The sequence below is a fragment of the Lelliottia jeotgali genome, assembly GCF_977070485.1.
On sequence record NZ_CDRVFO010000002.1, the window covers coordinates 224,247 to 279,455 of the forward strand.

The 55,209-nt window shown below is 64.2% G+C and carries 55 protein-coding genes (2 of these 55 running past the window's edge); 21 read left to right on the forward strand and 34 right to left on the reverse strand.

Going from position 1 to position 55,209, the window contains the following annotated elements; genetic code table 11:
* On the reverse strand, window positions 1-404 hold the 5' end (the start) of the coding sequence (locus ACW4TB_RS03495; RefSeq protein WP_046785551.1) for a LysR family transcriptional regulator. The gene continues 535 nt to the left of window position 1, outside the view; 404 of the gene's 939 nt are visible here — the first part of the coding sequence; it begins with the start codon at window positions 402-404; its stop codon lies beyond the left edge, outside the window.
* Window positions 405-683: 279 nt separating this feature from the next.
* Between ACW4TB_RS03495 and ACW4TB_RS03500 the strand changes: the two genes are divergently transcribed.
* From ACW4TB_RS03500 to ACW4TB_RS03560, 13 genes are all read left to right on the forward strand, one after another.
* Window positions 684-1,625 carry a VOC family protein gene (locus tag ACW4TB_RS03500; protein WP_279931965.1) on the forward strand — a complete coding sequence of 314 codons (942 nt, stop codon included), beginning with the start codon at window positions 684-686 and terminating at the stop codon, window positions 1,623-1,625.
* A 12-nt stretch (window positions 1,626-1,637) separates the two neighbouring features.
* Complete coding sequence (locus tag ACW4TB_RS03505; protein ID WP_438826661.1) at window positions 1,638-1,976, forward strand: Rieske 2Fe-2S domain-containing protein; 339 nt, start codon at window positions 1,638-1,640, stop codon at window positions 1,974-1,976.
* 140 nt (window positions 1,977-2,116) lie between these two features.
* Entirely contained in the window at window positions 2,117-3,241 is a 1,125-nt protein-coding gene (locus ACW4TB_RS03510) for an FAD-dependent oxidoreductase (RefSeq protein ID WP_254467626.1), read from the forward strand.
* A gap of 84 nt (window positions 3,242-3,325) precedes the next feature.
* Window positions 3,326-4,996, forward strand: coding sequence for a DUF1302 domain-containing protein (locus tag ACW4TB_RS03515; protein WP_254467627.1), 1,671 nt, complete (start codon window positions 3,326-3,328; stop codon window positions 4,994-4,996).
* A gap of 14 nt (window positions 4,997-5,010) precedes the next feature.
* Window positions 5,011-6,378: a DUF1329 domain-containing protein gene (locus ACW4TB_RS03520; protein WP_254467628.1), complete on the forward strand. Its 1,368-nt coding sequence runs from the start codon at window positions 5,011-5,013 to the stop codon at window positions 6,376-6,378.
* Between the two features lie 54 nt (window positions 6,379-6,432).
* Window positions 6,433-7,494 carry a WD40/YVTN/BNR-like repeat-containing protein gene (locus ACW4TB_RS03525; protein WP_251962364.1) on the forward strand — a complete coding sequence of 354 codons (1,062 nt, stop codon included), beginning with the start codon at window positions 6,433-6,435 and terminating at the stop codon, window positions 7,492-7,494.
* Window positions 7,495-7,497: 3 nt separating this feature from the next.
* Window positions 7,498-9,996 carry an efflux RND transporter permease subunit gene (locus ACW4TB_RS03530; protein ID WP_279931960.1) on the forward strand — a complete coding sequence of 833 codons (2,499 nt, stop codon included), beginning with the start codon at window positions 7,498-7,500 and terminating at the stop codon, window positions 9,994-9,996.
* Window positions 9,986-11,176, forward strand: coding sequence for an MFS transporter (locus ACW4TB_RS03535; protein WP_279931958.1), 1,191 nt, complete (start codon window positions 9,986-9,988; stop codon window positions 11,174-11,176). Before ACW4TB_RS03530 ends, ACW4TB_RS03535 begins: the two co-directional genes overlap by 11 nt.
* 70 nt (window positions 11,177-11,246) lie before the next feature.
* Window positions 11,247-11,819, forward strand: a complete 573-nt coding sequence (locus ACW4TB_RS03540; protein ID WP_046785541.1) for a cupin domain-containing protein — start codon at window positions 11,247-11,249, stop codon at window positions 11,817-11,819.
* A complete protein-coding gene (locus ACW4TB_RS03545; RefSeq protein WP_279931955.1) occupies window positions 11,816-12,808 on the forward strand; it encodes a fumarylacetoacetate hydrolase family protein in 993 nt (330 codons plus the stop codon). The genes ACW4TB_RS03540 and ACW4TB_RS03545 overlap by 4 nt, the downstream gene beginning before the upstream one ends.
* Window positions 12,799-13,782, forward strand: a complete 984-nt coding sequence (locus tag ACW4TB_RS03550; RefSeq protein ID WP_279931954.1) for an NAD-dependent epimerase/dehydratase family protein — start codon at window positions 12,799-12,801, stop codon at window positions 13,780-13,782. Before ACW4TB_RS03545 ends, ACW4TB_RS03550 begins: the two co-directional genes overlap by 10 nt.
* Window positions 13,779-14,561, forward strand: coding sequence for a cyclase family protein (locus tag ACW4TB_RS03555; RefSeq protein ID WP_115275122.1), 783 nt, complete (start codon window positions 13,779-13,781; stop codon window positions 14,559-14,561). The genes ACW4TB_RS03550 and ACW4TB_RS03555 overlap by 4 nt, the downstream gene beginning before the upstream one ends.
* A 153-nt stretch (window positions 14,562-14,714) precedes the next feature.
* Window positions 14,715-14,999: a DUF6021 family protein gene (locus tag ACW4TB_RS03560; protein WP_455842884.1), complete on the forward strand. Its 285-nt coding sequence runs from the start codon at window positions 14,715-14,717 to the stop codon at window positions 14,997-14,999.
* A gap of 34 nt (window positions 15,000-15,033) precedes the next feature.
* Here ACW4TB_RS03560 and ACW4TB_RS03565 read toward each other — a convergent pair whose 3' ends face one another.
* Genes ACW4TB_RS03565 through ACW4TB_RS03575 form a run of 3 tightly spaced genes read right to left on the reverse strand, consistent with a single transcriptional unit; the run spans window position 15,034 to window position 18,880 of the window.
* Window positions 15,034-16,794: a S8/S53 family peptidase gene (locus ACW4TB_RS03565; RefSeq protein WP_279931948.1), complete on the reverse strand. Its 1,761-nt coding sequence runs from the start codon at window positions 16,792-16,794 to the stop codon at window positions 15,034-15,036.
* Window positions 16,795-16,797: 3 nt separating this feature from the next.
* Window positions 16,798-18,651 carry an ABC transporter ATP-binding protein gene (locus tag ACW4TB_RS03570; RefSeq protein WP_279931946.1) on the reverse strand — a complete coding sequence of 618 codons (1,854 nt, stop codon included), beginning with the start codon at window positions 18,649-18,651 and terminating at the stop codon, window positions 16,798-16,800.
* A gap of 16 nt (window positions 18,652-18,667) precedes the next feature.
* Window positions 18,668-18,880 (reverse strand): hypothetical protein, encoded by a 213-nt coding sequence (locus tag ACW4TB_RS03575; RefSeq protein WP_042111372.1) that lies wholly within the window; start codon window positions 18,878-18,880, stop codon window positions 18,668-18,670.
* 216 nt (window positions 18,881-19,096) lie between these two features.
* On the opposite strand from ACW4TB_RS03575, the gene ACW4TB_RS03580 reads away from it, so the two are divergent.
* On the forward strand, window positions 19,097-19,477 hold the full coding sequence (locus tag ACW4TB_RS03580; protein ID WP_012314059.1) for a hypothetical protein: 381 nt from the start codon (window positions 19,097-19,099) through the stop codon (window positions 19,475-19,477).
* Window positions 19,478-19,501: 24 nt separating this feature from the next.
* Here the strand turns inward: ACW4TB_RS03580 and ACW4TB_RS03585 are convergent, their stop codons facing one another.
* The 13 genes from ACW4TB_RS03585 to gspE all read right to left on the reverse strand — a co-directional run bounded on the left by ACW4TB_RS03585 (window position 19,502) and on the right by gspE (window position 33,168).
* Window positions 19,502-20,626, reverse strand: a complete 1,125-nt coding sequence (locus tag ACW4TB_RS03585; protein WP_119688786.1) for a mechanosensitive ion channel family protein — start codon at window positions 20,624-20,626, stop codon at window positions 19,502-19,504.
* Window positions 20,627-20,825: 199 nt separating this feature from the next.
* A complete protein-coding gene (gene mtlD, locus ACW4TB_RS03590) occupies window positions 20,826-22,958 on the reverse strand; it encodes a bifunctional mannitol-1-phosphate dehydrogenase/phosphatase (protein WP_455828226.1) in 2,133 nt (710 codons plus the stop codon).
* Between the two features lie 398 nt (window positions 22,959-23,356).
* The gene (gspD, locus tag ACW4TB_RS03595; RefSeq protein WP_279933668.1) at window positions 23,357-25,594 is read right to left on the reverse strand and encodes a type II secretion system secretin GspD; all 2,238 of its coding nucleotides are present in this window, start codon (window positions 25,592-25,594) and stop codon (window positions 23,357-23,359) included.
* A complete protein-coding gene (locus tag ACW4TB_RS03600; RefSeq protein WP_279933669.1) occupies window positions 25,591-26,100 on the reverse strand; it encodes a general secretion pathway protein GspN in 510 nt (169 codons plus the stop codon). Before ACW4TB_RS03600 ends, gspD begins: the two co-directional genes overlap by 4 nt.
* Entirely contained in the window at window positions 26,097-26,708 is a 612-nt protein-coding gene (gene gspM / locus ACW4TB_RS03605; protein WP_279933670.1) for a type II secretion system protein GspM, read from the reverse strand. The genes ACW4TB_RS03600 and gspM overlap by 4 nt, the downstream gene beginning before the upstream one ends.
* Window positions 26,692-27,741, reverse strand: coding sequence for a type II secretion system protein GspL (locus tag ACW4TB_RS03610; protein WP_455828227.1), 1,050 nt, complete (start codon window positions 27,739-27,741; stop codon window positions 26,692-26,694). Before ACW4TB_RS03610 ends, gspM begins: the two co-directional genes overlap by 17 nt.
* Window positions 27,729-28,442, reverse strand: a complete 714-nt coding sequence (locus ACW4TB_RS03615) for a type II secretion system protein GspK (protein WP_279933672.1) — start codon at window positions 28,440-28,442, stop codon at window positions 27,729-27,731. The genes ACW4TB_RS03610 and ACW4TB_RS03615 overlap by 13 nt, the downstream gene beginning before the upstream one ends.
* The gene (locus ACW4TB_RS03620; protein WP_115275110.1) at window positions 28,439-29,044 is read right to left on the reverse strand and encodes a prepilin-type N-terminal cleavage/methylation domain-containing protein; all 606 of its coding nucleotides are present in this window, start codon (window positions 29,042-29,044) and stop codon (window positions 28,439-28,441) included. The genes ACW4TB_RS03615 and ACW4TB_RS03620 overlap by 4 nt, the downstream gene beginning before the upstream one ends.
* Window positions 29,041-29,403: a type II secretion system protein gene (locus ACW4TB_RS03625; RefSeq protein WP_254467641.1), complete on the reverse strand. Its 363-nt coding sequence runs from the start codon at window positions 29,401-29,403 to the stop codon at window positions 29,041-29,043. The genes ACW4TB_RS03620 and ACW4TB_RS03625 overlap by 4 nt, the downstream gene beginning before the upstream one ends.
* A complete protein-coding gene (locus ACW4TB_RS03630) occupies window positions 29,400-29,840 on the reverse strand; it encodes a GspH/FimT family pseudopilin (protein WP_046785526.1) in 441 nt (146 codons plus the stop codon). Before ACW4TB_RS03630 ends, ACW4TB_RS03625 begins: the two co-directional genes overlap by 4 nt.
* Window positions 29,841-29,842: 2 nt before the next feature.
* Window positions 29,843-30,265 (reverse strand): type II secretion system major pseudopilin GspG, encoded by a 423-nt coding sequence (gene gspG, locus ACW4TB_RS03635; protein ID WP_254467642.1) that lies wholly within the window; start codon window positions 30,263-30,265, stop codon window positions 29,843-29,845.
* 10 nt (window positions 30,266-30,275) lie between these two features.
* Entirely contained in the window at window positions 30,276-31,475 is a 1,200-nt protein-coding gene (locus ACW4TB_RS03640) for a type II secretion system F family protein (RefSeq protein ID WP_012314071.1), read from the reverse strand.
* Window position 31,476: 1 nt separating this feature from the next.
* Window positions 31,477-33,168, reverse strand: a complete 1,692-nt coding sequence (gspE, locus tag ACW4TB_RS03645) for a type II secretion system ATPase GspE (RefSeq protein ID WP_279933673.1) — start codon at window positions 33,166-33,168, stop codon at window positions 31,477-31,479.
* Between the two features lie 482 nt (window positions 33,169-33,650).
* Between gspE and ACW4TB_RS03650 the strand changes: the two genes are divergently transcribed.
* Together ACW4TB_RS03650 and ACW4TB_RS03655 are read left to right on the forward strand one after the other, a co-directional pair.
* Entirely contained in the window at window positions 33,651-33,893 is a 243-nt protein-coding gene (locus tag ACW4TB_RS03650; RefSeq protein ID WP_254467645.1) for a hypothetical protein, read from the forward strand.
* A gap of 46 nt (window positions 33,894-33,939) precedes the next feature.
* Entirely contained in the window at window positions 33,940-36,624 is a 2,685-nt protein-coding gene (locus ACW4TB_RS03655; RefSeq protein ID WP_455842885.1) for a glycoside hydrolase family 3 protein, read from the forward strand.
* 8 nt (window positions 36,625-36,632) lie between these two features.
* Here the strand turns inward: ACW4TB_RS03655 and ACW4TB_RS03660 are convergent, their stop codons facing one another.
* The 6 genes from ACW4TB_RS03660 to ACW4TB_RS03685 all read right to left on the reverse strand — a co-directional run bounded on the left by ACW4TB_RS03660 (window position 36,633) and on the right by ACW4TB_RS03685 (window position 41,187).
* On the reverse strand, window positions 36,633-37,277 hold the full coding sequence (locus tag ACW4TB_RS03660) for a TetR/AcrR family transcriptional regulator (RefSeq protein ID WP_115275106.1): 645 nt from the start codon (window positions 37,275-37,277) through the stop codon (window positions 36,633-36,635).
* Window positions 37,278-37,349: 72 nt separating this feature from the next.
* The gene (locus ACW4TB_RS03665; protein ID WP_279933674.1) at window positions 37,350-38,690 is read right to left on the reverse strand and encodes an MATE family efflux transporter; all 1,341 of its coding nucleotides are present in this window, start codon (window positions 38,688-38,690) and stop codon (window positions 37,350-37,352) included.
* A gap of 138 nt (window positions 38,691-38,828) precedes the next feature.
* Complete coding sequence (locus ACW4TB_RS03670) at window positions 38,829-39,296, reverse strand: DoxX family protein (RefSeq protein ID WP_279933675.1); 468 nt, start codon at window positions 39,294-39,296, stop codon at window positions 38,829-38,831.
* A 10-nt stretch (window positions 39,297-39,306) separates the two neighbouring features.
* The gene (locus ACW4TB_RS03675) at window positions 39,307-40,062 is read right to left on the reverse strand and encodes an HvfC/BufC N-terminal domain-containing protein (RefSeq protein ID WP_279933676.1); all 756 of its coding nucleotides are present in this window, start codon (window positions 40,060-40,062) and stop codon (window positions 39,307-39,309) included.
* Complete coding sequence (bufB, locus tag ACW4TB_RS03680) at window positions 40,059-40,892, reverse strand: MNIO family bufferin maturase (RefSeq protein WP_279933677.1); 834 nt, start codon at window positions 40,890-40,892, stop codon at window positions 40,059-40,061. The genes ACW4TB_RS03675 and bufB overlap by 4 nt, the downstream gene beginning before the upstream one ends.
* A 16-nt stretch (window positions 40,893-40,908) precedes the next feature.
* Entirely contained in the window at window positions 40,909-41,187 is a 279-nt protein-coding gene (locus tag ACW4TB_RS03685; RefSeq protein WP_012314080.1) for a BufA1 family periplasmic bufferin-type metallophore, read from the reverse strand.
* Between the two features lie 199 nt (window positions 41,188-41,386).
* Here ACW4TB_RS03685 and ACW4TB_RS03690 point away from each other — a divergent pair, with 199 nt between their 5' ends.
* Entirely contained in the window at window positions 41,387-41,971 is a 585-nt protein-coding gene (locus ACW4TB_RS03690; RefSeq protein WP_279933678.1) for a sigma-70 family RNA polymerase sigma factor, read from the forward strand.
* Entirely contained in the window at window positions 41,961-42,602 is a 642-nt protein-coding gene (locus tag ACW4TB_RS03695; RefSeq protein WP_279933679.1) for a DUF1109 domain-containing protein, read from the forward strand. The genes ACW4TB_RS03690 and ACW4TB_RS03695 overlap by 11 nt, the downstream gene beginning before the upstream one ends.
* A gap of 37 nt (window positions 42,603-42,639) precedes the next feature.
* On the opposite strand, the gene ACW4TB_RS03700 is transcribed toward ACW4TB_RS03695, so the two are convergent.
* From ACW4TB_RS03700 to ACW4TB_RS03710, 3 genes are read right to left on the reverse strand one after another with little or no spacing between them, the layout of a single operon-like run.
* Complete coding sequence (locus ACW4TB_RS03700) at window positions 42,640-43,221, reverse strand: TetR/AcrR family transcriptional regulator (RefSeq protein WP_012314083.1); 582 nt, start codon at window positions 43,219-43,221, stop codon at window positions 42,640-42,642.
* 12 nt (window positions 43,222-43,233) lie between these two features.
* Entirely contained in the window at window positions 43,234-44,082 is an 849-nt protein-coding gene (locus ACW4TB_RS03705) for a 3-hydroxybutyryl-CoA dehydrogenase (protein WP_012314084.1), read from the reverse strand.
* A gap of 13 nt (window positions 44,083-44,095) precedes the next feature.
* Window positions 44,096-45,280 carry an acetyl-CoA C-acyltransferase family protein gene (locus ACW4TB_RS03710; protein WP_254467652.1) on the reverse strand — a complete coding sequence of 395 codons (1,185 nt, stop codon included), beginning with the start codon at window positions 45,278-45,280 and terminating at the stop codon, window positions 44,096-44,098.
* A 168-nt stretch (window positions 45,281-45,448) separates the two neighbouring features.
* Between ACW4TB_RS03710 and ACW4TB_RS03715 the strand changes: the two genes are divergently transcribed.
* Window positions 45,449-46,459: an AraC family transcriptional regulator gene (locus ACW4TB_RS03715; protein ID WP_279933680.1), complete on the forward strand. Its 1,011-nt coding sequence runs from the start codon at window positions 45,449-45,451 to the stop codon at window positions 46,457-46,459.
* A gap of 312 nt (window positions 46,460-46,771) precedes the next feature.
* Here the strand turns inward: ACW4TB_RS03715 and ACW4TB_RS03720 are convergent, their stop codons facing one another.
* From ACW4TB_RS03720 to glcD, 5 genes are all read right to left on the reverse strand, one after another.
* On the reverse strand, window positions 46,772-47,110 hold the full coding sequence (locus ACW4TB_RS03720) for a hypothetical protein (protein ID WP_012314087.1): 339 nt from the start codon (window positions 47,108-47,110) through the stop codon (window positions 46,772-46,774).
* 193 nt (window positions 47,111-47,303) lie between these two features.
* Entirely contained in the window at window positions 47,304-47,705 is a 402-nt protein-coding gene (locus tag ACW4TB_RS03725) for a heme-binding protein (RefSeq protein WP_279933681.1), read from the reverse strand.
* Entirely contained in the window at window positions 47,698-48,933 is a 1,236-nt protein-coding gene (gene glcF, locus ACW4TB_RS03730) for a glycolate oxidase subunit GlcF (protein ID WP_279933682.1), read from the reverse strand. The genes ACW4TB_RS03725 and glcF overlap by 8 nt, the downstream gene beginning before the upstream one ends.
* A gap of 9 nt (window positions 48,934-48,942) precedes the next feature.
* The gene (glcE, locus tag ACW4TB_RS03735) at window positions 48,943-49,995 is read right to left on the reverse strand and encodes a glycolate oxidase subunit GlcE (protein WP_455828228.1); all 1,053 of its coding nucleotides are present in this window, start codon (window positions 49,993-49,995) and stop codon (window positions 48,943-48,945) included.
* Window positions 49,995-51,494, reverse strand: a complete 1,500-nt coding sequence (gene glcD / locus ACW4TB_RS03740; protein WP_254467658.1) for a glycolate oxidase subunit GlcD — start codon at window positions 51,492-51,494, stop codon at window positions 49,995-49,997. The genes glcE and glcD overlap by 1 nt, the downstream gene beginning before the upstream one ends.
* Before the next feature lie 195 nt (window positions 51,495-51,689).
* Here glcD and glcC point away from each other — a divergent pair, with 195 nt between their 5' ends.
* Window positions 51,690-52,457 (forward strand): transcriptional regulator GlcC, encoded by a 768-nt coding sequence (gene glcC / locus ACW4TB_RS03745; RefSeq protein WP_254467659.1) that lies wholly within the window; start codon window positions 51,690-51,692, stop codon window positions 52,455-52,457.
* Between the two features lie 46 nt (window positions 52,458-52,503).
* On the opposite strand, the gene ACW4TB_RS03750 is transcribed toward glcC, so the two are convergent.
* The 3 genes from ACW4TB_RS03750 to ACW4TB_RS03760 all read right to left on the reverse strand — a co-directional run bounded on the left by ACW4TB_RS03750 (window position 52,504) and on the right by ACW4TB_RS03760 (window position 54,824).
* Window positions 52,504-53,736 carry a M20/M25/M40 family metallo-hydrolase gene (locus ACW4TB_RS03750; RefSeq protein ID WP_279933684.1) on the reverse strand — a complete coding sequence of 411 codons (1,233 nt, stop codon included), beginning with the start codon at window positions 53,734-53,736 and terminating at the stop codon, window positions 52,504-52,506.
* Window positions 53,737-53,858: 122 nt separating this feature from the next.
* Window positions 53,859-54,176 (reverse strand): DUF2388 domain-containing protein, encoded by a 318-nt coding sequence (locus ACW4TB_RS03755; protein ID WP_012314094.1) that lies wholly within the window; start codon window positions 54,174-54,176, stop codon window positions 53,859-53,861.
* Between the two features lie 126 nt (window positions 54,177-54,302).
* Window positions 54,303-54,824 carry a GNAT family N-acetyltransferase gene (locus tag ACW4TB_RS03760; protein ID WP_012314095.1) on the reverse strand — a complete coding sequence of 174 codons (522 nt, stop codon included), beginning with the start codon at window positions 54,822-54,824 and terminating at the stop codon, window positions 54,303-54,305.
* A gap of 146 nt (window positions 54,825-54,970) precedes the next feature.
* On the opposite strand from ACW4TB_RS03760, the gene ACW4TB_RS03765 reads away from it, so the two are divergent.
* Window positions 54,971-55,209: the start of a glutathione S-transferase family protein gene (locus ACW4TB_RS03765; RefSeq protein ID WP_254467662.1), read on the forward strand. The gene runs 391 nt beyond the window's last position; 239 of the gene's 630 nt are visible here — the first part of the coding sequence; the start codon lies at window positions 54,971-54,973; its stop codon lies beyond the right edge, outside the window.

Consider the following 55,209-nt stretch of genomic DNA (forward strand, 5'->3'; position numbering starts at 1 on the left):
TCACCGGGGCTGATCATTTCGAAGGTGATGTGCGGCGCCTGAAGGTGGATTTTCTGGATGACCTGGGCAAACAGCACGCTGATCAGGTAGTCCGAGGTCACCAGGCGCAGGTGCCGTTTGCTGCTCGAGGGGTCGAACACCGGCTTGGCGGTAATCGAGGAGCGGATGGTCAGCAGCACCTCGCGCACCGGCTGGGCCAGCTCCAGTGCATAGGGTGTGGGCTGCATCTTGCGGCCGACCTGCACCAGCAGTTCGTCCTCGAAAAACGTTCTCAAGCGGCCCAGCACCCCGCTGGTGGCCGATTGCGTCATGTGCAGGCGTTCAGCTGCACGGGTGATGTTCTGCTCCTCGAGCAGGACATCCAGGGCGACCAGCAGGTTCAGATCCAGGTGGTGAAAGCGCATGGTGATAGCTCACGGTTATTGTAGTTATTTTCGCGATACCTTCCCGCCGCATTGCCGATACGTCAAGGCCAATCCGCTGTCCAGCCGAGCCAGCGCCAGGCGCCATGGGCTTGCGCACAGGTATCACGATTACCGATGCCTCGCATCCTGACTCGCGATTGGTCAGCCTGGCCGATCAGCCAGCAATCTGCCCTCCAGTCGAGCGGCCTGCCCGCCGCGCCGACCTGCTACCGGTGACCCTGGCTGGCACCGAACAACAATTTCAATGGAGTGGTAGCCATGAACATTCTTGGACTCGACGCACTGGTATTCGGCGTCGACGATATCCAGGCCTGCGCCGATTGCCTGCGTGACTACGGCCTCACAGCCGTACAACTGGATGCCGACGGTGGCCGTTTCGAAGCACTCGACGGCACTGCAATCATCATCCGTCACGCCGATGACCCCCACCTGCCGCCGGCGCTGGGCCCGACCCCATCGCTGCGTGAAACCGTTTACGGCGTGGCAGCGACGCAGGACCTAGAGGCCATCGCCGACGAGCTGGGGCGCGACCGCGAGGTGCGCCGTGACGAGCAGGGTGTGCTGCACAGTGTCGACGACCTGGGCTTTGCCATCGCCTTCCAGGTCTCCTGCAGACGCAGCTTCCAGGCGCCGGCCGACCTCACCAACGCTCCCGGTAGCGCGCCGCAGCGCCCACTCAACCAGTTGGGCATCACGCTGGACATGCCAGCGCAGCCGCGCACCTTGTCTCATGTGGTGTACTTCGTGCCCGATGCGGCCAAAGGCGAAGCCTTCTATCGCGACCGCCTGGGCTTCGTCACCACTGACAGCTTCATCGGCGTCGGCCCGTTCATGCGCTCCGCTGGCATGGACGATCACCACTGCCTGTTCATGATCCAGACGCCGCCACACATGCAGGGCTGCGAGCATTTCACCTTCCATATGGGCAGCGGCACGGAAGTGCTGCTGGCCGGCAATCGCTTCCAGCAAAAGGGCTGGACCAGTTTCTGGGGTCCGGGCCGTCACCTGCTGGGCTCGAATTGGTTCTGGTATTTCAACAGCCCGCTGGGCTGCCACATCGAGTACGACGCCGACATGGACAAGCATGACGATGAGTGGGCGGCGCGCCAGGCACCGATGTCGGCCGACAACTCGCAGCTGTTCCTTTTCGCTTCGCGGGAGAAGTGGGCGCCCGGTGGCCCACCGCCAAAGCAGTCCTGAGCAGTGCCTTGCGTGGCGCTGTGCCCGCTCGCGGAACTGGGCGACGGCAAGGCACGCGGCTTCGACCCGCATGGCAGGGGGGCAGACAGCCTGTTCGCCCTCCGGCACCGCGGCGTTGTGCGTGTTTACCGCAACCTGTGTCCGCACCTGCTGGTACCGCTGGAGTACCGCAAGGACCGCTTCCTCAGTGCCGATGGCCAGTGGGTGGTCTGCTACGCCCATGGCGCACGCTTTCGGCCTGACGATGGCACCTGCGTTCACGGCCCTTGCCGTGGCGATGCGCTGCAGGCGCTTGATCACCGCGAGGTGGACGGTTGGCTGGTAGTGCCGCTGGAACAGTTGCACCCCTGAGGTATCGCGCCGCGTGATAGGTCGCATCCCAGGACTCGATTGGTCAAAGCCCGGCGCTGCCGGGAAGCTGTGCCCAAGGCACAGGAAATGCCCGCCGCCCACGCTGCGGCGAACAACAAGAACAAGACGTGAGGGATGCCATGAATACTGTGAGCAACGTACTGATCGTGGGCGGCGGGATTGGCGGGCTGTGCGCCGCCATCGCGTTGCGCCGCAAGGGAATAGCGGTCGACCTGGTCGAACTCAAGACCGAGTGGACCGTCTATGGCGTCGGCATCATCCAGCAGAGCAACGTGGTGCGCGAGATGCACCGCCTGGGGGTGCTCGATGCCTACCTGAACGCGGCGTACGCCTTCGAGGACGTGGCCATCTATACCACTGAAGGCCACCAGCTGGCGCGTATTCCGGGGCAGCGCCTGGCCGGCCCGCAGTACCCGGCCAACGTCGGCATCTCCCGCCGTGCCTTGCACAAGGTGCTGAGCGAAACCGCCATCGAACTCGGTACCCAGGTGCGCCTGGGTACCTCTGTGGAGAGCTTCGAGCAAGATGCCACTGGCGTGGACGTGCTGTTCAGCGATCGCCGCCAAGGGCGCTATGCGTTGGTGGTCGGCGCCGATGGCCTGTACTCGAAGATCCGTGGATTGCTGTTTGGTGATGCCTACCAGCCGCAATTCACCGGCCAGTCGGTGTGGCGCCACAACTTCCCGCGCGCAGCCGGTATCGACCACCTGGCCAACTACCAGGGCCCCTCGGGTAATGCTGGGCTGGTGCCGCTGGCCGACAACTTGATGTACCTGTTCACCACCTCCCACGAACCGGGCAACCCGTGGATGGACCCGGCCGGGCTTGCCGCTGGCCTGCGTCAGCGCCTGGCGGGTTTTGGCGGGTTGATCGGTGAGCTGCGCGAACAGATCCGTGACAGCGCAGAGGTCGTCTACAAGCCACTGGAGGCGGTGTTCGTCGACGAGCCCTGGTACCGCGGCCGCGTGCTGCTGATTGGCGATGCGGCCCATGCCACCACACCGCACCTGGGGCAGGGTGCGGGCATGGCCATCGAAGATGCCGTGGTGCTGGCCGAAGCGCTGACCGCCGGCGGCAGCCTGGACGAGCAATTGCAGTGCTTCATGGGCCGCCGTTTCGAGCGCTGCAAGTTCATCAGCGACATGTCGCTGCTGGCGGGCGAGAAAGAGGTCCAGCGTGACCCGTCCTTTGACCGCATCGGCCTGGTCAAGCAGATGCTGGAGGTCACGGCCCGGCCGATCTGATACCTGTGCCCGGCGCACCCTGCCTTGCTGGCGCGCCGCGACGCATGCCAACACCGACACAAGAACAAGAAAGAGGAAACCACGATGTTGACTCGTAAAGGTGCAACGGCCCGGCCGTTGCCGCCGCTCAAACCCATCAGCCTGGCGATTTTCGCACTGGCGGCCAGCCAGGCCCAGGCGCTGCAATTCGATACTGGCAACCCGGACCTGAGGGTACGCTGGGACAATACCCTGAAGTACAGCGCCGCCTGGCGCACCCAGGATGCCAGCAGCAAACTCACCGAGGGGCAGACGGCACTGAACCTGGATGATGGTGACCGCAACTTCGACAAAGGCCTGATTTCCAACCGCTTGGACCTGCTGTCAGAGCTGGATGTGACCTACGGCAACGTCGGCGCCCGGGTCAGTGGCGCGGCCTGGTATGACGATGTCTACAACCAGGGTACCGACAATGGCGACCCCAGCCGCGCCAACAGCTATTCGGTAGATTTCGACGAGTTCACCGATGACACCCGCACCTTGCACGGGCGCAAGGGCGAGCTGCTCGATGCGTTCATCTTTGGCAAGGCCGAGATCGGTGAGCTGCCGGTGTCTGGCCGCCTGGGCCGTTACGCCATGCAGTGGGGCGAGAGCCTGTTCTACGGCATGAACGGCATCGCCGGGGGCATGGCGCCGGTGGATGTGGTCAAGGGCCTGTCGGTGCCCAACACCCAGTTCAAGGAGCTGATCCGCCCGGTGCAGCAGATTTCCGGGCAGTTGCAGCTGACGCCGGATGTTTCCCTGGGCGCCTACTACCAGTTCGAGTGGGAGGCCAACCGCCTGCCGGCAGCCGGTAGCTATTTCTCCAACGACGACTTCTTTGGGGACGGCGCAGAGCGCATGTTCGTTGGCGCGCCGGTGTTCCCTGGTGGCCAGCCGCTGGCCTTCTACCATGGCAACGACAAGGAAGCCAAGGACTCGGGGCAGGGCGGTGTGCAGTTGCGTTGGCGCACCGAGACCGTGGACTGGGGGCTCTATGCCATTCGCTTCCACGACAAGTCACCGCAGCTCAACGTACGCCCCGACTTCGCCAACCTCGACCCGATCAGTGGCAAGGCCGGCGAGTTCTACTGGGTGTACCCCGAGGGCATCGAGGCACTGGGCGCCAGTTTTTCCACCACCCTGGGCAACTTCAACGTCGCTGGCGAGCTTTCCACCCGTTGGAACCAGCCACTGGCCTCGACCAACCAGCATGCGCTGGCGACGGGCGAGGTGATCGACAACGACGACAACCCGATCTACGCCACCGGCCGCACGCTGCATGCCAACGTCTCCTGGCTGGCGAGCCTAGAGCCTAACTTCATGGCCGCCGAGTCGACTTTCCTGGGCGAGATTGCCTGGAACCGGGTGATGAGTGTGAGCAAGAACGCCGACGCCGTCGACCCCAACGCCGACCGGAACGCCACCAGCCTGCGTCTGGTCTTCGAGCCGATGTACCGGCAGATCTACCCAGGCCTGGACCTCTCGGTGCCGATCGGGGCGAGCTACACCAACGGTGCCTCGATGGCCTTGGGTACCGGCTTTGGTACCGACCATGGCGGCGACCTGAACATCGGCCTGAAGGGCAACTATCTCAATACCTGGAGCCTTGGCCTGACCTACACGCATTACTACGGCCCGGAAAACACCTTCCTCGATGCCGACAACAACTACACCTTCGAACAGTCGCTCAAAGACCGCGACTTCATCGCCTTCACCGTCAGCCGTACCTTCTGACCGAGGACTACCCGATGAAACACAACAATAAAGTCGTTTCCCTGTTCACTGCCCTGAGTGCCTCGCTGCTGCTCGCCCACGGCGCTTTTGCCGCGGTGTCCCCCGAGCAGGCGGCAACGCTCAATACCACACTGACCCCATTGGGCGGCGAGCGTGCCGGCAATGCCGACGGCAGTATCCCCGCCTGGACCGGCGGTTACACCCAGGTCGACGCCGCTTACAAGGACGGCGGCAAGCGTGGCGACCCGTTCGCCGCTGACAAGCCGCTGCTGACCATCACTGCGCAGAACATGACGCAGTACGCTGACAAGCTGACCCCAGGCATCCAGGCGATGCTGAAGAAGTACCCCGACAGCTACCGGTTGGACGTCTACCCGACCCACCGCAGCGCTGCCGCACCGCAATCGGTGTATGACGCAACCTTTGCCAACGCCACCAGCGGCAAGTTGGTGGACGGCCCTGCCGGCGCCATGCCCGAAGGCGCCTCCGGGGGCATTCCGTTCCCGATCCCGGGCAATGGCGTAGAAGCCATGTGGAACCACCTGCTGCGCTGGCGCGGGGCCTCGTGGCACGCCAGCTTCAACCAGTACCTGACCACCGCCGACGGCAAGCACGTGCTGACCAACGATTCGCGCGCCGATTTGCAGATGCCCTGGTATCTGCCTGGGGGCAGTGGTGACAAAGGTGTGTTCTGGTCCATCCGCATGACCAACGATGGGCCGCCGTTGCGGGCGGGGGAGGCCATCACCGGCCTTGAAAACCTCAATGCCGATAAAGCGGCGGTGTGGACCTACCTGCCTGGTCAGCGCCGCGTGCGCCGCCTGCCCAATGCCTGCTGCGACACGCCGACCCCAGCTACAGCGGGGGTGATGAGTTTCGACGAACTGTACGTGTTCAACGGCCGCCTGGACCGCTTCGACTGGAAGCTGGTGGGCAAGAAAGAGATGTACATCCCCTACAACGCCAACAAGGTGTTTACCGCCGCCAACGCCGAAGCGCTGCTCGACCCGCATCACCTCAAGCCACAAGCCATCCGCTGGGAACTGCATCGGGTGTGGGTGGTGGAGGCGACGCTCAAGGAGGGCCAGCGTCACGTGATGCCCAAGAGCACCTACTACCTCGATGAAGACACCTGGGCGGCGGTGCTGGGTGAGCGATACGACGCACGCAACCAGTTGGCCAAAGTGGTCTGGACCTCGCCGGTAGTACTGCCTGACCTGCCTGGCGTGGTGACCCTGACCAACGGCTTCTATGACCTGCTCTCCGGCGCGTGGTTTGCCGGCGACCTGTTTGCCGGCAAGCAGGAGCAGTACCGCATCGTGCCGCCCTACAAGGACTCGGTATTCACCGCCGATGCCATGGCGGGTGAGGGCGTGCGCTGAGCAGGCGCATTGCACCTGGGCTGTATCGACTACAAGAACAAAAGGTTGCGTGCGATGAACAAGATGCTCCATGGCTGGCTGCTGGCCGCCTGTTGCGCGCTGCCTCCGGCCTACGCCGGCGGTAGCGTGGATGTGCTCTCGCAGCCCGCAGTGCAGGGCCCCCAGGCCTTGCGAGCGGTGTTGCAGGATGTGGCCCGTGCCGGCACGCGCCTGGTGTCGGTGGGCGAGCGTGGCGTGGTGCTGCTCTCGGATGACAACGGCAAGGCCTGGCGCCAGGCCAAGACCGTGCCGGTGAGTGTCAGCCTGACCGCGGTGCAGTTCGTCGACGAGCGCAACGGCTGGGCGGTTGGCCACGCCGGCGTAGTGCTGCGCAGCGAGGATGGCGGCGAGCACTGGACTTTGCAGCTCGACGGCAAGCGCGCCGCTGCGCTGGAGTTGCAGGCAGCCGAGGCATCTGCTGATGAGCGCCGTTTGGCCGCGGCACAACGGCTGCTGGCCGACGGTGCCGACAAGCCGTTGCTGGCGCTGAGCTTTGCCGATGCGCAGCACGGCCTGGTCGTGGGCGCCTACGGCCTGGCCATGATCACGGCCGACGGCGGGCGCAGCTGGCAGTCCGGCATGGGCCTGTTGCCCAACCGCCGCGGCCTGCACCTGTATGCCTTGGCACGTCAGGGCGCTGACGTGTATGTCGCCGGCGAACAGGGCCTGCTGCTGCGTTCGCGCGATGCCGGTGCTCATTTCGAGGCTTTGCAAGGCCCTTATGACGGGAGCTACTTCGCTGCCAGCGTGCTGCCCAACGGGCGGCTGCTGGTCGGCGGGTTGCGCGGTTCGTTGTTTGCCTCCGATGACGGCGGTGCCAGTTTCCAGGCGTTGGCCAACCCGATTCCTGCTTCGCTCAACGGCATCCGCGTCGCCGGTGATCAAGTGTTGCTGGCCAACCAGGCCGGGATGCTGCTGCGCAGCAGCCTCAGCGACTTTGCCGCGCATCCCTTGCCGGTCTCCGATGGCCTGCCACTGACTGCCGCCACCACTGCCGCCGACGGTTCCATCGTCGCCGTCGGCATGGCCGGTGCACGCCGCCTGGCACCTTCTTCTTCCTCTTCCACGAAGGACTGAGCCATGCATGCCATGAATCCGCCCGCGCCTTGCAGCGGCCGTCTCGATGACTTCGACAACATGTCCGGGTCGCTGCTGGAGCGTGCACTGTTCAACCACCGGGCGCTGGTCCTGCTGTTGTGCCTGGCCGCGACCTTGCTGCTTGGCTGGCAGGCCACGCGCCTGACGCTCAACGCCAGCTTCGAGAAGACGATTGCGCGCGATCACCCATTCGTCCACAACTACCTGGAACACCGCCAGGAACTTGCCGGCCTGGGCAACGCGGTGCGCATCGCCGTGGCCAACCCCAGTGGCAGCATCTACGACAAGGACTATCTGCACAGCCTGCAGCAGCTCAACGACGCGGTGTACCTGCTGCCGGGCGTCGACCGTGCGGCGATGAAGTCGCTTTGGACCCCCTCCACCCGCTGGGCCGGGGTGACCGAGGAGGGCCTGGAAGGCGGCCCGGTGATCCCCGACGGCTACGACGGCGGCCACGCGAGCCTCGAAGCGCTCAAGCGCAACGTCGAACGCTCCAACGAGATCGGCCAGTTGGTGGCCTTCGACCAGCGTTCGAGCATCGTCTACGTGCCGCTGCTGGAAACGACGCCGGACGGCAAGGCGCTTGACTACACCGCCTTCGCCAGCGAACTGGAAACCCTGCGTGAACGCTTCCAGCAGCAGGGTGTGCAGATTCACATCACCGGCTTCGCCAAGGTGGTGGGCGATCTGATCGATGGGCTGAGGCAGATCCTGCTGTTCTTCGCCGCCGCCATCGCCATCACGGCTGTCGTGCTCTATTGGTACACCCGATGTGCGCGCAGTACGGCGCTGGTGGTGACCTGCTCACTGGTGGCAGTGATCTGGCAAATGGGCCTGCTGCCGGTGCTGGGATACGAACTGGACCCGTACTCGGTGCTGGTGCCGTTTCTGGTGTTCGCCATCGGCATGAGCCATGGCGCACAGAAGATGAACGGCATCATGCAAGACATCGGCCGTGGCATGCACCGCCTGGTGGCGGCGCGCTTCACCTTCCGCCGGCTGTTCCTGGCCGGGCTCACTGCGCTGTTGTGTGATGCAGTGGGCTTTGCGGTGCTGATGATCATCCGGATCCAGGTGATCCAGGACCTTGCCGTCATCGCCAGCCTCGGCGTGGCGGTGCTGATTTTCACCAACTTGATCCTGCTGCCGGTGCTGCTCTCCTATGTTGGCGTCAGCGCCCGAGGTGCGCGCCGTAGCCTGCGCGCCGAAGAAGCGGAGGCGAGCGGGGCGCAGAAACACGCGATGTGGCGCCTGCTGGACCACTTCACCCGGCGCCGCTGGGCTGCGTGGTGCATTGCACTGGCGGTACTGATGGCCGCTGGCGGATTCGCCGTGAGCCTGCACCTGAAGGTTGGTGACCTGGATGCTGGCGCCCCCGAGCTGCGTGCGGACTCGCGTTACAACCGCGACAACGCCTTCATCACCGAGCATTACGGTGCCAGCAGTGACGTGTTTGCGGTGATGGTGCGCACGCCAGCCGGCGGCTGCTCGGCCTACGATACCCTCAAGCGTGTGGACGACCTTGACTGGCAGTTGCGCGGCCTGCCGGGCGTGGACTCGACCAACTCACTGGCGCTGCTCAACCGCAGGGTACTGGTTGGTCTGTCTGAAGGCAGCCCGAAGTGGTACGAGCTGGTGAACAACCAGGCGACCCTGAACATGGTCACCGCCAACGCCCCGCGCGGGCTGTACAACGATGACTGCAGCCTGCTCACGCTCTATGCCTATCTCACTGACCACAAGGCCGACACGCTTGCGCGGGTGGTGGACACCGTGCAGGCCTTTGCCCGCGACAACGACAGCGAACAGGCCACCTTCCTGCTCGCTGCCGGCAGCGCCGGTATCGAGGCCGCCACCAACCAGGTGGTGAAACAGGCCAACCGCGACATGCTCTGGTGGGTTTACGGGGCCGTCATCCTGCTTTGCCTGGTGACCTTCCGCTCCTGGCGTGCGGTGCTTTGCGCAGTGTTGCCGCTGGTGCTCACCTCGATCCTTTGCGAAGCGTTGATGGTGGCATTGGGCATCGGCGTGAAGGTGGCGACCTTGCCTGTGATCGCGCTCGGCGTCGGCATCGGAGTGGACTACGCGCTTTATGTGATGAGCATCGTGCTGGCCCAGCTGCGACAGGGGGCGAGCCTTTCCCAGGCGTATTACCGCGCGCTGCTGTTCACCGGCAAGGTGGTGATGCTGACTGGCGTGACCCTGGCCATTGCGGTGGGCACCTGGATCTTCTCGCCGATCAAGTTCCAGGCAGATATGGGCGTGCTGCTGGCCTTCATGTTCGTGTGGAACATGGTCGGGGCACTGGTCCTGCTGCCGGCACTGGCCTACTTCCTGCTGCCGCAAGGCCAGGTGCGTTCGCAGGCGGATCCGGTGTTGCCTGCTCGTGAGCCTTTGTCGCAACAGTGCCTGGCAGGCGCTGAACTCACCCCGCGCCAGGCGAAGCTTCATTCGCTGGAGGAGGTGAGCCATGGCCGCTGAACGTATCGCCGGCAGTGTTCAGGCGCTGCTATTGCTGTTCGGCAGCTGCCTGCCGGTGCTGGGGGCAGTGCTGATCGCGCCTGTGCTGCCACGCATGCAGATGCATTTCACCGAGACGCCCGGCGTCGCGGTGCTGGTACCGGTCGTGCTGACGCTGCCTGCGCTGGTGATTGCGTTGGCGGCACCATGGGCCGGGATGCTGGCGGACCGTGTCGGCCGACGGGCTTTGCTGCTCGCCAGCATGCTGCTTTACAGCGTCTGCGGGGTGCTGCCGCTGTGGCTGGATTCACTTGGCCTGATCATCGCCAGCCGCGCCGGCATTGGCCTGGCCGAAGCCGGGATCATGACCTGCTGCACCACATTGATGGGTGACTACTTCGATGGCCAGCGCCGGGAGCGACTGTTTGCCCTGCAAATGGTCGCCACCTCGCTGTCAGCGGCCCTGTTCATGGGGCTGGGCGGGGCACTGGGCGAGAACAGCTGGCGTACGCCGTTCGCGCTGTATGCAGTAGGCGTGCTGTGCCTGCCGCTAATGGCCTTGCTGTTGTGGGAACCTAAGGCCCGCCGTGTCGAACCTCAACACGCCCAGGCTTCACGTTTTCCCTGGGCCGCCTTGGCGCCGATCTACCTGCTGACCGGCCTGGCGGGTGTGAGCCTGTTCATCGTACCGGTGCAGGTTGGTTACCTGCTGCAACTGCTGCAGGTGGATGCGCCCCAGCAGGTGGGCATGACCATGGGCGCCAACCAGCTCGGCGTGCTGGCCGGCGCACTGGCCTTCCGTTTGCTGGCCCGCCAGCCTGCTGGCCGCCTGCTGGCGCTGGGGTTTGCCACGGCGGGGGTTGGCGGCGGGCTGATGGCGCTTTCCACCAGCCACGCAATGGTGGTGATGGCCGTACTGGTCAATGGCCTGGGCGTGGGCCTGTTGCTGCCCACCCTGATCAGCCAGGTCATGCAGCACGTCGGTTTCGACCAGCGCGGCCGGGCCACGGGCGGGTTCACCGCAGCGATTTTCGCCGGTGAATTCATCAGCCCTTTGCTGGTGCTTGCGCTGACCGGCGGCGCGGCGCCGCATCTGCCCCAGGCGCTGCTACTGGTTGCCCTCAGCCAACTGATCCTGGCGCCGCTTTGCCTGCTGCTGTTGCGTCGCGCCCGCGCGGCGGGCGCAGTGGGGGCGCTGTGAACGATCAGCTTTCCAACACAGGCCCGGGTGCCGCCTCTGGCACCGGCCACAGTAATTGATAGGAGACAGCATGCAGTCACTTGCAACCTTCAAACGCGTCGTCACCGGCCACGACTCCCAAGGGCAGGCGGTGGTGGCCAGTTGTGGCCCTACAGCGCATGACTTTGCGCTCAAGGCGGTGCCTGGCACGGTGTTCTACGAAGTGTGGAACAGTGCCGGCAGCCCGGCGCTGCTGGATAACGGCGACGACCCGACCGCCCGGCCCCTTCAATTGAGCCCCGGCCCGTTGGGCAGTGTGATCCGCGTGGTGGATATCCCGCCGGACAGCCTGCAGAACCAGGTCAGCGCTGAGCAGGCTGCGGCCGCCTTCGCTGAAATCGGCGAAGCGCATGCCGGCACCGGCAACGCTGATTCAAAGCACAAACTGATGCACCGCACAGAAACCCTGGATTACGGGATCGTCACTGAAGGTGAGGTGTGGCTGGTGCTGGACGGCGACGAGGTACACCTCAAGCGGGGTGACATCGTCGTGCAGCGCGGCACCAATCATGCCTGGAGCAACCGCACCGCGCAGATGGCCCGCATGGTATTCATCCTGCTTGACGGTCGTTACGCCGAGCAGCTCAAGGAGGTGCTGCCATGAAGCTCGCCACACTCAATGACGGTAGCCGCGCTGGCCGCCTGCTGGTGGTTGCCCGCAACCTGGAGCGGGCGGTGGAGGCCAGCAGCATCGCCGCTACGCTGCAGGCTGCCCTGGACGACTGGGCGCAGATCGAGGGCGCCCTGCAGCAATTGTATGAGCAGCTCAACGCCGGGCAGGCCCCGGGTGCGTTCGACCTTGACCTGGCACTGCTCGCCGCGCCGCTGCCCCAGGCCAGGCAGTGGCTGGACGCGTCATCCTTCCTCAGCCACGGCGAGCTGATGCAGAAGGCCTTCAACCTGGACCCCATCGATGGCGTCGAGCACATACCGTTGATCTATCAGGGGGCCGGCGACGACTTTCTTGGGCCGCGGGCCGACATTCCCTTGCCCAGCGAGGCCCACGGCATCGATTTCGAGGGCGAGTTCGCGGTGCTGGTCGACGACGTGCCCATGAGCTGCCCGCCGGACCGGGCCTTGCAGCATGTGCGTCTGGTGCTGCAACTCAACGACGTCAGCTTGCGTGCACTGGCGCCCAGGGAAATGAAGACCGGCTTCGGTTTTGTCCAGGCCAAGCCCGCCAGCAGCTTTGCTCCGGTGGCGGTTACCCCCGACGAACTCGGCGACGCCTGGCGCGACGGTCGTGTGCACCTGCCGCTGAACGTGGAGTGGAACGGCGAGTGGTTCGGCCACCCCCATGGCGGAGCCATGCATTTCGGATTCCACCAACTGATCGCTCACGCGGCGCTGACCCGGCGCCTTAGCGCCGGCACCTTGATCGGCTCGGGTACCGTGTCCAACGCGGACCGTTCCGTAGGGTCGGCGTGCATCGCTGAGCGCCGTGCCATTGAAACCATCGCCCACGGTGCACCGCGCACGGCCTTCATGTGCTTCGGCGACCGCGTGCGGATGGAGGCACGGGATACCTCAGGCGAGGTGCTGTTCGGCGCCATCGAGCAGCGTGTGGTGCCGGGAGGTTGGCAATGCGCGTGATGGTCAGCGGGGCCAATGGCTTCGTCGGTCGCCAGCTGGTAAGGCGCCTGCTGGAGGCGGGGACGCTGCGTGGGCAGCGCATCCAGGCGTTGCTGGTGCTGGACCAGCAACTGGACGGGCTACCCGACGATGCGCGGCTACGGCGCCATTACGGCAGTGTCACCGACCCTGCCTTGTTGCGCCGGGCGCTGGCCGATGGTGTGGATGTGGTGTTCCACCTGGCCAGTCTGCCCGGGGGCGCCGCAGAGGCGCAGTACGAGCTGGGGTACCAGGTGAATCTGCAGGGCAGCCTGGAGCTGCTCGACCAGTTGCGCAATGCCCGGCAACCACCAGTGCTGGTGTACGCCAGCAGCGTTGCGGTGTATGGCGGCGATCTGCCCCAGCGCATGGATGAAGATCAGCCGGCCTCGCCGCAGCTGTCCTATGCGGCCCACAAACGCATGGTGGAAATCGCATTGCAGGACCTGGCGCGGCGCGGCGAGGTGGACGGCCGCGCGCTGCGCCTGCCTGGCATCGTCGCCCGGCCGCGCGAGCCGAACGGCCTGCGCTCGGCGTTCATGAGCGACTTGTTGCACGCCTATGCGGCCGGCGAACCCTATACCTGCCCGGTCTCGGCTCAAGCAAGCGCCTGGTGGATGTCGGCGCGCTGTTGCGTGGACAACCTGCTGCATGCCGCCGAACTGCAAGACCCGGGCTACGGGCGGATCTGGCAGTTGCCCGTGCTGCACTTGTCGATCGCCCAGGTGATTGCCGGGCTGCAGGCCTGCCTTGGCGACGAGAACCATGCATGCATCACCTTCGATCCCGAGCCACAGCTCGAAGCGCTGTTCGGTCGTTATCCACCCTTGCGCACAACCCAGGCCCGCAAGCTGGGCTTCTGCCATGACGGCTCAGTGCTTGGCCTGCTGCGCAACGCCCTTGATCTGCCACCGCGCCGCAGCATTGCGGCAACCCGTAAAGGAATGTGTGCATGAACGTGAACAAGCGTCGCTTGCTGGACCTTTCTGTAACCCTGGACAACAACCCTTACACTGACCCACCGCCTTTGCTGCCTAAGATCGACTACATGGACCACCAGCAGGGCTGGCCGGAAATGGCCGCGATGTTCCCTGGCCTGCGCAAGGAAGACCTGCCGGGCGATGAGTCGTGGGCAGCTGAACGGCTGCAGATCACCACCCACAGCGGTACGCACATGGATGCGCCCTGGCATTATGCGTCCACCACCAATGGCGGCGAGCGGGCCTTCGGCATCGATGAGCTGCCTTTGGAGTGGTGCCTGCAGCCGGGTGTGAAGCTGGATTTTCGCCACTTGCCGGACGGCCACGTGGTGACGGCGGCGCAGGTGGAGGCCGAACTGGCTCGCATCGGCCATCAACTGCAGCCGCTGGACATCGTGCTGGTCAATACCCGCGCAGGCAGCCTGTTTGGCCAGCCCGGCTACCTCGAAGCCGGGGTCGGCATGGGCCGCGAAGCGACGCTTTACCTGTTGGAGCGGGGGGTAAGGGTGGTCGGCACCGATGCCTGGAGCTGGGATGCACCGTTCAAGTACACCCGTGAGCGTTTCAGCGCCACGGGCGATGCGTCGATCATCTGGGAAGGCCACAAGGCTGGCCGCGATATCGGGTATGGGCAGATGGAGAAACTGGCCAACCTGGAGCAGCTTCCGGCCTATGGCTTCATGGTCAGTTGCTTCCCCTACAAGATCCGCCAGGCGTCCGCCGGGTTCGTTCGGGCAGTGGCCATCTTCGATTAGCAAGGCTTGCGGCCAGCCGCCGAGCTGGCCGCCCATCCCGGCGCAACGATGGCGAGGTGAACTTTAGCGGGCGTCCAGGCTTCCTCTGTTACAGCAGCGGTTGCCCCGGTGGGGCAGCCAGCGCTGCATCACGCCAAAGGTTGAGGAGGGGCAATGAAGACGCAAACCACGGTAGCGCCTGAAAAAGCAGGCCAGGCAAAGGGCCAAGGTGAGGTAGAGCGGGACAACGATGCCCATCGGCCAGACGGCTCAAGCGGTACGGCGCATGATTCCACCGCGCAGCAAACCGCGCGAGGCAAGGGGCCGCACTCGTCCGAACACGCCGACACTCAGGATGACCTCGGCTTTGACCCGGACTCACCCGATGTGGACGACCCGCAGGTCGATCCCCAAGGGCCGGCCAAGCCCCCCAGGGATGTGGAGAAAAAGGCTAAATGATCGAGGCCCTGAGCGCGGATGTTCTGGGTGATGCTCAGCGCACCCGCTCAAGGCTTTGCACGGAGAGCTCCAGGGCTTTTTGCATGTCCAGCCGCGCAGAACGCCCCACGTCCCGGTCGTGCAATTGAAAGTTGCGCTCGGAGGGCAGGATCGGCGCGGTAAGGTCTTCGGCGTCCTCTCGTTCGAAGTCGTGGCTGCTGCCAATGGTCATGGCGCTGCGGCGCAGCAGCATGCGTAGCTGCTCGGGCTGTAGCTGCGGGTTGATCGACAGCATCGCGGCCACAAGGCCGGTGACCATCGGGGTGGCATAGGACGTGCCGCAATGCACTGCGCCGGGCTGGCCTGCCTGGCGGGTAGAGGCGTGGGCGCAGGCTGCAGCGGTGATATCGACACGCATGTCTACGTTGGAGGTGCTGCGCTTGACGGCGTAGTTCGGCGACTCGACAGGGACAGACGCCTGCCCGCTACGTTGATGGCCACCCACCACGAGCAGTTGTTCGGTGATGAAGGAGGAGGGTAGGCGGTACTCATCGGTGCCCGAGAACGAGGCGCCGTTGCCGGCCGAGTTGACCACGACCACATCCGGATGGGCCTTGCGCAGCCAGAGGAAGAACTCCTCGAGCAGCTCTTCATAGCCGCCCATGGCAATCCCGGAGCGCAGCAGGGAGTCCACCTCATCGCCTTGCACGTTGCGCGCACCGACGCGGTGAATGCCCCAGCTCCAGTTGAGTACGCGCACGCCGTCCTCGACCAGGTTCACCGATGCGGCGATGTTGGCGGTGATGCCGGCATCGGAGTTGCGTTCGACAATCACCTCGAAGCCACCTGCCGCCTTGTCCAGCCCCCGCAGGAAGCCGGTGTTGCCTCCGTCATCCCAGCCGGCGGCAAGAATGCCGGCGACGGTTGTGCCGTGGTTGTCCGGTTTGCTGGCATCCTGGGCATACACGCAGGTGCGGTGCCCCTCGCAGGCGCCCAGGTAGTCGGCGAAATCTGCGGTATCGAAGTCGACATTGCGTTCGATCACCCCGACCCGAACCGGGGTGGGCAGCACCGGCACCTGGCGGCCCGGGATGCGCCGCTGATAGTAGTGCACCGCATCGAGGAAGCGGTTGGCAGCCCATTCGTCCGAGCCTTGCGCAGGCTTGCTGGCCCCCGGTGCCTCAGTGGGGGCGTGTTCTGCCTCTTCGGCCGCCGATTCCTCCACCACCACCGCATCCACGCTGGTTTCACCGCCCAGGCGCAATACCAGCGCGTCACGCTGCACCAGGTCCTGGGCGGGCAGGCGCAACTGATACAGGTTCAGAGGAGCGATGCTGCCCACCACCTTGGCCCCGTATTTGCGCGCCAAACGTTCGGCTTCCTGGCGGCCGTCGTGGTCCTCTTCTATCAGCACGCTGACCAGGTCGACATAGGTGGTCAGGCCATCCATGTTCCTGGCCACTTCCTTGGGCCCTGCGGCCAGCACATGGTTGTTGTGCAGGGTAAGCCAGGCGGCATTGCTGGCACGCGGGCCGTCCTGCAACCACAGCGGGCCGCTTTGCACGGCCGTGCCGTCCAGTTGCAGGCGCAAGGTATCCCCCTGGCGCTGGACACGCTCCGGGGCCACTGCCTTGCCGCTGAGCAGCAGCTGCGGCGTGGCCTGGCCAAGCCCCTGCACGCGCAGGCACCAGGTTTGCTGCTGGTTGTCCATCAAGTCGCCGCAGCGTTTGAGCTGTTGCAGGCGCAACGGCTGCTCGGCGAGCGCAGCGGTGCTGACAGCCAGCGCCAGGGCAAGGGCAATCCGTGAATGGCCCATGGCTTACTCCATGGCCTCGGCCACGCCCTGATCCTCACCCAGGAAACCACCGCTCTGGTGCTGCCACAGCCTGGCATAGGTGCCGTTCCTGGCGAGCAGTTCGCTGTGGGTTCCCTGTTCTATGATGCGCCCCTCGTCCATGACGATAAGCCGGTCCATGGCGGCGATCGTCGACAGCCGGTGGGCGATGGCGATAACCGTCTTGCCCTCCATCATTTCATTGAGGCTTTCCTGGATGGCGACCTCGACTTCCGAATCCAGCGCGCTGGTGGCTTCGTCGAGCAGCAGGATCGGGGCGTTCTTGAGCATGACCCGGGCGATGGCGATGCGTTGGCGCTGGCCGCCTGAAAGCTTGATGCCGCGTTCACCCACCAAGGTGTCATAGCCGCTGTGGCCTTGCCGGTCACTGAGTTGCTTGATGAATGCGTCGGCCTGGGCGTTGGCTGCGGCGCGGCGGATCTGTTGCTCGGTCGCATCGGGGCGGCCGTAGGCGATGTTGTCGCGGATGGAACGGTGCAGCAGAGAGGTATCCTGGGTGACCATGCCGATGGCGCTGCGCAGGCTGTCCTGGGTGACCTTGGCGATGTTCTGCCCATCGATGCGTATTTCGCCGTTGTCGACGTCGTAGAAGCGCAGCAGCAGGTTGATCAGCGTGGACTTGCCCGCGCCGGAACGGCCCACCAGGCCGACTTTTTCGCCTGGGCGAATGTGCAGCGTCAGGCCATCGAGCACCTGACGTTCGCCATTGTAGTTGAAGCTGACATTGTCGAAGTCCACTGCACCGCCAGTGGTCTTGAGCACCCCGGCGTTCGGTGCATCCTGCACCTTCGGGCCGCGCGTGAGGGTTTCCATGCCGTCATGCACGGTGCCGATGTTCTCGAACAACGAAGTCATCTGCCACATGATCCAGTGCGACATGCCGTTGACCCGCAGTGCCATGGCGGTAATCGCCGCAACGGCGCCCGTGCCCACTTCGCCCTGGTGCCAGAGCCACAGGGCATAGCCGCCAGCGCCAGCGATCAGGCCGACCACCAGCGCCTGGTTGACGATCTCGAACTGGCTGACCAGGCGCATCTGGCGAAAACCGGTGAGCTTGAAGTCTTCCATTGCCGCCCGCGCAAAGTGCGCTTCACGCTTGGAGTGCGAGAACAGCTTCACCGTAGTGATGTTGGTGTACGCGTCCGACACCCGCCCGGTCATCGAGGAACGCGCGTGGGCCTGCTCCTGCCCCACTTGCCCCAGGCGCGGTACGAAGTACAGCATGGCCAGCCCGAACAGCGCGACCCAGGCAATAAAAGGCAGCATAAGCTTGAGGTCGAAGCCGCCGGCCAGGGCGATGATCGCGATGAAATACACGCCGATGCCCGGTGCGATCTCGATGATGGTGAACAGCACTTCGCGCACCGCCAGGGCCGTCTGCATCACTTTGGTGGTGACCCGGCCGGAGAACTCGTCAGAGAAGAACGAAAGGCTCTGACGCAGCATCAGCCGGTGGAAGTCCCACCGCAGCCGCAGCGGCAGGTTGATCGCCAGTACCTGGTGCTGCACCATCGTGCGCAGCGCCACCAGGCCTATGCTGGTCAGCAATACGATGGCGATGCCCCACAACACCCGGGTTTCCTGCCCATCGGCAGCGCCGCCCGCCTGCCAGGCCGCCAGCAGGTCGACGACCTGCCCCAGGAAGGAAAACAGCCAGGCTTCATAGATCGACACCCCGGCGCTTAGCAGCGCAAGCGCAAGCACATAGCCACGCGCGCCTCGCGTGCAGGCCCACAGGAAGCGCAGCAGGCCAACCGGGGGTGGTGGAGCCTCGTCGGGTGGGAAAGGGTCGAGCCGTCGTTCAAAGGCGCGCAGCATAAAGTCTCCGAATGGGTCAGGTGTCGCTCACTTGCGACAGGGGTCTGGCCACGTGTTCAAGTGGCCGTCGTTCTGCCGCCACGGCCGAATTCATCGTCGCTCGCGCCATGACCAGCAAGGTATGAAAACGCGTCCAAGGCACCCGGTCGAGCCGGGCCGGGAGGTCGGTGCTGTAGAAGCGCTCCTGCGCAGAGGCGCCGGCTGGTTGTTGCATGGCGTGGGTCGTCATGGCAAGTCCTTTTGGCTGACTGGGGCAGGGCTGTTCGGTCAGCGTCTTTCAGAAGAGCCCATAGGCGGATAAAAGTTTGATTCGCTTCGCTCGGCGCAGGCCCTCTGCCCAGTTTGGCATGCCACGGTGAACATTCACGGTCCCACGCTCTCAAAATCACAGGGTCTCAAGGTTGTGCCTGCAGCCCGGCCTTCCAACCACTGAGGAGTCAATGTCATGCCACGTGGAGACAAGGACAAATACACCGAAAAGCAAAAGCGCAAGGCTGAGCACATAGAAGAAAGCTATGAGCATAAGGGGGTCTCCAAGGATGAGGCCGAGGCTCGCGCATGGGCTACCGTCAACAAGCAGTCTGGAGGTGGCGAGAAAGCTGGGGGCTCAGGCAAGAAGACCGCGCCCGGCGAAAAGAGCACCGCGCGTTCTGATTCCGCCAGGCGTGCTGCCAAAACCCGTCAGGGCCATGCCCGCGCATCAGGCTCGTCCCTGCAGACCCAGACCAAGGAAAGCCTGATGAAGGAGGCCCGCAGCAAGGACATCAAGGGGCGCTCCAGCATGACCAAGGCCCAATTGGTCGAAGCCCTGCGCAGGCACGGTTGAAAGCGGCCAGAGCCCAAGCGCAGTTCAGGCCTTTTTGAAACCCAGCCCTTCGATGCCCTGGCCCAGGGCATCGGCCCCTTGCGGCAGCGCTGTGACCTTGATCGCCCGCACCGGTACCGCGAATGTTGCGCCGATTCTGGAGAACCGCTCGAGCAAGCGGAAGTTGATAGCCTGCTGGATGTCCATGTAGAGGTTGTAGCCTGGGTCCTTGACGATGTAGACGCATTCGAACTCCAGCGCCTCCTTGCCGAAACCGCGCAAGTGGGCGCGGTCGAAACGCGCCTGCTCTTGTGCCTTGATCGCTTCTTCGACAATGGCCGGGGCTTTTTTCACGGCCTCGGTCGGGGTGTCGTAAGACAGGCCGAACTCAAAGACGATGCGCCGCTCCTGCAGGCGCTTGTAGTTCTGGATGGTGCTGCTGATCATGCTGGCATTGGCCATGACGATCTGCTCACCGCCCAAACTGCGGATGCGCGTGGTCTTCAGCCCGACCTGCTCTACGGTGCCGGCCAGTGCGCCGATGACGATGAAGTCGCCCACCTCGAACGGCTTGTCCACGGCAATCGCCAGCGAGGCGAACAGGTCGCCGAGGATGTTCTGCACGGCAAGCGCAACGGCAATGCCGCCCACGCCAAGGCTTGCGACGAAGGCGGTGATGTTCACGCCCAGGTTCGACAGCATGGCCAGCAGTACCACCGACCACAGCAGCACCCGTGCGCCCCACCCCGCCAGGGTGGCCAGGGCGCTGCCCTGGTTCAGGCCCGCGGTGCTGTGCCGGGCGAAGTAGCGGTTAAGGCCCAGGCCGATGGCACGGTTGACCCACAAGCCGATCTGCAGCGCCGCCACCACGAACCAGAGGCTGCCCACCCGGCTCAGCCAGCGCTCGGGCAGGTCGAGCATGCTCAGGCCCACCAGTACAGAGGCAAGGAACAGCAGGAAGTTGCTGGTGCCGGACAGCACTTTGGCCATTACCTGGCTCAGTGCGCCGTCATGCTCGGACCAGCGTTGCACCCGCCTGAGCAAAAAACTGATGGCCGCCCGGGTGGCCAGGAAGGTCAGTGCGGCGACAGCCAGCGCCAGCAGCAGGTTGAGGATGGAAATACCGAACACGGTGGTGTCGGTGAAAAATTCGATGATGCGATCGTTCATGAGCGATTGGCCTCCTGGTTGCCCTTGAGTGAATTCGCACGTGCAGTTCATCGGACGCCGACAGGTCGTGAGAGGTCGATCGGATTTTGGGTTTTTCTCGACCTTTGCATGCCTTGAGCGCTTCGACGCCCTTGAGAGCGAGCGCCGCGCGGGCGGCGCTCGCTCTCAAGGGCGTCTGCATATCACGACGAACCAGGCCTCACTTCGCCGCGTACATCAGCGAATCCTGCTCCTGCTGCAACTGCCTGAAATTCCCTGCAATGGCCTCTATCAGCGCCGCGTCGCCAACCGGGTCCAACCCCGGGTAAGGCTTGCCGTTGTAATCGCCCTTGTGGGTAAGCACAGCCTCGACGCTTTCGCCGTTCTCCTGGTAAAGCCGCTTGATGGTCTGCGCTTCCAGGTCCTTGCTGTCTTTGCAGCGCAACGCATAGTGAATGCCAAGTGCTGCCCCGAAAGCCAGGCCGGGGGTTTCGATGCCGTGCTTGTGGGCAAGGTCTATACTGCTCAGGATGCGCTCGTTGCGCTGAAGCTTGCGCAGGGGGTCGCGCCCCACACGGGCGCAAGGGTCTTTGAACGACGTTTTGCAGCGCTCCAGGAAGGTACTGGCAAAATCGCGCACTGCCTCTGCCATGTCGGCATTCTCAGCCACCAGTGCCGGTGCGACCTCTTGGCTGATCAAACGCTCGGCCAGTTCACTGACTCGGTCGTCGCCCATGGCCTGGCCTACCCAGTCATAGCCCAGCAGGCTTGCATACCAGGCAATGATGGCGTGAGGGCCGTTCCACAAGCGGTTCTTGATGACCTGGATCTGAGCGATGTCGGCGACCGTTTTCACCTGGCGCAGACGCTCCAGCAGGTCACTGCCGCGCTCCACATACAACGGCATGTCCGGCTCGCTGTTGAACAGGATCAGGTGCAATTGGCTCATCGCATTGCTGGACTGCGCGAAAGGCCGGAATCGACAGATCAGGCGCTCGTATTCAGGTACCGGCGCGGATGGTTTGCTGGCTGGTGCAGGCTCGTCGTCGAGGCTGTTCTGGAACATTTGCGACTTGATGCGCAACTGGCGGACCAACGCCTCGTTGCTGAGCTTGGACACGATGCGGCTGACCACCGTTTCAGCGAAGTGGGTCTTTTGCAGGATCTGTTGAGTGATGTCCGGCGTGCACAGCAATTCCAGCTCCGCCTGCACGTGCAGGCGCACGAACGCGGCGCCACCGATCTTGTTCAGCACGATCAGGATGGTCAGGTCACGGCCCCGGCGTTCGAAGCGTCGCAGCAAGCCTTGGGCAATCACCTTGGCCTGTTTGCGGATGGCCTGCTCCGGTAGGCTCAGGCCGATGATTTCTGCCGCGTTGTACATGTCGATCACCGCCTCGGCATCGTCCATGTCGATCATGCGCACATTTTCGATGGTCTGGTCGAACGAGGTGGCGCCGTAACGCACGCTGTAACGGCCAAACGCAGAAACGGTCTCGCGCAGCATGCGCGAACGGGTGGCGGCGATGATTTCACATGGCCGGGTGTAGCCGTCCCAATGGGAGAACACCTGGGTCAGGTAGCCGCCGCCGATGGCCCCGAACCCGTGAATGCCGACACGGAACTGGTTCAGTGACGCTGGAAAGGGCTCTTCAAGCTGCGGCATGCCCAAGTCAGGCACGCACTCGCTCAAGTCAGCCAGGAATTCATTCATGCTGCGGTAGGCTTTCAGCGCGCCCGCTTTGACTTCAGCGGCCGGCGGCTTGATGTCTTCGATCAGGATCGCCTGGCCTTCGGCACGGATGGCCGAAAGCATGCCGTTTTCCGAGTCTTCGACCATGAAGCACTGGCTCGGCTCGCAATTGAGTGCGGTGGCGGCGCGCAGGAAGATTTCGGGGTGGGGCTTGCCTTGGCTGACTTCGTCGCCACACACGGTGATGTCGAAATACTTGAGCACATTGGCATTGATCAGGTACTCCTCGGCGATGGCGCGGCGGCTGGAGGTGGCGACCGCCATGGTCAAGCCAGACTTGCGTAGCCGCTCCAGCACTTCCAGCAAGCCGGCCTTGATCGGTACGCCGTGATTGCGCACGTACTCAAGCTCAAGCTCATCGGCGCGCTGGCGGATCCGGGCGTACGGGAAGTCGTCACCGTTATGGGCCTTGGCGAGGGCCTCGGCCTTTTTCGCGCTCAGGCCCAGCGAGCCGATCAATGTTTGTTCGCTCAGCGCCTTGCCGGCAATTTCCAGCGACGCTTGTTTCAACGTCTTGAAGCGCAGACGCTCGGTATCGAACATGGTGCCATCCATATCGAAGATGGCACTGAAAATGCGTTTGCCCTGAAAAAAGATCATTCGGTATTGCCCCTTGGTGAATCGTGATTCATCTCGGCTTGCAGACGGGTACAAGCGAGCATTGCGAAAAAACCGCTGCTTGAGCTGTCAGGTAGGGGGCATGCGATCGACAGGGCCGCGCACCGGCGCGACGTAGAAATAAGGGGGGACAGAGCGGGGAGTGCAGAGGATGTCTGCGAGCTTCGAGGCAGCTCGGGCGCCTTGTTTGACTTCACGCCCACTGGCTGCAGATCGGTTTGCAGACAGTGAGCGCAAATAGCGATGGATACGTGTGATTCCTGGCATGGGGTGCTTCGCTTCCTTTGTTTGTAACTGGGATTCCTTTTTTACCCTTGCACGGATGCGCAGTGACATGCAACCGACAAGGGCGGAGCAGGGTGCCATGCACGGTTTGTTCTTTACCTGTTCAGCGCTGCTTGTTCCCTGAGCGCCTGCATCTGCTGGCGATAATCTGCGGTGACCTGGCGCGCCTGTTCAGGGTTGTTCACGACCCTTGGCGTGATCAGCACGATCAACTCGGTACGGTCACGGCTTTTGGAGGTGCTGCCGAACAGCCAGCCCAGCCCGGGTATGCTCGACAGGCCCGGCACACGGGTATCGGATTGGCCGTTGTCCTGCTTGATCAGGCCCCCCAGCAGTACCGTCTGGCCGCTTTGCACCGCCACTTGGGTCGATACCGCACGGCTGGAAATGCGCGGGTTGGGCTGGGTGGTAGTGACAGCACTGTCGTCGGCGTCGCTCACTTGCTGTTGAATGTCCATGTACACCAGGCCACCGGGGTTGATCCGTGGCACGACATCGAGAATGACACCCGTCTGCACGTATTCGACGCTGCTCAGGGTGGTGTCGGAGTTGCTGGTATTGACGGTGGTCTGGCTGATCGGAATGTTGTCGCCGACCTGGATCTGCGCCTGCTGGTTGTTCAGCACCACCAGCGATGGAGCCGAAAGCACCTGCGTCAGGCCGCGTGTTTCCAGCGCGCGCAGGGCCACCTGCAGGTTGCTGCTGACGAAGGAGTAGAACATCGAGGCGCTGCCCAGCGCGACGCCACCGGCACCGAGCGCACCCTGGCTGCCGCTTTCGTTGGCGACGGTGGTGCTGGACGAATTGCCGGCCAGCCGGCCCAGGTACCACTGCACGCCCAGGTCCAGATCGCCGGTGAGCTTGACTTCGAGGATGCGTGTTTCGATCTGCACCTGCAGCGGCGGGCTGTCCAGGCGCTTGATGGCCGATTCGATCTCTTTCCACTGGGCAGGCCGCGTGCGTACCAGTAACTGGTTGCTGCTTTTCTGCGCGGTGATGCGCACGGACTCTTCAAGGCTCTTGACCGAGCCGTCGGCCGACTCGGCGCTGCTGGCCTCCGGTTGCCCAGTGTCCTCATAGTCATCCTCCGAGGGTGCCTCGCGGATACTGGCCTGGGTGTTCATGCCCATGCCGCTCAGGCCTTGGCCCGACTGGCTGCCAGTGCCGTTGAGCGAGGTCAGACTGGTGGTCTTGAGCCCTGGCGCGACGCTGGCCGCCTTGTCGTCGTTGATCTGCCCCGAGCCATAGATCTGGCGCAGATAACGGGCAAGGTCCGCCGCTTTCATGTTGCGCACGTCGTACACGAACAGCTGCGGTTCGTTGCCACCGCCTTCATCGATGGTGCGGATCCAGTCGCCGACTTCCTGCAGATACTCCGGTTGCGCAGAGATGGCGACGATCGAGTTGGTGCGTTCGTTGGGCATGAACCTGACCATGTCCGACAGTGGCATGCCGCTGTCGGGCCCGAACAGCTTCTGCAGCTGCGGCATGAGCTCGGCCACCGAGGCGCGTTGCAGGCCGTAAACGCCAATCGACATGCCCTTGAGCCAGTCGACGTCGAAGGTGTCGATGGTGTCCTGGTAGTTGGCCAGTTCATCGGGGGTGCCCGCCAGGCTGATCACGTTGCGGGCCGGGTCGACCAGCAGGAAGGCATTCTCACGTACGAAGGGCTTGAGCAGCTTCTGCATTTCGCTGGCGCCGATGTAGCGCAGCGGATAGAGCCGGGCGGCGAGGCCCGTGGCAGGCTGAGCGACCGGTACCTGTGGCACCAGTTTGCCGGCGACGGCCTTGTCGGCCGGCAGGATCACATAGCGCTCGCCCTGGCGGATCATGGCATTGTCGGTCCACGACAGCAGCGTTTCCAGGATGGACAGTGCCTGCTGCTTGGTGACCGGCTTGGAGGTGGAGAAACTGACGCTGCCTTTGACACCTTGGCTGATGCTGTAGTTTTCATGCAGCAGGTCGCCCATGACGCTGTTGATCACCGCCTCGATGGGCTGGTCGGTGAAGTTGAACACGATATCGCCTTGCTCATCCTTCGCGGCGGGGGGCGTTGCCGAGGCCTTGCGGATGAAACGCTGGTTGCCGGTGATGATCTGCCGGCCAGGCGCGCTGCGTGGGGCCGTTGCAGCGGGAGCGGCAGCGGGCTCGGGGCCGGTCGCCGCAGGGGCGGGGGCGTCGGCGCCGCTGAAGGCTTGTTGCAGCAGCGCCGGGTCGGTGTGCAGGTCACGTTGCGTGGTGGCGCAACCGGCCAGGGCGATGGCGACACTCAGGCCGAGCAATGGCGCACGCAGGGTAGGGAATGGATGGCGTGAAGGAGCTTGCATGGTCATGGGGTTTCAATACGCGGAAGAGTGATGGCGGATGCCTTGGACGGCGGCGGCAGGCGCAGCAGTGGCATGCTCAGGGTGTGCTGTTGCCCGGCACGGGTGAAGGTTGCGCTCAGCGCGGTCAGTCGGGTGAGGGTCCAGCCGCTTGCCAGCGTACTGCCCAGCGCAACCTTGCTGGCTGGTTTGCGGCCTTCACGCAGGTAGGCCCAGCGCGACTGCCCGTCGAGTATCACGCCGGTCAGCGTCAGGTTGGCCAATGCAGGGATGTGCTGGCCTTGCTGCTGTGGGTCGGGCTGACGGTCAACGCTGAAGATCGGGTGCGCCCAGGTGGCGGCACGCACTGGCTGGGCGAGCTCGGCCAATGGCGCGGGTGACTGGTGGGTGGGCGTTGCTGACGGCTTTTGCGCTGGCAGCCACTGCGGTGGGTTTGGCGCGACAAGCATCCAGGCGACCACGGCGAGGGCACTGACATTGGCAGCCAGCAGCACCAGGTTAGCGGCACGCATCATGAGTCGCTTCCTTCTGCTGGCTGCGCGTGCAGGTAACCGCGTATCAGCAGGTGAACTTCCAGGCGCCCGGCAGGCCCCTTGGCTGGCGCCGCAGCACTGCGGCGTATGCTCAGTTGGTCGATGAACAGGCTGGGCTGGCCGTACTCCAGTGCATGCAGCAGGGCCGCCAGCGGCTCGATGGCGCAGGCCAGCGTCAGGCTGACCTTGATCGGGCGATAAGGCTCGGCCTGGTCCTGCTCGGCGGGGGCGATGGGCATGCGCTGGGTGATGTCGCAGCCGGGGCCAACGTGCGCCTGCGCTTTCACCTGATCGACGGCACGCTGCATCAGGTCGGCGGCTACGGCGTTGGGGTCTTCGCCCGGCAGCAGGCTGTTGCGCTGGGCGGGGTCGTTGCGGCTGCGCTGCAACTGGGCCTGCAGTTCAGGTTGCTGGAGCATGAGGCTGGTATAACGCCGTTGCTGCTCGCGCAATGTCTGGGCTTGCGCGTCCAGGCTGCGCAGGGGGGCAAGCCACAGGCATTCGAACACCAGGTACCAGGCCAGCCAAAGCAACAGCGCAAGCACGCCCAAGGCGCAGAACTTGCGTTCCCTGCTAGTGAGCGGGCGCATGCGGCACCTCCTGGCTGAGCTGGGCGGTGATGGAAAAGCGCTCGCGGCCCGTGGTTTTGTCGGCCTGGATGATGCCCTTGAACTGCGCGTGCTCAAGCGTGGTGCAGGTCTTTACCTGCGCCAGCAGGGCACTGGTGCGCTCGCTTTGGCCAGTGAACGTCACCTGCGTGCCATCGCTCACTTCCAGCTGCTCTATCCAGGTGTCGTCGCCCACGCAGGCGGTGAGGTCGGCCAGCAGCGCAGTGACGGTGGGGCGTTGTGCCTTGAGGCTGGCCAGGTAGCTCGAGGCGCCCAGTGTGGTGTCCAGGGCCTGGCGCAAGAGCTGCACCTGCTGGGCGGCCTCGCGTTGTGCCGCCACTTCGCGCTGCATGGCCTGGACCTCGCCCTGGCGGCGCTCCAGCCAGGCTGCGCCAAGCATTACGCAACAGGCTGCGCAGCCAAGCCACAGCCAGCGGCCCAGCTTGCCTGGGCGTGACCGCGTACGGGCGCTTTCGGCCGGCAGCAAGTCGATCATCAGGCGTTCGCCGCGGGCGTCCAGTGCATCGATGCCGACCAGGTGCACACCCTGTTCGCCACAAGCAGCCAGCAGAGTGTCCAGGGCGCTGCGTGCGATGGCCACCAGTTCAACTTGGGCCTGTGCTGCGCGGCGCTGCGCCACGCGGGCGACAAAATGGACCTGGTCGGCGGTATACGGCGTGTATCGATCGATTTCGTAGGCCAGCACCTGCATCAGGTTGCGCGTGGCGGCAACGGGCAGCTCGATGTGCTGCGTAAGAACGTGCGAGGCAGGCAGCAGCAGAACGGCAGGCCGACCGTGCTCGCAATCGGCAGGCAAAGGCCATGGCAGCAACTGCGGCGTATTACCGTTGGCCAGGCGCGCGGCGATCGCCTGCGGCAGCATGCCCAGCAACTCGGCCTGCCATGCGCTGAGCCAGTGCCGGGCACGGCTGGCCCGCCAGCGTGCCTGGTAAAGCTGCTGTTGGCTGCCCCAGCGTGCCGCGCAGTGTTTTGCCAGGCGGATCAATCCTGCCACCTCAACACCCGGTAAGGCTTGCCACCGGCGTAGGCCGGCAGCAGCACGAAGGTTGCCTTCAGGCGTGACTGAAAGCCGCCGGGCAAGGTGGCCTGGCTGGTGACGGTGAGAATCGGCCCGCCATCCGGCGTTGGCCCGTGATAGCGGGGCAGGCCCAGTACACCGGCCAGCGTGGGTGATGCCAGGCTGGGGTCGGGCTGGGCATTGCCCGACCAGACGGTAATGAAGGGCAGGGCACGGTCATAGACGGCGTAGCTCATGCCGGGCAATTCGCGAAATTCTTCGAGCATTCGCAGGGGTACCTGGTTGCGCCTCGTCCTTAAAGCCTGAGTGATGATTTTCGAGCGTTCGGCAGTGGCGCCACTGGCACGCAGCAGTTTTGCCAGGCTCGTTGACGGTGTTGCATTGAGGTCCAGCTTGCCCCGCTCGCTGACCACACTGATGTGCAGCGTACTGCCTGCAAAGTCGGCCACGTGGACTTGGCCATCGGCGAGCCAGCGCGCCTGGCCGTCGCGCAGCAGGTTGGCCACGGCCAGGTTGAAACCTGCCTGGGCGGCGAGCCCGGCTTGGGTCTGGTTGCCTTGCCAGCGGGCCTGGCGCTGCTGCAACTGGACGGACACCGCCAAGCCGCCGAGCAGCACGCTCAGCAAACCGACGACCCAGAGCACCAGCAACAGGGCCGCACCGCGCTGGCGGCTCATGGCCGGCCACCGTCGCCGGACAGGTCAAGCAGCAGGTTGACCTGCAGCAGCGGCCAGGCCTGAGTGCCTTGCAGTTGTACCGCTACGCGCACTGCCTGGGGCAGGCGCTCTGGCCACGGCCACTGGGGCATCCAGCCGGTGGCCTTGCCCAGCGGGGAGTAGCCGCGGTAATTCAGGTGCAGCCCTTTGACCCCCTCCAGCAAGCGCTGGGGCTCGCCCCAGGCCTGCAGGCGTTGGCCTTGCAGCCTGGCCAACCGGATCTCCAGGCGCCCTTGACGCAGTTGCAGGCGCTGGCGGTAGATACCTCCACCTACAGAGCTTGGCAGAGGGGCGAAAAACACTACCGTGTCGTTTTGCCCATCGAATGTTGCGGTGTGGGCGCCCTGGCCGGTCGCTGCGGTCAATGGCAACACCTGGCCCAGCGCCTGGCGCAGGAACCGCTGGGTTGCACGCAGTTCATCGAGCCGGGCGCTGTAGCGCTCGGCCTTTGCCACTGAGCGGTTGGCCGCCACCAGGGCGCTGCCGACCAGGCCCAGCAGCAACCCCAGCAGGCTGATGACCACCAGGATCTCCAGCAGGGTAAAGCCTGCCTGGCGCTTCATGTTCCACTGCCTGGCGCGCGTGCGCGCAGGGTGCTGTAGCGCCAGGTGTGCCCGCTGTCGCTCAGGGTCAGGTCCAGCCGGTACAGTTCCAGGCGTGTGGGCACTGCCTGTTCCAGAGTGACGTCCAGCACCCAGTCGATGCCCTGCCAGCTACCCCGTTGCTGGCCTACGGCAAGCGGGCCCAGGTCGAAGTCGTCCAGCAGCGAACGCGCCGCCGCGTTGTGGCGGTCACTGCGCTCTACCTGCGCCAGTGAGCGGCTGCTCTGGGCGAATGCGCCCAGCAGGATGCTCGAGGCCACCACCAGCAGGGCAATTGCTGCCAGCATCTCCAGCAGGGTGAAACCGCGCTGACGGTTCATGGCAACTCCCGCACTTGCACACTGCCGGTGAGCCAGCTGACGTCGATGCGCCAACGCGCCTGGCCGCGGCTGATCAGGATGTTGCCGCCGCTGGCCGCACCATCGGGGTAAAACTCAAAGCCCGCACCCAGGCCGCGGGCCGTCTGCAGGCGCACGGTGAAGTCTTCGGGCCAGCCCTGGGGCGTGCGCCCGGGTGCCTGCACCTGCCTGCGCTGCAGGTCGAAGCTCGCGCGCACCGGTTGCCCGCTGGCAATGGCCTGCACGCGCGCGCTACGCAGAGCTGACACCATGTTTGCCAATGCACTGCGCTCATGGGCCACCAGCATGCCCCGGCCAATGCCAACGGCCAGAATAGACGTGGCAACGCCGACCAGCACGATAACGATCAGCAGTTCGAACAGGGTAAAGCCGCGTTCACGGGGCGGGCGCGCTGCCATGCTTATTCCCAGTTGCCCACGTCGGCCTTGTAGCCTGCGCCACCCACCGCGCCATCTTGGCCGAGGAAGATCAGGTCGAAGCTGGCGTGGCTGCCGGGGAAGTGGTACGCGAAGCCATGGCCAAAGGGGTCGACCAAGTCCGAGGGCTTGGCATACGGCCCGGCCCAGCGGCTGGCGTTGGCCGGCTTTTCAAGCAACTGTTCAAGGTTTGCCGGCGGCGCCCCGACATCCAGGGCATAGCTTTCGACCTTCATGCTCAGGCTCGCCAACTGCGCCTTGCCGGCACCGTACTTGCCCTTGTCGACGTTACCGCCGACCTGGCGCACCACGATGGTCGCGACAATGCCCAGCAGCACGATCACGGCAAGCATTTCGAGCAGGGTGAAGCCCGCTTGGCGGGCGTTGAAGCGTTGCTTGGAGGGCATGGGCGGTTTCCTAGATATTGCTGGTAAGGCTCATCAGCGGCAGCATGATGGCGAGCATGATTGCCGCCACCATCACCGCCATGACGATGGTCAGGGTGGGCACCAGCGCCGCGAGCAGGCGGTCGATGGTGCGTTTGGCTTCAAGGTCGTAGACATCGGCGACTTTGAGCAGCATCGCGCCGAGGGTGCCCGACTGTTCACCGACTTCGATCATCTGCAGGGCAAGCTCCGGCAGCAGAGCCTCTGCCGATAGCGCAAGGCTCAGGCTGCTGCCTTGCTTGACCTGGTCGGTGGTGCGCTCCACATGCTCGCGCAGTGCATGGTTGGCACTGACTTCGCGGCCGATCGCCAGTGAACCGAGCAGGGTGACGCTGTTGCTCAACAAAGTGCCCAAGGTGCGCGCCAGGCGTGCGGTTTCCAGGCGCTGCAGCAGCGGGCCGAACAGGCGGTTGCGCCACAGGCGCAGGTCCTGGGCCACTCGCCGGCGCGGGTCACGCCGTGCGGCCAGGCCAAGCCAGCCGGCGCCGAGCAGCGTCAGCAGGCAGGCCAGCCCCCAGGCATTGACGAATTCGCCCATGGCCAGCACAGCGCGGGTCACCAGCGGGATGGGCACGCCCAGGTCCTGGAAGATCGGTACGAATTGCGGCACCACATAGGCCAGCAGCAGCGCCAGCGAGCCGACCACACCGATCACCAGGAAAGCCGGGTAGATCAGCGCGTTGATCACTTCGCCACGCAGTTTGTGGCTTTGTTCCAGGTAGCCGGCAAGCTGGGCCAGGGTCACTTCGAGTACACCGCCGGCTTCGCCGGCCCGCACCAGGCTGGTGTAGAACGGTGAGAAACTGCCCGGGTGTTCCTCAAGCGCCTGGGACAGCGGCAAGCCGGCTTTGACCTGCTCGCGCACCCGCTCCAGCACGGCCTTGGCGGCGGGCCTGCGCACGTTCTTCAGCACGGTGCCCAGCGCCCGGTCCAGCGGTTGCCCGGCGCTGAGCAGGGTAGTGAGCTGCTGGGTGATGGTGATCAGTTCCACCGGCTGGAACATGCTGCGCGCCTTGCCCGAACGCAGCAGGCGGCTACCCTGCCTGAGCTGCAGAATCAGCAGGCCGCGCCGTTGCAACTGGCGAGCGGCGTGGTCACGGTCACTGGCGTCCAGTTCGCCTTGCTGCTTGCGGCCCTCGCTGTCGAGCGCGGTGTAGGAAAAGGTCGGCACCTCAATCACCACCCGTGACGCGCAGCACTTCTTCAAGCGAGGTGACGCCGGCCAGGGCCTGGCGCAGGCCGTCCTCATAGAGGGTCACAAGCCCGTTGCGACGGGCGTGGGCCTCGAGTGTGGCGGCATCGGTCTGGCGCATGAGCATGCCGCGCAGCTCTTCGTCCATGACCAGCAGTTCGGTGATCGCGCTGCGCCCATGGTAGCCACCGCCCGGCGCCAGCTCGTTTGGGCGGTACAGCATGATCGGCCGCTGTTGCGTATAGCGGGCCAACTGGTGGCGCTCCACCAGTTCGGCCGGTGCCTGGAAGGCGATACGGGTGGCCGGGTCGAGGCGGCGCACCAGGCGCTGGGCAAGGATGCCCTGCAGGGTGGAGGCGAGCAGATAACCTTCGACGCCCATGTCCAGCAGGCGGGTGATGCTGGCGGCGGCGCTGTTGGTGTGCAGGGTCGACAGTACCAGGTGCCCGGTCAGCGATGACTGGATGGCGATGCGACAGGTTTCCAGGTCGCGCATTTCACCGATCATGATCACGTCCGGGTCCTGGCGCACGATCGAGCGCAATGCCGTGGCAAACCCCAGGCCGATGGTTGGTTTGACCTGGATCTGGTTGATGCCGGTGAGCTGGTATTCGACCGGGTCTTCCACGGTGATGATCTTGCGCTCGGCGGTGTTCAGGCCCGACAACGCGGTGTAAAGGGTGGTGGTCTTGCCCGAACCGGTGGGCCCTGTGACCAGGAAGATGCCATGGGGGCGCGCCAGCAGATGCTCGATGCTGTGCAGGGTGGGGCCACGGATGCCCAGGCTGGCGAAGTCGAAACTCACGGTTTGCCGGTCCAGCAGGCGCATCACCACCGACTCGCCGAAACTGGTTGGCACGGTGGAGACCCGCAAGTCCAGTTCGCGGCCCTGAATGCGCAGCATGATCCGCCCATCCTGCGGCAGGCGGCGCTCGGCGATATCCAGCCGGGCCATGATCTTCAGCCGCGAGATGACCGCTGCGGCGTAACCGGCCGGTGGTGCTTCGCCTTCGACGAGCACGCCGTCGACCCGGTAGCGCACTTTCAGCTGGGTTTCGAACGGTTCTACGTGGATATCCGAAGCGCGACGGTCGACGGCGTGTTGCAGCATCAGGTTGACCAGGCGGATCACTGGCGCCTCGGAGGCCATGTCCTTGAGCTGTTCGATGTCGCCTTCGTCGATGCTGTCGTCGTCCAGGGTCTGGATCAGCGCGCCCATGGCCGAGCGGCCTTCGCCGTAGGCCTGTTCGATCAGGGCGGTGATTTCGTCGCTGGTCCCTACCACCAGCTCTACCTGTTTTGCCGCCTGGTAACCGAGTGCGTTCAGCGCGTAGGCCGAAAGCGGCACGGCGGCGGCGACCTGCAAGTGGCTGCTGCTTTCGCTGAGGGTGACCACGCCGTAGTGGCGGGCAAAGCGTTCAGTGGCCACAGGCGGGGAGTCGATACGCTGCCTGTCCAGCCTGGGCACGCCCAGCAACTCGGCGTAGGCCGCGGCCATTTGCTGCTCTCTTACTGCACCCAGGCGCAGCAAGGTGCGCAGTTTTTCATGTTCGCCCATTGCCTGGGCCACGCCCAAGCGTGCAGCGCGATTCATATCAGCCGGTTGCAATGCGCCAGCATTGAGCAGCCACTCACATATATCGTCAGCAGAGGGGATAGTTGATTTCATCATGATGGCTTAGTGCAAGTGCTGGCTATATAGCGGCACTTTACTACTTGTCAGGCCTGAGGTGGCCCGGAGAATACTTTGGAATTTTAACTGTTGCAACAGCCTATGTTTTTGGTTTGTTCAGTATGAATTAGCTGGCTGTTTTCAGCGGTCTCGTAAGCATATCACCCTGCTAAACCTAATCGCAACTAGGTTTAGCGAGAAGCAAATTCTTGCCCTGAATTCTCAAAAAAAGCATGGGAAAACCACAATCCTAATAATTTTTGGAATCTGCAAATACAAATATGCGCTGAACATGTATTTGATGTGATTCTGTTCTTTATGTTTGGATGTTATTTGGCGTGGTTTTTTTGTTTTTTTGATACGTTGCCCACTGTGCACTTCATGAGCGCTTGAACTTTTCATTGAACTGCCCAGACTTACGCGCCGGCCGGGCCCTGTTTGTGGCCCGCTAATTCCTGCATTCTTTTTTCGAGAACTATTCGATGAATAGACTACTGCTGCCGTTCGCCTGTTCGGCGCTGCTGGCCACTGTGCCAAGTGCCTTCGCAGATACAAACGGCGCCACTTCGGACTCAACGGCTTATGAAGCCCGCGAACAACTGGACAGCCAGCGCGAACAACTGTCCGGCGTCAGCGATGTTGCAAAGCGCGCCACTGATGCCAATGCCTTTGTCGACGTGCCGGTTGACACCGCCGATGCGCCGGCGCTGGTCAGCCAGCCGTAAGGCCGCAGGTTTGCCTGCTCCCATTCTGTTCTTGAGGATTCAACCCGTGAAACATTTCAAACAGGCCGTGAGCCTGATGGCGCTCGGCGTCATGCAGGCCTCGGGCGCTTTGGCGGCCGGGCCGGCCACCGGCAACGAGGTGGAGGCCCGGGTCAGCTCCATCCTGGACAACATGAACCAGGCCGAGAAGATCAACTTCACCCGGGTCAATGACGGCCACATGATCCCGTCGCTGCTCAAGTGGGGTATCCAGGGCACGGTGGCCTACGACTCGTCCATGGGCGTGCACGTCAATAACGCCACTTTTGGCGCCCAATACCCTTCGCAGTCGGCCCTGGCCGCCACCTGGAGCATCAACCGGGCCAAAGAGTTCGGCCTGGCCATTGCCTATGAAACGCGTATTTCCGGCGGCCAGCAGATGCTCTCGCCCGGGGTGAACCTGTACCGCACGCCCTACAACGGGCGTTCGGCCGAGTACGTCAGTGGCGAGGACCCGTTCCTTGGCGCGGTGCTGGCGCCGGCCATCGTCAACGGCATCCAGGCCCAAGGGATCCAGGCCAGTGGCAAGCACTACCTGGCCAACGAGCAGGAGGCCAATCGCCAGGCGGTCAATGTCGTGGCCGATGAGCGCACGCTGCGTGAGCTGTACTTGCCCGGCTTCGAGTCGATGGTCAAGAACGCCAACGTGGCGTCGATCATGTGCGGGTTCAACAAGGTCAACGGCGACTACGCCTGCGAAAATCACCACCTGATCACCGAGGTGCTCAAAGGCGAGTGGGGTTATCAGGGCACCGTTATCAGTGACTTCAATGCCATTCACGACCCGTTCAAGGGCGCATGGGCCGGCACCGACCTGGACATGCCTTCGGGCCTGCAGTTCACCGAGGCCAACCTGCTGCCGTACCTGTGGAGCGGCCAGCTGACCCAGAACGTCATCGACGACAAGGTCAAGCGCAACCTGCGTGCGGTGGTCAGTTACGACTTCCAGGAAAACCTCAACACGGCAAAGACGCTGGAGCACACCGAGTATGGCCAGCGCGCCTCGCTGAACGCTGCACGTGAAGGCATCGTGCTGCTGCGCAACGCCGATACCGCTGCTGGCAAGCCGCTGCTGCCTCTGGCGCGCACCGCCAGAATCGCAGTGATCGGCGACTGGGCCAACCAGGCGCCTGCATCGCCGTTCGGTACCGCCAACTCACCACCCAACAGTTACGTGACCGAACTCAGCGGGCTGCAGCAACTGGCGTCGAACAGCGCCAATGTCACTTACCTGTCGGCGTTGAGCCTGAACCCCAAGGCGGCAGTCTGGTACCAGCCGACCTCGTCCGGCAGCGGCGTCAGCAATGCCGGGGTGAAGGCCGAGTACTTCAGCAACACCAGCCTCAGCGGCGCTCCGGTACTGACCCGCATCGAGCCGGGCGTGAACCTCAACTGGACCACCAGCACCAATGAAACCAGCACCGGCACCACTGCCGTGTCCGGCTTCAGCCCGACGGCGGGGGCGTTCTCCGCACGCTTCAGTGCGACGATCAAGCCGACCGTCTCGGGTGCGCATGTGTTCAAGGTGCGCGCCGACGGCCCCTACAAGCTTTGGGTCGATGGCAAGCTGGTGGTGCAGAGCGACGGCGTGCCGTACTCCTCTGATGTGGTCAACGCGCTGACCACTTCGGGCAAGAGCGCTGCCCTGGTGGCGGGCAAGTCCTACAACGTCAAGCTTGAGTACCGCCGTGTGCAAGGCAACTTCACGCCGGCACTGGGCGGCCTGGCAGGCGTTCAGATGAGCTGGGCGTCCCTGCGACCGCCGAAGGATATCGCCAGCTACGATGCCGTGGTGATCGCCGCAGGCACCAACTACGAGAACGAGGGTGAAGGCTCCGACCACGACTACGCGCTGCCGGACCAGCAGGCCGAGTTGATCAAATTCGTCACCAAGGCCAACCCGAACACCATCGTCGTCACCCATGGCGGCGGCGTGGCCGACATGCAGCCGTGGGCCAAGAAGGTTGGCGCAGCGTTGCATGCCTGGTTCCCGGGGCAACAGGGCGGCCAGGCACTGGCTGAAATCCTGTATGGCAAGGTGAACCCGTCGGGCAAGCTGCCAGTGACCATCGACAAGAAGATCGAAGACAACCCAAGTTACGCGTCCTACCCGGACCCGGCCGCCTACCGTGGCGACAACCCGCTGACCGAGATCGACTACAGCGAGGGGCTTTACATGGGGTACCGCGGCTATGACAAGAAGCACGCCAAACCGCTTTACCCGTTCGGCTTCGGCTTGTCGTACACCACGTTCGGCTATTCGGACTTGAAGCTCTCGACCAATGTGATGACCCCAGGCAACACCGTGAACGCCACGTTCACCCTGACCAACACGGGTGACAAGGCGGGCTTTGAGGTCGCGCAGCTGTACATACAGCCGATCGACCCGCAAGTCGACCGCCCGAAGAAGGAGCTCAAGGGCTTTACCAAGGTGTACCTGGAGCCGGGCCAGAGCAAGACCGTGAGCTTGCCGATCGACTCGCGCTCGCTGGCGTACTTCGTGCAGAACACCGACAGTTGGGACGTCGATGCCGGCAAGTTCAAGGTGTGGGTCGGCCCGGACTCGGAAAACCTCACACTGCAGCGCACGCTGGTCACGCTCATGCCGCAACACTTGACCACGCGTGACAGCAACCCACTACCTGCACCGCTGCAAGCGGCGGTGCAGGTCAGCGACAGCCAGGCTTACTGACCGTCGCACTAGGCCTTGATGCAAGAGGCAAGGCGTAGCAGGTAGGCGTCGAAGACCGCTTCGACGTCGACCTGGTCCGGGGCGCGCAGCCACTGGATCTGCAGGCCATCCATCACGGCGAAGATCTCGGTCGCCAACGACTTCGCATCAATGTCCTTGCGCACCTCGCCATGCTCGACCAGCGCCGCCAGGTGCGCCTGGGCGTGGGCGTGGGTCAGCGCGAATTTCTCCTTGTACCAGGGCCAGGCCGGGTGCTGCTCGGACAGGCTTTCGACGCTGATCATCATCGAAGCCTGGCATTCAAGCAGGTTCTGCACGCTGAAATTCATGCTCATGCGCACGAAGGCCAGGAAGTTCGCAAGCGTCGGCGCCATCTCCAGCTCGGCAAATTTCTCCGTCACTCGCCGATCGCGCCGATCGAGCAAGGCCTGCAGCAACGACACCTTGTTGGGGAAGTGGTGCAACAGCCCGACCGTGGTGATGCCGGCGATTTCGGCCACATCGCGCATGGAGGCTGCCGCATAACCGTCTTTGGCGAACACGGCGGTGGCCGCATCCAGCAGGGCGGCGCGGCGCATCTCGCCCTTGGGGGCACGGCGGCGTTTGGTGACCGGTGCGCTGGACGCTTCGGTTTCGTGATCCTGACCTGACATAAACCAACTTCAAGCTGTGGTGGGTGGTGTGCCGGTTCCGCTGAAGCGGCGAGGGCGATTATGGCAAAAGTTCTAGGGTTCGTGCGCCCGGTATGCGCCTGGGCGGTTGATCAGGATGGCCGTTGCGACGCTGGCCAGTGCGACCAGGGCATTGCCAACCCACAGCCCGAGCATGACGCCGCTGGCACCCTGCAGCGCTGCGCCTGCGGTGACGAAGGGCAGGGTACCCAAGGTGGCGCGAAGCCAGGCGTAGAAGGCCACCCAGCCTGCCTGGCCACGGCAGATGAACAGCGAAATGGCGATGAAGTCCAGGCCCATGATGACCCACAGCCCCGGCCCGTACCGGCACAGGTCCTCGATCAGCGCCTGCCCCGGGCCTGAGAGCGTGAAGGCAGGGCCAAGCCACGGCGCGGCGCTTGCCAGTACTGCCCAGGCGACCAGGCCGTACACTACTACCAGCCTGGCGGCGCTGTGCAAGGCAGCCTGCGAACGGCCCTGGCAGTGCGCCCCCAGGTTCTGCGCCAGGATCGGCACCAGCGCGCCCGGCAAGGCGAAGTACAGGCAGTAGGTAATCTGCAGCACCCTGTCCATTACCGCCATGCCAGCCATGACCGAGACCCCGAACAGCGCCAGTTGCGCCATGGTGTAGGTCAGGGCAACCGGCATCGCCAGATTAGCGAGGGTGTAGGGCAAGGCAATGCGCATGATGCGTGCGCCATACAGCCGCAGCAGGCGTAGGCGTATGCGCGTGGCAAGGCCGACATGGGCCCTGACCAGGTACAAACCCGTCAGGCTGCCTGCTGTGGCTGCCACCAGGCAGGACAGGCCGGCGCCCAACAGTTTCAGGTCCAGACCAAAGATCAGGATCGGGTCGACGATGGCCAGGCAGGCGGCACTGGCCAGCACCACTGCCAGCGCGCGCCCGCTCAATCCTTGCGCCCGGAGCACTTGGGCCGCGGCCTGAGTGAGCGCCATCAGCACCGACGCTACCAGCGTCATGGCGATGAATTGCCGGGCAAGCGGTGAGGCGGGCGCATCGGCCCCCACCAGGCCGGCGAAGAAGTCCAGGTAGTACCACTGCAGTGCAGACACACCGGCCGAGACCAGCGCGGCGAGGATCAGCATGTGGCTGGTCAGCGCAGGCACCGAGGCACTCGAACCTTGGCCGACCCTGCGGGAGATCATGGTGCCTGCAGCGACGACAATGCCCGCCACCAGGCTTGAATTGAAAAAGGCCAGGGTCTTGGCGATGCCTACCGCAGCAATGAGTACTTCGTCATGCAGCAGGGCGACATACGTGAGCGTGAGAATGTCGGTCAGGAAGATCGCCAGCAGGCTCAGCGCACTGGTAAACGCCATTACCCGGACGTGGTGGGTCAATGAACCTTGGGTGAATGTGGCGGGGTGCTTCATCTTGGGGGGTACCGCTAGGGTGGGTGCAACAGTGCGGTACCAAGACAACGTGGGCTGCGAAGAGTTTAATGGAAAAGCCGCGTGAGTGATCTTCACCCGACACGCTGCAACTGCCAAGTGGTGGCTGGCCGGCTGGGCTCAATGCAGCCGTGCCAACCGGTCCAGTGACAGAGGCCCGGCACCCCGGGCTATCAGCAACAGCAGCAGGCCAGCCCACGACAGGTGAGTAGGCCAGGCGTCCGGGTAGACGAATATCTGGATGACCGCTGTCATGCCGAGCAGGGCAAGCGCTGAAAGCCGGGTTAACAGGCCCAGCACCAGTAGCAGTGGGAACAGGTGCTCGGCGTAGGTTGCCAGGTGGGCTGCGAGCCAGGGCGAAAGCAGCGGCAAGGCATACTCGCTCTGGAACAGCTCGTAGGTACCGGGCGTGATGCTCAGCAAACCTTCGACCTTGGTGCGGCCTGACAGGAAAAATATCGAGGCGATGCCCAGCCGTGCGACCAGGCACAACGCGCTGTCGTTGAGCAGCCGTTGCAGGCGGTCGGCAAGGCCGTTCCAGCGTTGGCGCAGGCCAGTGGCTGGGGCAGTAGGGCGCAAGGTGTCCATGGCCGTTCCTTCAATCGAATGAAAGCGGGAGAAAGACCCGGGCCTGCATCAGGCGACCGAGCAGGCTGGTGAAGTCGAGGTCAGGCTGGCGTTGCAGGGCAAGTTGCGAGGCGCTTTCCAGTGAGTGACCGGCTGCGCAGGCATCCAGGAACATGCAGCCACCGGCCTCGAGTGGCTGATGGTTCACGCCGTGCTGGTCGGCGCTCAACAGTGCGCCTTCTGCCACCCAGGGTTGCGACTGTGGCCATGGCAGGCCTTCGCGGCTGCAGCGCCACAGGCTAAGTGCCGGGTTAGCGGCGAACCACTGCCAGCGCACGTTCTGGCGCGGCCGCAGGTGGCTGCCACCCAGGTCACTGGCCGTCATGCCTGCCAGGTCGGCCAAGGCCAGGCAAGGTTGCTCGATGGCGCTGAATACTTCGCACCAATGCCAGTCCAGGCGTGCGACATCGGCCAGGTAGGGCAGCCCGTGGCTGGCCTGGCTGTCTTGCAGAAACGCCGCGAACGTCGCACCGTAGCGTATAAGCCGTGCGTCGTCAGGTGGGGTGTGTTGTGCGTAGGCAGCAGCGGCTTGCTGCATCCAGTCGGCACCGACCAGAGTTTCGACACTGGGGAAGTTGGCTCGCAGTGCGTCCACGCAGCCGGCCATCAAGGTATTGCGGTAGACCGCGAACGCCGGTTGGCGAGTCAGGTTTTGCAGCAGCGGAGCAGGGCGCAGGTAGAGTGCGTCGATGAAGGCGTCCTGGAACTGGCCAAGTGGCAGGTTCATGGCAAGGCTCCTGCGTGGTCGAGGGTCGTCTGGGCAATCGCCCGTTCGGCAAGCAGTTCATCGAAGGCCGGCAGGTTGCCGTCGCGTTCGATCAGTGTCGGGCGCGCACCGATGCGCGCGATCAGCCGGCGGTACAAGGCCCAGACCGGTTCGGCAATGGCTGTATCGTGCGAGTCGATCAGCAGTGCGCCTTGGTCGTCGTGGCTGTGGCCGGCCAGGTGAACTTCGCTGATGGCATGGGCCGGGAAGCGGTCGAGGTAGTCCTTGGCGTTGAAACCCAGGTTGTGTGCGCTGACATGAACGTTGTTGATATCCAGCAACAGCGTGCAATCGGTGCGGCGCACCAGCTCGTCGAGGAACTCGATTTCGTCCAGGTCGTGACCTTGCAATTGCAGGTAGTGGCTGGGGTTTTCGATGGCGATGCAGCGCCCCAGGGCATCCTGGGTGCGCAGGATATTGTCGCTGATGCGTGCCAATGCTTCGTGGCTGCGGGGGAACGGCAGCAGGTCGGGGTGATACTGGTCACGCCAGGTGGACCAGGCCAGGTGCTCCGACACCAGCACCGGGTTTACCTGGTCGATCAGCACGCGCAGCCGGCGCAGGTGGGTGATGTCCGGTTCGGCGTCCGCTGCCAGTGACAGGGCAACGCCGTGCAGCGACAGCGCATGGCGTTCGGCCATGCGCTGCAGCCACGCCAGGCGCGGCCCGCCGACCATGTAGTTCTCTGGATGCACTTCGTACCACAGGCCGTCGGCGTTGCAGGCCAAGGCCGGGGCAAAGTGTTCAGGCTTGAGCCCGAGCCCGGCGCCCAGAGGGGCAGTTCGGTTCATGGTCGGCGGCCTCTGCTCAGGACTTGATCGGGGTCAGTGAACCCATGCCGTTGGGCGTCTTGATCGAGGTGCAGGTGCCGGCCGGGACATTTTTCCAGGCCATGCCGTCGTAGTCTTTTTTGGAGCTGCCAGCGCAACTTGTGCCGGCACCGGCTTTACAGTCGTTCTTGCCGGCCATGGCGACGCCGTAGCATTTTTCCATGGCTGCACCGTTGCTGTTGGTATCGGCGGCGGTGGCGACGCTGGCCATGGAAGCAAGGGCCAGGGCGGCAGTGGTAAGGGCGAGGGTATTCATAAGGATGTCTCCAGAGAATGGGGCCGTGGTGATGTACCGAAGGCTCATGGACTAGTTCGCGGTGGCCGCTGCTGCGGTTACAGGCACGCGGAAATATTTTTTGCTTGGTGCATTTGCCCTGACCTATGCGCTCAAAAGCGCAGCAGCGGCTAAGGTTCGATAAAAGAAAAAACTTCGGACGGTGTAACCTTGGCGCCCCATGCAACGAACTAACTCTCAGGACCACCTCGGCGCACGCGAGGCGCAGTTGCAGGCCTTGCTGCTGCGCGGGCTGGCGGGCGATGCACGGGCCTACCGCGAATTCCTTGCGGCGCTGGCGCTGCATGTGCGTGGGTTTCTGCGGCGGCGCCTGCACCAGCGCCCGGCCGAAATCGAAGACTTGCTGCAGGAAGTGTTGCTGGCCGTGCATAACGCACGTCATACCTACCAGCCGCAACAGCCGCTGACGGCGTGGGTACAGGCGATTGCCCGTTACAAGCTGGCAGATTACCTGCGCCGCTATGCGCACCAAGACGCGTTGCACGAGGTGCTGGAAGACGACAGTGACCTGTTCGCCGCCAGTGATGAAGCGCCTGCCCAGGCCAATCGCGACCTGGGCAAGCTGCTGGGGCGGTTGCCGGCGCGCCAGCGTTTGCCCATCGTCCACGTCAAGCTCGAAGGGCTGTCGGTGGAGGAGACTGCGCGTATCACCGGGCTTTCCTGTTCGGCGGTCAAGGTAGGGATACACCGGGGGCTCAAGGCGCTGGCCAAGCTGATTCGAGGCAGTGAAGAGCATGAAGACTGATGAACTGATTACCCTGCTGGCTGCTGGTGAAGAGCCGGTGGGCCGTCATGCGCTGGCACGGCGCCTGGCGCTGGCGTTGCTTGCAGGCACACTGGGTGCGGTGCTGATGACGGTGGCTCTTTATGGCGTGCGCAGCGACCTTGCCGAAGTGGCGCGTACGCCACTGTTCTGGGCCAAGCTGGCCTTGCCCGCCAGCCTGGCGCTGCTAGGGCTTTGGTTGACGCAGCGCCTGGCCAGGCCCGGCGTGCGCGGCGGGGTGGTGTGGCAACTGCTCGGGCTACCGTTGCTGCTGGTCTGGCTGGGAGCGGCGATCAGCCTGTTCGGGGCCCCGGTCGAAGCCCGTGCCGATTTGATTTTTGGGCGTACCTGGCGCACCTGTGCGTTGAACATCACGCTGCTGTGCGTGCCGGTGTTCATTACCCTGTTCTGGGCATTGCGTGGCCTGGCACCGACGCGGCTGCGCCAGGCTGGCGCAGCAGCGGGCCTGCTCTCCGGTTCGACCGCAACCTTGGTTTACTGCCTGCACTGCCCGGAAATGCAGGTGCCGTTCTGGGGGACCTGGTACGTGCTGGGGATGTTGCTGCCCACGTTGATGGGAGCAGTGCTTGGCCCGCGTTTTTTGAGGTGGTGAAGATGTAGAGCCTGATTGATCGAGCGGGTACGCTGGGCTAGCGCAATGTTCGCTCAATTCCCCCAACCAGCAGGCTTTCCATCAACCCCAACCCCTGTTCCTCGGGCAAAGCCTTCAGCATCCCAGGCAACTGGTTGAGCAACGTCGCCACCACCTGCGCCGTCGCCGCCAATGCCGCGTCGGGCAGTTTCGCCTGTGGTGCGATCAACCGCAGCAACCCTGTCTCATAACGCTTGCGCAACAACGCCAGGCGCGTTTGCTGCGCTTCGCTCAGGCAGCAGAAATCCCGTGCGGCCAGGCGAAACTGCAGGGGCCGTTCGGCATGCAGTTGCCAGTGCGCTGCAATCAGGCAAGCCAGTGCCGAACCCCCGCGCGCCATGGCGCGGCGGCCAGGCTCCAGGGTTGCTTGCAGCTCCTCGTACAACTCTTCGATCAGGTCGTACAGCAAGTCCTGCTTGCTCGGGAAGTGGTGATACAGCGAACCTGCGGTCACGCCCAGATGTGCCGCCAGTTCGCGCATGCTCACCTGGCCGAAGCCTTTCTCGGCGAACAGGGCCATGGCACGGTCACGTCGCTCTTCAAAATTGGCACAGCGCATCGCGGCATTGACCGGGGGCATGCTGTCCGCTCCTCAGTAGGTGAAGAAGCCGCGGCCACTCTTGCGCCCCAACCAGCCGGCCGCGACCATTTCCCTTAGCAGTGGGGCAGGGCGGTACTTGCTGTCGTTGAAACCCTCATGGAAGGCTTCCATGATCGCCAGCAAGGTGTCCAGGCCAATCAGGTCGGCCAGCGCCAGCGGGCCGATCGGCTGGTTGCAACCCAGGCGCATGCCGGTGTCGATGTCCTCGGCACTGGCCAGGCCCTCCTGGCGCACGAAGATCGCTTCGTTGATCATCGGCACCAGGATGCGGTTGACCACGAAGCCCGGGCGGTTACCGGCAGTGATCGGCGTCTTGCCGAGCTTCTCGGTAACCAGCAGCGCCTGGGCATAGGTGCTGTCGCTGGTTTGCAGGCCACGGATGATCTCGACCAGGGCCATCATCGGCACCGGGTTGAAGAAGTGCACGCCGATGAACCGCTCAGGGTGCTCGATACTGGCCGCCAGCTGGGTCACCGAAAGTGACGAGGTGTTGGTGGCAATCAGGCAATCGGGCGCCACGTTGGCAGCCACTTGCTGGAGGATGCGTTGCTTGAGCTGCAGGTTTTCGGTCGCCGCCTCGATCACCAGTTGCGCAGTGCTCAATTGCGCGTAATCGGTGCTGGTGCGGATGCGCGCTTTCGCTGCGCTGGCACGCTCGGCATCGAGGGTACCCTTGTTGACCTGGCGCTCCAGGTTTTTGCTCAGGGTGGCTACGCCGCGCTCTAGTGCGGCCTCGGCGACATCCACCAGCAGCACCTGATAGCCGGCCACCGCGCAGACTTGCGCGATGCCGTTGCCCATGGTGCCGGCGCCGATCACGGCGATCTGTTCAATGCTCATGTTGCAAGGTCCCTCAGACGCGCTCGAAGACGACGGCGATGCCCTGGCCGCCGCCAATGCACATGGTGGCCAGCGCGTAACGGCCCTGGATACGCTGCAGTTCATGGATGGCCTTGGTGGCGATGATCGCCCCGGTGGCACCCACCGGGTGGCCCAGGGAAATGCCGGACCCGTTCGGGTTGACCTTCTCCGGGTCGAAGTCCAGCGCGCGGGCTACGGCACAGGCTTGGGCGGCGAAGGCTTCATTGGACTCGATCACGTCCAGGTCGCTGATGTTCAGGCCGGCCTTTTCCAGGGCTTTGCGTGTTGCCGGGATCGGCCCCAGGCCCATCAGCTCGGGCTCGACGCCGGCATGGGCGTAGGCCACCAGGCGCGCCAGCGGCTTGAGGCCGAGGCGGCGTACGGCGTCACCGGTAGCCAGCACCAGGCCGGCAGCTCCGTCATTGATGCCGCTGGCGTTGCCGGCGGTAACGGTGCCGTCTTTCTTGAAGACGGTTTTCATGCCGGCCAGCTGTTCGGCGGTCACATCGCCGCGTACGTGTTCGTCAACGGCAAACTCGACGGTGCCTTTGCGGGTTTTCAGTTCCAGCGGCACGATCTGGCTGGCGAAGCGGCCTTCAGCGATGGCACGGGCGGCGCGGCGCTGGCTGGTCAGGGCCAGTTCATCCTGCATCTGGCGGGTGATGCCGTGCTTGGCGGCGACATTTTCCGCCGTGATGCCCATGTGGAAGTGTTCGAACGGGTCCTGCAGAACGCCGACGGTGTAGTCGATGCCTTGCAGGTCGCCCATGCGTGCACCCCAGCGGGCCTGTGGCAGCAAGTAAGGGCCACGGCTCATGGACTCGGCACCGGCGGCCAGGGCCACATCGGCATCACCCAGCAGCAGGCACTGGGTAGCGGAAACGATGGCCTGAAGGCCCGAACCGCACAGGCGGTTGACGTTGAACGCCGGGGTTTCCTTAGGGATACCAGCGTTCATCGCGGCGACCCGCGACAGGTAGGCGTCGCGTGGTTCGGTGGGGATGACATTACCCATGACCACATGGCCGACCTGCTCAGGGGCTACGCCCGAGCGCTCGAGGGCGGCGCGGCTGATGGCGGTGGCGAGGTCTGCCAGCGGCAGGTCCTTGAGCGAGCCACCAAAACCACCGATGGCGGAACGGACGGCACTGACGACGTAGATTTCTGCGCTGCTCATAGAGGCTCCGATTGCGAAGGCATGGCGGGAGCGGGCCAGGCTCTGCGAGAATGGCCGGCGCTCCCTCGTTGAGTCCGAGTCTAGGCAAAGGCCCTGTTCCAGCCTATGCCGGATCTGTTCAGTCAACCTGGCACTTTTTGCCACTCAGCATAGACAGCGAATAACGCCATGCGCGATAGCGATTCGGTCGCCGTGTACTTTCTCAATGCCATGTTTCATGCCCTGCGCGACCAGCCCTTGGTGCGTGACGCCCATCTGCGTGCGGTGGGCATCGACCCGGCGCTGCTCGATCAGCCACAGGCCCGCGTACCGGCCAAGGCGTTCGCCCAATTATGGCTGACGCAGATCCAGCTGCTGGACGATGAGTTCTTTCGCCTCGACAGCCATGGCATGCCGCTGGGCAGCTTTGCCCTGATCTGTCGCGGCCTTATCCAGGAGCCGAACCTGGACAAGGCACTGCGCCAATGCTTGGGCAATTTCGGCCTGTTCCTGCATGACCTGCGCGGCAGCCTGACGGTGCGCGCCGGGCGCGCGGTGATCAGCGTGCACTCGGGCATTGCCGACCCGTTGACCCGGGTTTATGCCGAGGAGACCTATCTGGTGCTGGTGGTTGGCCTGCTGTGCTGGCTGGCCGGGCGCCGTCTGGCCATTGACCGCACCGAGCTTGCAGTGGCGCGTCCGGCCCAGGACGACGACCTGCTGCTGTGGGGGCCGGACTTACGCCTGGGTAGCGGGCGCACCGAGGTTGAGTTCGACAGCGCCTACCTGCGTCTGCCGGTGGTCCAAGACTTGGCCGGCCTTAAAACTTTCCTGCGTAGTGCACCCCAGGGCCTGGTGATCCGCTTTCGCAACCAGAATGGGTTGGTGGCTCAGGTGTACCGGCATCTGCGTGCCCGGCGCTATGGGCAATGGCCGACGCTGGCGGCCATGGCGCAGTGGCAGGGTATCAGTGCCAGCACTTTTCGTCGGCAGTTGGAGCGCGAAGGGCGGTCGTATCAGCAGATCAAGGATGAGGTGCGGCGTGCCATGGCGTTCGAGCGTTTGCGCGAGGGGGTGATGAGCATTGCTGAAATCGCCGAGCAGGCGGGGTTCCAGGAGCCCAGTGCGTTTCATCGGGCGTTCAAGAAGTGGACGGGGCAAAGTCCGGGGAGATATCGGGCTAGGTTGGTTGGGCACTAGGTCAGCGGCAAGCTGCAAGATAGAAGCTAGGGGGCTTTGATTCGGGTGGGCATATCCGTTTGCCATGGTGGCGCTCACTCACCTTTGTGCCCTTACGGCGGGTCCCTTTTTGTCTTGGCAAAAAGGGACCAAAAACCGCCCGCTCCCATCATCCGGCCCCTACGCTGCGCTCGGCCTCCTGAAGTCGCAATCTGTGGTGGCTGAGCTACCGCGCGCTTAGAAGCAGAAGCAGAAGCAGAAGCAGAAGCAGAAGCAGAGCTTGCAAAAAATGGAGCGGCAACGTTGCGGCGGTGTCGCATTTGCCTCTTGGCTTCAGAATCGTGCGGTACTCACCGTGATGTAGCCTTTGTCCAGCAGCGAAATGCGGATCACGGTCTCGTCGGCGGGTGCTTTGCGTTTTTGCTTGATGGACACGCCCTCGACGGCAACGGCGCGGATACGGTGGGCGATGAGGCGGCCACAAGCGTCGAAGAACAACTCGCTGGCCAGCAACTCGATACGTTCGATCAGCCCTCGCGTTCGCTCGTCGGTGGCACAGAAGAACAATACGCCCGACAAGTGCGGGTCATCGTCAGGGTTGCTGACATCATGAGCCAGCAGCTCGCGCAGGGTACTGCGCAGCTCGGCAGTGGTGCGGGTGTGTGGATGCATGCGCTGCTTCCTCTGGGACACAAGTGCCGATCATGTTTTCCATGGTGGTGCGCGGCAAGTAGGACGCTTCCGAGAGGTTGGGTAGGAATTTTCTGAACGTGTAGGGAGGGGCCGGGTGGCTTGCAAGCGGTCGACCTGCAAAAGCCAACCGCGGCCCGGCTCTTCTATTGGCGGTGAGCTGTCAAGGCGCGGATTACGTGATGGCCGCCGCCCCGGCCTTGGCCACCTGGGCATCCTGTTCAGGCTTGACCCCGGACACACCGATAGCGCCAACCACCTGGCCATCCACCCGCAACGGCACGCCGCCCTCCAGGCTGGTCAGCAGCGGCGCGGTGACGAACGCGGTGCGCCCGCCGTTGACCATCTGTTCGTAATCGCGCGTTTCCTTGCGGCCCAAGGCCGAGCTGCGAGCCTTTTCAACGGCGATGTACGCACTGGCTGCCGCGCAGCCGTCCATGCGCTCCAGGCCAAGCGGATGGCCGCCGTCGTCGACCACCGCGATGGTGACGTTCCACTGGTGCGCCAGGGCCTCCTGGCGGGCGGCTGCAAGCACGCGGGCAACTTCGGCCTGGCCTATCACGGACTTGCTATGCATGGCTGTTCTCCTGGTTCAGGGCTGCTTCGACGATTTCGATCCAGTGCCGTACCGGTGTGCGTCCGGCACCAGCGAGGTGGGTCTGGCAACCGATGTTGGCGGTGGCGATGATTTGCGGCTTGCCGCTTTCCAGCGCGTTGAGTCGGTTGTCGCGCAGTTGCCGCGACAGTTCGGGCTGGGTCAGCGAGTAGGTACCGGCAGAGCCGCAGCACAAATGGCCGTCGGGCACTGCGGTGAGAGTGAAGCCAAGCCGGGCCAGCAGGCTCTCAACCTGGCCGCCGAGCTTGAGGGCGTGCTGCAGGGTGCACGGGCAATGAAAGGCCAGGCGTTGTTCGGCGCACACGCCCAGTTGCTCGACCGGCTCGTTGCGCAGCACTTCCACCAGGTCGCGCGATAGTGCGCTGACCCGCGCAGCCTTGGCCGCGTAAAGCGGATCCTTCTCCAGCAGGTGGCCGTAGTCACGCACGAAGGCGCCGCAGCCACTAGCGGTCTGCACGATGGCTTCGGCGCCCGCTTCGATGGCGGGCCACCAGGCATCAATGTTGCACCGGGCACGCTGCAGGCCTTGCTCCTGGGCATTGAGGTGGTAATCCACTGCGCCACAGCAGCCAGCTTGGCGTGCTGGCTCGACGCTGATGCCCAGGCGGTCCAGCAACCGCGCGGTGGCGGCGTTGGTGTTGGGTGACAGGGCCGGCTGTACGCAGCCTTCAAGCAGCAGCACGCGGCGTGCGTGGCGCACCGCCGGGCGCTTGCCAGGGGAGGCCACCTGGGCGGGCAACTTGCTCTTGAGTGCGCCCGGCAGGACTGGGCGCAGGGTTTGGCCCGCGCGGGTCAGCGCCTTGAACAGCGCCGGGCGCGGCACCACTGCACGCAAGCCTTGGCGCAGCAGGCGCTGGCCGAGCGGGCGGGGCACTTGCTGTTCGACCACGGCGCGGCCGATGTCCAGCAGGTCATGGTATCTGACCCCTGACGGGCAGGTGGTCTCACAGTTGCGGCAGGTCAGGCAGCGGTCCAGGTGCAGTTGGGTACTGGCGGTGACCGGCGCACCTTCGAGTACTTGCTTGATCAGGTAGATACGCCCGCGCGGTCCATCCAGTTCATCGCCGAGCAACTGGTAGGTGGGGCAGGTGGCCGTGCAGAAGCCACAGTGCACGCATGCGCGCAGGATGCTTTCGGCCTCTTCGGCGCGGGCCAGGCGCTTGGCGCTGTCGCTCAGGTTGGTTTGCATGGCGTGGCCTCACAGGTCCGGGTACAGGCGGCCAGGGTTGAACAGGCCCTGGGGGTCGAGTTGTCGCTTGAGGGCGTGGTGATAACGCATCAGCGCGGCGGGCAGCGGTGCGCTGCTGTGCTCGCCCGGGGCATAGCCGGTGGCGTGGCCGCCGGCCTTGGCCACCAGCTCGCGGATCGCCGCTGCGGGGGCGCTCGACTTCAGCCAGCGCTGCGCGCCGCCCCAATCGATCAACTGGCGCCCCGGCAGGTCCAGTTCGGCGGTGGCAATGGGCAGCGACAGGCGCCACAGCGGTTCGGCGCCGTCGAAGAAGGCCAGGCGCTGCTCGCGCAGGTCACTCCAGAACTGGCTGTCGAGTACTTCCCCGCCCAAGCGCTGGCGGGCCGATTGCACTGAGCCCTCACCGCCTTCCAGGCGCAGGTACAGTGCTTCGCCGTCGTGGCAGGCTGCACTGATCGGCAATGGCTGCTGGCCCCATTCGGCCAGCTCGGCCAGGGCCTGATGGCGGGCCATCGGCATGCGCAGGCTCAGGCATTGGCGCGGTCGTGGCAGCACCTTAAGCGACACCTCGGTCAGCAGGCCCAGGCAGCCGAAGCTGCCGGCCATCAGCCGCGACACGTCGTAACCGGCGACGTTTTTCATCACCTCACCGCCAAAGCGCAGCAGCTTGCCGTGACCGGTAATGACCCGCGTGCCGAGCACATAGTCGCGTACCGACCCGGCCCAGGGCCGACGCGGCCCGGACAGCCCCGCTGCGACCACGCCGCCCAAGGTCGCACCGGCGCCGAGGTGGGGCGGTTCGCACGGCAGCATCTGCCCGGCCTCGAACAGCGCCGCCTCGATCTCCTGCAGCGGCGTACCGGCGCGAGCAGTGAGTACCAGCTCGGTCGGGTCGTAACTGACGATGCCGCGGTGGCCGCGTGTATCAACGATCTCCCCGGCCACCGGGCGCCCCAGCATGGCTTTGCTGTTGCTGCCCTGAATGCGCAGCGGGGTGTTCAGGGTCAAGGCCTGGTTGACCTGTTCGAGCAGGTCCTGGCTCATGTCGCGGTCCAGGCTCATCAGAAGCGCTCCAGGTCAGGGAAGGGCAGTTGGCCGTGATGCACATGCATGGCACCGAACTCGGCGCAGCGGTGCAGGGTGGGGATGTTCTTGCCCGGGTTGAGCAGCCCTTTGGGGTCAAACGCTGCCTTCACGGCATGGAACAGGGTGATTTCGTCGCTGTTGAACTGCGCGCACATCTGGTTGATTTTCTCGCGGCCTACGCCATGTTCGCCGGTGATGCTGCCGCCCACTGCCACGCACAGTTCAAGGATGCGCCCGCCGATGGCTTCGGCGCGTTCCAGTTCGCCGGGCAGGTTGGCATCGAACAGGATCAGTGGGTGCATGTTGCCGTCGCCGGCGTGGAACACGTTGGCAACGCGCAGGCCGTACTGCTCGGACAGTTCGCTGATGCCCTTGAGCACGCGCGCCAGTTCGCGGCGCGGGATGGTCCCGTCCATGCAGTAGTAGTCCGGCGAGATGCGCCCCACCGCCGGGAATGCGTTCTTGCGGCCTGCCCAGAAGCGCACGCGCTCGGCCTCGTCGCAGGCCAGGCGCACCTCGCTGGCGCCGGCCTGCTGTAGTACTGCTGCCACACGCTCGCAGTCGTCCTGCACGTCGGCCTCGACACCATCGAGTTCGCACAAAAGGATCGCTGCTGCCTCTACCGGGTAGCCGGCGTGGATGAAGTCTTCGGCGGCGCGGATTGCCAGGTTGTCCATCATTTCCAGGCCACCGGGGATGATCCCGGCAGCAATGATTTCGGCCACGGCCCGGCCGGCGTCTTCGACACTGCCGAAACTGGCCAGTAGGACCCGGGCGACCTGGGGCTTGGGCAGCAGTTTGACGGTCACTTCGGTGACGATCCCGAGCATGCCTTCGGAACCGGTGAACAGCGCCAGCAGGTCGAAGCCTGGGCTGTCGAGGGCATCGCTGCCCAGGGTCAGTCGTTCGCCTTCGACGGTGAGGATCTCCACCTTGAGCAGGTTGTGTACGGTCAAACCGTACTTCAGGCAGTGCACGCCACCTGCGTTTTCAGCGACGTTGCCGCCGATGGAACAGGCGATTTGCGAAGAGGGGTCGGGGGCGTAGTAAAGGCCGTGCGGCGCCGCTGCCTGGGAAATGGCCAGGTTGCGCACCCCCGGCTGAACCCGGGCGAAACGGCCTTGCGGGTTGACTTCCAGAATGCGGTTGAAACGTGCCATCACCAGCAGGATGCCCTTGGCTAGTGGCAATGCGCCGCCTGACAAGCCCGTGCCGGCGCCGCGAGCCACGACAGGGACACCGCGTTGGTGACACAGCCTGAGCAACGTCTGCACCTGCTCCAGACGCTCGGGCAGCACCACCATCAGGGGCACGGTGCGGTAAGCAGAGAGGCCATCGCATTCGTAAGGTGTGAGGTCTTCGCTCCGATGCAGGATCTCAAGGTCGGGCAGCGCTTCGCGCAAGGCCTGCAGCAGGGCCGGCTGGTCCACGGCAGGCAGCGCGCCATCGACCCGTTCGTCGTAGAGAATGTTCATCAGGCTCACTCAACGGCAGTTTTTGTTGTTGTGGGTAAACCGTTCACCCCCGCAGCCTGCGCCCCCCATCGCAACAGGTCGAGCGCGAAGCACACTGGTCCTACCAGTTTTTGTGCCAGTTGCTGTTCATTTACCGGTTTACGTGCGTAGATTGGCGCAAGCTATGGAAGTGGTCCTACCAGTCGAGGGGTGCACATGGTTGCTGAAGGCAAGGCCAAGGTCGCCGACCAGGTTGCCGAGCGGGTCGAACGGCTGATCGTCGAGGGTGTGCTCAAGGTGGGACAGGCCTTGCCTTCGGAGCGACGCCTGGTGGAAAAGCTCGGCTGTTCGCGCTCGGCACTGCGTGAAGGTCTGCGCATCCTGCGCGGGCGCGGCATCATCGACACTGAACAGGGGCGCGGTTCGTTCGTCGCCGACCTGACCGGGCAGCAGGCGGGCGTCACGCCGCTGATGCACCTGTTCAGCTCGCAACCGCGCACCTTGTTCGACTTGCTGGAAGTGCGTGCGCTGCTCGAGGCCGAGTCGGCGCGCCTGGCGGCGTTACGCGCCACCGATGTGGACCGCCTGCTGATCCGCCGTCGCTACGAAGACATGCTCGCCGCTCATGCAGCGCCCGAAGGGCTGGATGCGCGTGAGCATGCTCACCGCGACCATGCGTTCCACCGGGCGATCAGCGAGGCTTCGCACAACCCTGTGCTGGTGCACACCTTGCAGTCGCTCAGCGACCTGACCTTGAGTACGGTGTTCGCATCGGTGAACAACCTGTATTGCCGCCCCGCGCAGAAGCGCCAGATCGACCGCCAGCACGCGCGGTTGTACCACGCAGTGATGGAGCAATTGCCGGAGCAGGCGCAGCGGGCAGCACGCGAACACATCAACGGGATTCGCGACAGTTTGCGCGAGATCGAGCAGGAGGAGCAGCGGCTGGTGCGGGCGACGATGCGCATGGACGGGTGGGGGTAAAGTGACTCTGGGGGCGCCGGTTTGCCGGCGCCCCCAAGAAATACCTCTATTGCGCCAGATGCCGGATCATCGCGACCGTCAAGTACAAGCGCGGCGCCACACTGTTCAGCTCGATGTACTCATCGTCCCCATGCAGCCCCGCGCCGACCACGCCCAGGGTTTCCAGCACTGCAGGCTTGTCGCTGCCCGGTACGTAGGCATAACCGGCATCGGTGCCGAAGCGCATGGCAATCGGCTCGATCTTGTGGCCGACTTTGGCGTACAGCTGCTGGGCAGTCTGGGCCAGCTTCGCCGATGCGTCATTGCGTGCCAGGGGTGGGCGGCCTTTTTCGACGGTGACGGTCGCTTGGGTATCGGCGACCAGCAGTTTTTTCACGATGCGCTGAGCGTCACCCTGCACCCGGTCGGTCTCGCTCAGGTCCGAGTAGCGCATGTCCGCTTCGGCAGTGGCCAATGCCGGGATGATGTTGGCCTTTTCGCCGGCTTTGGCCAGGGTCCAGTTCACCGTGGTGCCTTTGCTGGCATCACCCAGGTCTTTGAGCTGGAGCAACTGATGGGCCAGTTCGGTCAACGCGTTGCGCCCCTCTTCGGGGGCCGAGCCTGCGTGCGAGGCACGGCCTTTGACCTCGAGCCTGAGGCGGTTGATGCCATTGGTGGCGACCGTCACGGCGTCCTTGTCCGGTGGCTCGTAAGAGAACACGTAGTCATGCTTGCGCGCCAGTTCGGCGATGATCTGCTTCGACCCGGCCGAACCCATTTCCTCATCCGGGTTGAACAGCACGGTGAGCGTGCGGTAACCCTTGAACTCTTGCTGTTGCAGCAGTTTGAGTGCATGCAGGATCATCGCCACGCCACCCTTGGCGTCGGCAACGCCCGGGCCGTAGGCGCGTGGGCCATCCACGCGGAACGGGCGCTTGGCCACGGTGCCAGGGACGAAGACGGTGTCGTAGTGGACCATGAGCAGGAAATCTTTGCTGCCGGTACCTTTGAAGGTGCCGACGATGTTGTCGCCCACGGACGGTTTGGCGGAGTGGGTTTGCACCTGGGCACCCAATGCCTCGAGGCGCTGGACCAGCGCGGCGCTGACTTGTTCAAGGCCGGGCTCGGTGCCGGTACCGGTGTCGACCGAAACCAGGCTCTTGAGGGTTTCAAGGTAGGCTGCCTGTTCGCCTTGGGCTTGCTTGAGCAGGTCCTGGGGAGAAGGTTGGGCAGCGGTTGCCTGGGTACAGGCGATCAAAAGCGCCAGGGCGATGGCGTGGGGAGGGCGGGGCAAAGGCATCGGTTCTTCCTTGTCGTGGTGGACCGTTGAGCCTAGCCCCTCAAGCGTGTACCTGCCCGGGCAAATGCAGCCTTTTCGCGGGCACGCCCCGGGGGGCGGCCCGCGAGAAAGTCATACAGGCCTCAGTGGTGAGCCATTGGGTCATCTTGGGACAATATGGCTCGAGCCAGCTCTTCATCGCTGGCCTGCAAGCCAGGATTGTCCTTGCGTGCCTGTTCCAGCGCCGATTCCACGTAGGCGCCTCGAATAGCACCACCGCTGGCGACGAATGCAGACAACTCGTCACGGGCGGGGATGATCCGTTTGTCATCCTTGAAAGTCGAATACAGCGAGGCGGATACACCGGCCGAGGTAGCGACGTCGCCCGCATCGACGCGGGCCATGGCAGCACCGGCAGGCAGCAGGAGCAGCAATGCAGGTGCGAGGAATAGGTGGCGCATAGCGTGTTCTCCAATAGCGTGAAGCCCAAGGGAAATACCACTCAGTGAGTAAGATGGCGCAACTGGGGTGGTAGTTCCCTTGGTGGATCATTACCGTCGAGCGCGGATTGACAAAACTTTCAGCGCTTATGCTGGTGAGCGTCGATACAGCGGGCGCGGCGTGCTCGGATCGAGTTCGGTGAGCTTGGCGCCGGCTATGACGAAGCCGGCGCGCTCTGCCAGGCGCTGGCTGGCCTGGTTGTCGATATCGGTGGTCAGCCACACCGGGGTTGCGATGGCATCGAGCAGGCCGGTCAATGCTTCGCGCATCAGCCCTTTGCCACTGAACGCCTGGCTGGCCCAGTAACCTACCTCGTACTCTGCGTTGCCCGGGCGCAGACCGATGCAGCCGATGACTGCGTCACTGTCCGCGTGCAGCACGAAGTACCGCTTTTCGGCTGCGGGGTCGAGAAATTCACCGGCACTCAGTTGCAGGCTCTCGCGTACTTCCTGCAGCGTCCAGTCAGGTTTGGCCCAGGCCAGGAAGGGTTGGTGCAGGGTGTAGCTTTCGAGCAGGGCCTGGCGCAGTTGCGCTGCAAGGGCCGGGTCGGGGCGGACCAGGCGGGTGCGCGGGGTGGTCAGGGAGAAAGGGAGTGTGGGGTAGGGCATACGGGCCATCCTGGCGTGAAGGAGTACCACTCTACTTTGCGCGTACTGCATTGACCGTGTCGAGCGGGCGTGGTCTGCTCAGCTTGACGACCCATTTGCGGTCCCCACGAACAGCGCCATCGACCCTGGGAAAATGAAGGACCACCATGCCCGACTACAAACTGCACTGCTTCGCCGAATCCGGCAATGCCTATAAAGCTGCCCTCATGCTCGAACTCACCGGCCAGGCCTGGCAGCCGGTGTTCGTCGATTTCTTCAACGGCCAGACTCGCGAGCAAAGCTGGCGTGATGAGGTCAACGAGCAGGGCGAAGTGCCGGTGCTGGAGCATGCGGGCCAGAAAATCACCCAGTCGGCGCTAATCCTCGAATACCTCGCCGAACGCAC

Excerpts from the sequence above, each read along its gene's own strand:
- ACW4TB_RS03630 (WP_046785526.1), bottom strand. The coding sequence starts at position 29,840 with ATGGCAGCGCGCCCGCCCCGTGAACGCGGCTTTACCCTGTTCGAACTG.
- ACW4TB_RS03710 (WP_254467652.1), bottom strand. The coding sequence starts at position 45,280 with ATGAGCAGCGCAGAAATCTACGTCGTCAGTGCCGTCCGTTCCGCCATC.
- ACW4TB_RS03600 (WP_279933669.1), bottom strand. The coding sequence starts at position 26,100 with ATGATGCGTGCCGCTAACCTGGTGCTGCTGGCTGCCAATGTCAGTGCC.
- ACW4TB_RS03650 (WP_254467645.1), top strand. The coding sequence starts at position 33,651 with ATGAATAGACTACTGCTGCCGTTCGCCTGTTCGGCGCTGCTGGCCACT.
- ACW4TB_RS03615 (WP_279933672.1), bottom strand. The coding sequence starts at position 28,442 with ATGAGCCGCCAGCGCGGTGCGGCCCTGTTGCTGGTGCTCTGGGTCGTC.
- glcF (WP_279933682.1), bottom strand. The coding sequence starts at position 48,933 with ATGCAAACCAACCTGAGCGACAGCGCCAAGCGCCTGGCCCGCGCCGAA.
- ACW4TB_RS03760 (WP_012314095.1), bottom strand. The coding sequence starts at position 54,824 with ATGCCCTACCCCACACTCCCTTTCTCCCTGACCACCCCGCGCACCCGC.
- ACW4TB_RS03700 (WP_012314083.1), bottom strand. The coding sequence starts at position 43,221 with ATGCCCCCGGTCAATGCCGCGATGCGCTGTGCCAATTTTGAAGAGCGA.
- ACW4TB_RS03500 (WP_279931965.1), top strand. The coding sequence starts at position 684 with ATGAACATTCTTGGACTCGACGCACTGGTATTCGGCGTCGACGATATC.
- ACW4TB_RS03555 (WP_115275122.1), top strand. The coding sequence starts at position 13,779 with ATGAACGTGAACAAGCGTCGCTTGCTGGACCTTTCTGTAACCCTGGAC.
- ACW4TB_RS03525 (WP_251962364.1), top strand. The coding sequence starts at position 6,433 with ATGAACAAGATGCTCCATGGCTGGCTGCTGGCCGCCTGTTGCGCGCTG.
- ACW4TB_RS03585 (WP_119688786.1), bottom strand. The coding sequence starts at position 20,626 with ATGAACGATCGCATCATCGAATTTTTCACCGACACCACCGTGTTCGGT.
- gspM (WP_279933670.1), bottom strand. The coding sequence starts at position 26,708 with ATGCGCCCGCTCACTAGCAGGGAACGCAAGTTCTGCGCCTTGGGCGTG.
- ACW4TB_RS03545 (WP_279931955.1), top strand. The coding sequence starts at position 11,816 with ATGAAGCTCGCCACACTCAATGACGGTAGCCGCGCTGGCCGCCTGCTG.
- ACW4TB_RS03625 (WP_254467641.1), bottom strand. The coding sequence starts at position 29,403 with ATGAACCGTCAGCGCGGTTTCACCCTGCTGGAGATGCTGGCAGCAATT.
- ACW4TB_RS03675 (WP_279933676.1), bottom strand. The coding sequence starts at position 40,062 with ATGAACCTGCCACTTGGCCAGTTCCAGGACGCCTTCATCGACGCACTC.
- ACW4TB_RS03515 (WP_254467627.1), top strand. The coding sequence starts at position 3,326 with ATGTTGACTCGTAAAGGTGCAACGGCCCGGCCGTTGCCGCCGCTCAAA.
- glcE (WP_455828228.1), bottom strand. The coding sequence starts at position 49,995 with ATGAGCCTGGACCGCGACATGAGCCAGGACCTGCTCGAACAGGTCAAC.
- bufB (WP_279933677.1), bottom strand. The coding sequence starts at position 40,892 with ATGAACCGAACTGCCCCTCTGGGCGCCGGGCTCGGGCTCAAGCCTGAA.
- ACW4TB_RS03755 (WP_012314094.1), bottom strand. The coding sequence starts at position 54,176 with ATGCGCCACCTATTCCTCGCACCTGCATTGCTGCTCCTGCTGCCTGCC.
- ACW4TB_RS03670 (WP_279933675.1), bottom strand. The coding sequence starts at position 39,296 with ATGGACACCTTGCGCCCTACTGCCCCAGCCACTGGCCTGCGCCAACGC.
- ACW4TB_RS03715 (WP_279933680.1), top strand. The coding sequence starts at position 45,449 with ATGCGCGATAGCGATTCGGTCGCCGTGTACTTTCTCAATGCCATGTTT.
- ACW4TB_RS03565 (WP_279931948.1), bottom strand. The coding sequence starts at position 16,794 with ATGGGCCATTCACGGATTGCCCTTGCCCTGGCGCTGGCTGTCAGCACC.
- ACW4TB_RS03690 (WP_279933678.1), top strand. The coding sequence starts at position 41,387 with ATGCAACGAACTAACTCTCAGGACCACCTCGGCGCACGCGAGGCGCAG.
- ACW4TB_RS03750 (WP_279933684.1), bottom strand. The coding sequence starts at position 53,736 with ATGCCTTTGCCCCGCCCTCCCCACGCCATCGCCCTGGCGCTTTTGATC.
- ACW4TB_RS03550 (WP_279931954.1), top strand. The coding sequence starts at position 12,799 with ATGCGCGTGATGGTCAGCGGGGCCAATGGCTTCGTCGGTCGCCAGCTG.
- glcC (WP_254467659.1), top strand. The coding sequence starts at position 51,690 with ATGGTTGCTGAAGGCAAGGCCAAGGTCGCCGACCAGGTTGCCGAGCGG.
- ACW4TB_RS03620 (WP_115275110.1), bottom strand. The coding sequence starts at position 29,044 with ATGAAGCGCCAGGCAGGCTTTACCCTGCTGGAGATCCTGGTGGTCATC.
- ACW4TB_RS03570 (WP_279931946.1), bottom strand. The coding sequence starts at position 18,651 with ATGCTGCGCGCCTTTGAACGACGGCTCGACCCTTTCCCACCCGACGAG.
- ACW4TB_RS03580 (WP_012314059.1), top strand. The coding sequence starts at position 19,097 with ATGCCACGTGGAGACAAGGACAAATACACCGAAAAGCAAAAGCGCAAG.
- ACW4TB_RS03540 (WP_046785541.1), top strand. The coding sequence starts at position 11,247 with ATGCAGTCACTTGCAACCTTCAAACGCGTCGTCACCGGCCACGACTCC.
- ACW4TB_RS03520 (WP_254467628.1), top strand. The coding sequence starts at position 5,011 with ATGAAACACAACAATAAAGTCGTTTCCCTGTTCACTGCCCTGAGTGCC.
- ACW4TB_RS03685 (WP_012314080.1), bottom strand. The coding sequence starts at position 41,187 with ATGAATACCCTCGCCCTTACCACTGCCGCCCTGGCCCTTGCTTCCATG.
- mtlD (WP_455828226.1), bottom strand. The coding sequence starts at position 22,958 with ATGATCTTTTTTCAGGGCAAACGCATTTTCAGTGCCATCTTCGATATG.
- ACW4TB_RS03535 (WP_279931958.1), top strand. The coding sequence starts at position 9,986 with ATGGCCGCTGAACGTATCGCCGGCAGTGTTCAGGCGCTGCTATTGCTG.
- gspD (WP_279933668.1), bottom strand. The coding sequence starts at position 25,594 with ATGACCATGCAAGCTCCTTCACGCCATCCATTCCCTACCCTGCGTGCG.
- gspG (WP_254467642.1), bottom strand. The coding sequence starts at position 30,265 with ATGCCCTCCAAGCAACGCTTCAACGCCCGCCAAGCGGGCTTCACCCTG.
- ACW4TB_RS03725 (WP_279933681.1), bottom strand. The coding sequence starts at position 47,705 with ATGCATAGCAAGTCCGTGATAGGCCAGGCCGAAGTTGCCCGCGTGCTT.
- ACW4TB_RS03530 (WP_279931960.1), top strand. The coding sequence starts at position 7,498 with ATGCATGCCATGAATCCGCCCGCGCCTTGCAGCGGCCGTCTCGATGAC.
- ACW4TB_RS03560 (WP_455842884.1), top strand. The coding sequence starts at position 14,715 with ATGAAGACGCAAACCACGGTAGCGCCTGAAAAAGCAGGCCAGGCAAAG.
- ACW4TB_RS03510 (WP_254467626.1), top strand. The coding sequence starts at position 2,117 with ATGAATACTGTGAGCAACGTACTGATCGTGGGCGGCGGGATTGGCGGG.
- ACW4TB_RS03665 (WP_279933674.1), bottom strand. The coding sequence starts at position 38,690 with ATGAAGCACCCCGCCACATTCACCCAAGGTTCATTGACCCACCACGTC.
- gspE (WP_279933673.1), bottom strand. The coding sequence starts at position 33,168 with ATGATGAAATCAACTATCCCCTCTGCTGACGATATATGTGAGTGGCTG.
- ACW4TB_RS03575 (WP_042111372.1), bottom strand. The coding sequence starts at position 18,880 with ATGACGACCCACGCCATGCAACAACCAGCCGGCGCCTCTGCGCAGGAG.
- ACW4TB_RS03695 (WP_279933679.1), top strand. The coding sequence starts at position 41,961 with ATGAAGACTGATGAACTGATTACCCTGCTGGCTGCTGGTGAAGAGCCG.
- glcD (WP_254467658.1), bottom strand. The coding sequence starts at position 51,494 with ATGAACATTCTCTACGACGAACGGGTCGATGGCGCGCTGCCTGCCGTG.
- ACW4TB_RS03660 (WP_115275106.1), bottom strand. The coding sequence starts at position 37,277 with ATGTCAGGTCAGGATCACGAAACCGAAGCGTCCAGCGCACCGGTCACC.
- ACW4TB_RS03705 (WP_012314084.1), bottom strand. The coding sequence starts at position 44,082 with ATGAGCATTGAACAGATCGCCGTGATCGGCGCCGGCACCATGGGCAAC.
- ACW4TB_RS03720 (WP_012314087.1), bottom strand. The coding sequence starts at position 47,110 with ATGCATCCACACACCCGCACCACTGCCGAGCTGCGCAGTACCCTGCGC.